The 55,248-nt window shown below is 66.5% G+C and carries 55 protein-coding genes and 1 riboswitch (2 of these 56 running past the window's edge); of the genes, 27 read left to right on the top strand and 28 right to left on the bottom strand.

The window, feature by feature from the left end; all coding sequences use genetic code 11:
- Positions 1 to 164, bottom strand: partial view of an MOSC domain-containing protein gene (locus AC4BAR_RS12745; protein WP_490628239.1) — the beginning only. The gene continues 415 nt to the left of window position 1, outside the view; 164 of the gene's 579 nt are visible here — the first part of the coding sequence; it begins with the start codon at positions 162 to 164; its stop codon lies off the left edge, out of view.
- 38 nt (positions 165 to 202) lie between these two features.
- Between AC4BAR_RS12745 and AC4BAR_RS12740 the strand changes: the two genes are divergently transcribed.
- The gene (locus AC4BAR_RS12740; RefSeq protein ID WP_490628328.1) at positions 203 to 472 is read left to right on the top strand and encodes a hypothetical protein; all 270 of its coding nucleotides are present in this window, start codon (positions 203 to 205) and stop codon (positions 470 to 472) included.
- Positions 473 to 650: 178 nt separating this feature from the next.
- Here AC4BAR_RS12740 and AC4BAR_RS12735 read toward each other — a convergent pair whose 3' ends face one another.
- From AC4BAR_RS12735 to AC4BAR_RS12705, 7 genes are all read right to left on the bottom strand, one after another.
- Positions 651 to 4,862, bottom strand: coding sequence for a pilus assembly protein (locus AC4BAR_RS12735; RefSeq protein WP_490628238.1), 4,212 nt, complete (start codon positions 4,860 to 4,862; stop codon positions 651 to 653).
- A gap of 24 nt (positions 4,863 to 4,886) precedes the next feature.
- Entirely contained in the window at positions 4,887 to 5,444 is a 558-nt protein-coding gene (locus AC4BAR_RS12730) for a hypothetical protein (RefSeq protein WP_490628237.1), read from the bottom strand.
- 41 nt (positions 5,445 to 5,485) lie between these two features.
- Positions 5,486 to 6,478: a PilW family protein gene (locus tag AC4BAR_RS12725; protein WP_490628236.1), complete on the bottom strand. Its 993-nt coding sequence runs from the start codon at positions 6,476 to 6,478 to the stop codon at positions 5,486 to 5,488.
- Positions 6,475 to 7,041, bottom strand: coding sequence for a type IV pilus modification protein PilV (pilV, locus tag AC4BAR_RS12720; protein ID WP_490628235.1), 567 nt, complete (start codon positions 7,039 to 7,041; stop codon positions 6,475 to 6,477). The genes AC4BAR_RS12725 and pilV overlap by 4 nt, the downstream gene beginning before the upstream one ends.
- 8 nt (positions 7,042 to 7,049) lie before the next feature.
- Positions 7,050 to 7,517: a GspH/FimT family pseudopilin gene (locus tag AC4BAR_RS12715; protein WP_490628234.1), complete on the bottom strand. Its 468-nt coding sequence runs from the start codon at positions 7,515 to 7,517 to the stop codon at positions 7,050 to 7,052.
- A complete protein-coding gene (locus AC4BAR_RS12710; protein ID WP_490628233.1) occupies positions 7,517 to 7,945 on the bottom strand; it encodes a type IV pilin protein in 429 nt (142 codons plus the stop codon). The genes AC4BAR_RS12715 and AC4BAR_RS12710 overlap by 1 nt, the downstream gene beginning before the upstream one ends.
- Before the next feature lie 367 nt (positions 7,946 to 8,312).
- Positions 8,313 to 9,590 carry a hypothetical protein gene (locus AC4BAR_RS12705; protein ID WP_490628232.1) on the bottom strand — a complete coding sequence of 426 codons (1,278 nt, stop codon included), beginning with the start codon at positions 9,588 to 9,590 and terminating at the stop codon, positions 8,313 to 8,315.
- 735 nt (positions 9,591 to 10,325) lie between these two features.
- Here AC4BAR_RS12705 and AC4BAR_RS12700 point away from each other — a divergent pair.
- Positions 10,326 to 12,176 carry a phosphoenolpyruvate carboxykinase (GTP) gene (locus AC4BAR_RS12700; RefSeq protein ID WP_490628231.1) on the top strand — a complete coding sequence of 617 codons (1,851 nt, stop codon included), beginning with the start codon at positions 10,326 to 10,328 and terminating at the stop codon, positions 12,174 to 12,176.
- Between the two features lie 165 nt (positions 12,177 to 12,341).
- Here AC4BAR_RS12700 and AC4BAR_RS12695 read toward each other — a convergent pair whose 3' ends face one another.
- The gene (locus AC4BAR_RS12695; RefSeq protein WP_490628230.1) at positions 12,342 to 12,716 is read right to left on the bottom strand and encodes a hypothetical protein; all 375 of its coding nucleotides are present in this window, start codon (positions 12,714 to 12,716) and stop codon (positions 12,342 to 12,344) included.
- Positions 12,717 to 12,854: 138 nt separating this feature from the next.
- On the opposite strand from AC4BAR_RS12695, the gene AC4BAR_RS12690 reads away from it, so the two are divergent.
- Positions 12,855 to 13,814, top strand: coding sequence for a LysR family transcriptional regulator (locus AC4BAR_RS12690; RefSeq protein ID WP_490628326.1), 960 nt, complete (start codon positions 12,855 to 12,857; stop codon positions 13,812 to 13,814).
- Positions 13,815 to 13,849: 35 nt separating this feature from the next.
- On the opposite strand, the gene AC4BAR_RS12685 is transcribed toward AC4BAR_RS12690, so the two are convergent.
- The 4 genes from AC4BAR_RS12685 to AC4BAR_RS12670 all read right to left on the bottom strand — a co-directional run bounded on the left by AC4BAR_RS12685 (position 13,850) and on the right by AC4BAR_RS12670 (position 17,888).
- Complete coding sequence (locus AC4BAR_RS12685) at positions 13,850 to 14,983, bottom strand: alkene reductase (RefSeq protein ID WP_490628229.1); 1,134 nt, start codon at positions 14,981 to 14,983, stop codon at positions 13,850 to 13,852.
- 104 nt (positions 14,984 to 15,087) lie between these two features.
- Positions 15,088 to 16,476 (bottom strand): MATE family efflux transporter, encoded by a 1,389-nt coding sequence (locus tag AC4BAR_RS12680; protein ID WP_490628228.1) that lies wholly within the window; start codon positions 16,474 to 16,476, stop codon positions 15,088 to 15,090.
- A 17-nt stretch (positions 16,477 to 16,493) separates the two neighbouring features.
- Positions 16,494 to 17,201 (bottom strand): SDR family oxidoreductase, encoded by a 708-nt coding sequence (locus AC4BAR_RS12675; protein ID WP_490628227.1) that lies wholly within the window; start codon positions 17,199 to 17,201, stop codon positions 16,494 to 16,496.
- 99 nt (positions 17,202 to 17,300) lie between these two features.
- On the bottom strand, positions 17,301 to 17,888 hold the full coding sequence (locus AC4BAR_RS12670; protein WP_490628226.1) for a TetR/AcrR family transcriptional regulator: 588 nt from the start codon (positions 17,886 to 17,888) through the stop codon (positions 17,301 to 17,303).
- Between the two features lie 88 nt (positions 17,889 to 17,976).
- Between AC4BAR_RS12670 and AC4BAR_RS12665 the strand changes: the two genes are divergently transcribed.
- A complete protein-coding gene (locus AC4BAR_RS12665; protein ID WP_490628225.1) occupies positions 17,977 to 19,188 on the top strand; it encodes a YbfB/YjiJ family MFS transporter in 1,212 nt (403 codons plus the stop codon).
- A 58-nt stretch (positions 19,189 to 19,246) separates the two neighbouring features.
- Here the strand turns inward: AC4BAR_RS12665 and AC4BAR_RS12660 are convergent, their stop codons facing one another.
- Both AC4BAR_RS12660 and AC4BAR_RS12655 read right to left on the bottom strand, forming a co-directional pair.
- Positions 19,247 to 20,002, bottom strand: a complete 756-nt coding sequence (locus AC4BAR_RS12660) for a class II aldolase/adducin family protein (RefSeq protein WP_490628224.1) — start codon at positions 20,000 to 20,002, stop codon at positions 19,247 to 19,249.
- A gap of 132 nt (positions 20,003 to 20,134) precedes the next feature.
- Positions 20,135 to 21,115, bottom strand: a complete 981-nt coding sequence (locus AC4BAR_RS12655; RefSeq protein WP_490628223.1) for a hypothetical protein — start codon at positions 21,113 to 21,115, stop codon at positions 20,135 to 20,137.
- Positions 21,116 to 21,482: 367 nt separating this feature from the next.
- Here AC4BAR_RS12655 and mnmG point away from each other — a divergent pair, with 367 nt between their 5' ends.
- The 7 genes from mnmG (at position 21,483) to AC4BAR_RS12620 (ending at position 28,458) form a co-directional block, all read left to right on the top strand.
- Complete coding sequence (gene mnmG / locus AC4BAR_RS12650) at positions 21,483 to 23,453, top strand: tRNA uridine-5-carboxymethylaminomethyl(34) synthesis enzyme MnmG (RefSeq protein ID WP_490628222.1); 1,971 nt, start codon at positions 21,483 to 21,485, stop codon at positions 23,451 to 23,453.
- On the top strand, positions 23,454 to 24,089 hold the full coding sequence (gene rsmG, locus AC4BAR_RS12645) for a 16S rRNA (guanine(527)-N(7))-methyltransferase RsmG (protein WP_490628221.1): 636 nt from the start codon (positions 23,454 to 23,456) through the stop codon (positions 24,087 to 24,089).
- A 118-nt stretch (positions 24,090 to 24,207) separates the two neighbouring features.
- Positions 24,208 to 24,981: a ParA family protein gene (locus AC4BAR_RS12640; protein WP_490628220.1), complete on the top strand. Its 774-nt coding sequence runs from the start codon at positions 24,208 to 24,210 to the stop codon at positions 24,979 to 24,981.
- A gap of 21 nt (positions 24,982 to 25,002) precedes the next feature.
- Positions 25,003 to 25,551, top strand: coding sequence for an RBBP9/YdeN family alpha/beta hydrolase (locus AC4BAR_RS12635; protein ID WP_490628219.1), 549 nt, complete (start codon positions 25,003 to 25,005; stop codon positions 25,549 to 25,551).
- A 4-nt stretch (positions 25,552 to 25,555) separates the two neighbouring features.
- On the top strand, positions 25,556 to 26,500 hold the full coding sequence (locus tag AC4BAR_RS12630) for a ParB/RepB/Spo0J family partition protein (protein WP_490628218.1): 945 nt from the start codon (positions 25,556 to 25,558) through the stop codon (positions 26,498 to 26,500).
- Positions 26,501 to 26,616: 116 nt separating this feature from the next.
- Positions 26,617 to 27,636, top strand: a complete 1,020-nt coding sequence (locus AC4BAR_RS12625) for a CsgG/HfaB family protein (RefSeq protein WP_490628217.1) — start codon at positions 26,617 to 26,619, stop codon at positions 27,634 to 27,636.
- Positions 27,637 to 27,891: 255 nt separating this feature from the next.
- Positions 27,892 to 28,458 (top strand): cob(I)yrinic acid a,c-diamide adenosyltransferase, encoded by a 567-nt coding sequence (locus tag AC4BAR_RS12620; RefSeq protein WP_490628216.1) that lies wholly within the window; start codon positions 27,892 to 27,894, stop codon positions 28,456 to 28,458.
- Positions 28,459 to 28,464: 6 nt separating this feature from the next.
- Here the strand turns inward: AC4BAR_RS12620 and AC4BAR_RS12615 are convergent, their stop codons facing one another.
- Positions 28,465 to 28,890 carry a hotdog fold thioesterase gene (locus tag AC4BAR_RS12615; protein ID WP_490628215.1) on the bottom strand — a complete coding sequence of 142 codons (426 nt, stop codon included), beginning with the start codon at positions 28,888 to 28,890 and terminating at the stop codon, positions 28,465 to 28,467.
- A gap of 171 nt (positions 28,891 to 29,061) precedes the next feature.
- On the opposite strand from AC4BAR_RS12615, the gene AC4BAR_RS12610 reads away from it, so the two are divergent.
- From AC4BAR_RS12610 to infA, 5 genes are all read left to right on the top strand, one after another.
- The gene (locus AC4BAR_RS12610; RefSeq protein WP_490628214.1) at positions 29,062 to 30,183 is read left to right on the top strand and encodes an NADH:flavin oxidoreductase/NADH oxidase; all 1,122 of its coding nucleotides are present in this window, start codon (positions 29,062 to 29,064) and stop codon (positions 30,181 to 30,183) included.
- A gap of 143 nt (positions 30,184 to 30,326) precedes the next feature.
- On the top strand, positions 30,327 to 30,971 hold the full coding sequence (locus AC4BAR_RS12605; protein ID WP_490628213.1) for a hypothetical protein: 645 nt from the start codon (positions 30,327 to 30,329) through the stop codon (positions 30,969 to 30,971).
- 96 nt (positions 30,972 to 31,067) lie between these two features.
- A complete protein-coding gene (locus AC4BAR_RS12600; RefSeq protein ID WP_490628212.1) occupies positions 31,068 to 31,586 on the top strand; it encodes a hypothetical protein in 519 nt (172 codons plus the stop codon).
- A 60-nt stretch (positions 31,587 to 31,646) separates the two neighbouring features.
- Entirely contained in the window at positions 31,647 to 33,773 is a 2,127-nt protein-coding gene (locus AC4BAR_RS12595; RefSeq protein WP_490628211.1) for an acetoacetate--CoA ligase, read from the top strand.
- Between the two features lie 607 nt (positions 33,774 to 34,380).
- Positions 34,381 to 34,635 (top strand): translation initiation factor IF-1, encoded by a 255-nt coding sequence (gene infA / locus AC4BAR_RS12590; protein ID WP_490628210.1) that lies wholly within the window; start codon positions 34,381 to 34,383, stop codon positions 34,633 to 34,635.
- Between the two features lie 19 nt (positions 34,636 to 34,654).
- Here infA and AC4BAR_RS12585 read toward each other — a convergent pair whose 3' ends face one another.
- Entirely contained in the window at positions 34,655 to 35,203 is a 549-nt protein-coding gene (locus AC4BAR_RS12585) for a flavin reductase family protein (RefSeq protein WP_490628209.1), read from the bottom strand.
- Positions 35,204 to 35,299: 96 nt separating this feature from the next.
- On the opposite strand from AC4BAR_RS12585, the gene AC4BAR_RS12580 reads away from it, so the two are divergent.
- The gene (locus AC4BAR_RS12580) at positions 35,300 to 36,328 is read left to right on the top strand and encodes a M14 family zinc carboxypeptidase (protein ID WP_490628208.1); all 1,029 of its coding nucleotides are present in this window, start codon (positions 35,300 to 35,302) and stop codon (positions 36,326 to 36,328) included.
- Positions 36,325 to 37,896 (top strand): alkaline phosphatase D family protein, encoded by a 1,572-nt coding sequence (locus AC4BAR_RS12575; RefSeq protein WP_490628207.1) that lies wholly within the window; start codon positions 36,325 to 36,327, stop codon positions 37,894 to 37,896. The genes AC4BAR_RS12580 and AC4BAR_RS12575 overlap by 4 nt, the downstream gene beginning before the upstream one ends.
- A 121-nt stretch (positions 37,897 to 38,017) precedes the next feature.
- On the opposite strand, the gene AC4BAR_RS12570 is transcribed toward AC4BAR_RS12575, so the two are convergent.
- A complete protein-coding gene (locus AC4BAR_RS12570; protein ID WP_490628206.1) occupies positions 38,018 to 38,575 on the bottom strand; it encodes a hypothetical protein in 558 nt (185 codons plus the stop codon).
- A gap of 167 nt (positions 38,576 to 38,742) precedes the next feature.
- Between AC4BAR_RS12570 and AC4BAR_RS12565 the strand changes: the two genes are divergently transcribed.
- Positions 38,743 to 39,366, top strand: a complete 624-nt coding sequence (locus AC4BAR_RS12565) for a TetR/AcrR family transcriptional regulator (protein ID WP_490628205.1) — start codon at positions 38,743 to 38,745, stop codon at positions 39,364 to 39,366.
- Here AC4BAR_RS12565 and AC4BAR_RS12560 read toward each other — a convergent pair.
- Positions 39,332 to 40,219: a metallophosphoesterase gene (locus AC4BAR_RS12560; protein ID WP_490628204.1), complete on the bottom strand. Its 888-nt coding sequence runs from the start codon at positions 40,217 to 40,219 to the stop codon at positions 39,332 to 39,334. The genes AC4BAR_RS12565 and AC4BAR_RS12560 overlap by 35 nt on opposite strands.
- Positions 40,220 to 40,275: 56 nt before the next feature.
- Between AC4BAR_RS12560 and AC4BAR_RS12555 the strand changes: the two genes are divergently transcribed.
- A complete protein-coding gene (locus AC4BAR_RS12555; protein ID WP_490628203.1) occupies positions 40,276 to 41,199 on the top strand; it encodes a pirin family protein in 924 nt (307 codons plus the stop codon).
- 128 nt (positions 41,200 to 41,327) lie between these two features.
- Positions 41,328 to 41,849: a Spy/CpxP family protein refolding chaperone gene (locus tag AC4BAR_RS12550; RefSeq protein ID WP_490628202.1), complete on the top strand. Its 522-nt coding sequence runs from the start codon at positions 41,328 to 41,330 to the stop codon at positions 41,847 to 41,849.
- 65 nt (positions 41,850 to 41,914) lie between these two features.
- Here AC4BAR_RS12550 and AC4BAR_RS12545 read toward each other — a convergent pair whose 3' ends face one another.
- Complete coding sequence (locus tag AC4BAR_RS12545; RefSeq protein WP_490628201.1) at positions 41,915 to 42,292, bottom strand: glutaredoxin; 378 nt, start codon at positions 42,290 to 42,292, stop codon at positions 41,915 to 41,917.
- 80 nt (positions 42,293 to 42,372) lie between these two features.
- Positions 42,373 to 42,603 carry a hypothetical protein gene (locus AC4BAR_RS12540; protein ID WP_490628200.1) on the bottom strand — a complete coding sequence of 77 codons (231 nt, stop codon included), beginning with the start codon at positions 42,601 to 42,603 and terminating at the stop codon, positions 42,373 to 42,375.
- A 209-nt stretch (positions 42,604 to 42,812) separates the two neighbouring features.
- On the opposite strand from AC4BAR_RS12540, the gene AC4BAR_RS12535 reads away from it, so the two are divergent.
- The 5 genes from AC4BAR_RS12535 (at position 42,813) to AC4BAR_RS12515 (ending at position 45,985) form a co-directional block, all read left to right on the top strand.
- Complete coding sequence (locus AC4BAR_RS12535) at positions 42,813 to 43,292, top strand: hypothetical protein (protein ID WP_490628199.1); 480 nt, start codon at positions 42,813 to 42,815, stop codon at positions 43,290 to 43,292.
- Positions 43,293 to 43,371: 79 nt separating this feature from the next.
- Positions 43,372 to 44,112, top strand: coding sequence for a septum site-determining protein MinC (minC, locus tag AC4BAR_RS12530; RefSeq protein WP_490628198.1), 741 nt, complete (start codon positions 43,372 to 43,374; stop codon positions 44,110 to 44,112).
- Between the two features lie 37 nt (positions 44,113 to 44,149).
- Entirely contained in the window at positions 44,150 to 44,965 is an 816-nt protein-coding gene (gene minD, locus AC4BAR_RS12525) for a septum site-determining protein MinD (protein WP_490628197.1), read from the top strand.
- A 10-nt stretch (positions 44,966 to 44,975) separates the two neighbouring features.
- Positions 44,976 to 45,236 (top strand): cell division topological specificity factor MinE, encoded by a 261-nt coding sequence (minE, locus tag AC4BAR_RS12520; RefSeq protein WP_490628325.1) that lies wholly within the window; start codon positions 44,976 to 44,978, stop codon positions 45,234 to 45,236.
- An 86-nt stretch (positions 45,237 to 45,322) separates the two neighbouring features.
- Entirely contained in the window at positions 45,323 to 45,985 is a 663-nt protein-coding gene (locus AC4BAR_RS12515) for a hypothetical protein (RefSeq protein WP_490628196.1), read from the top strand.
- Between the two features lie 38 nt (positions 45,986 to 46,023).
- On the opposite strand, the gene AC4BAR_RS12510 is transcribed toward AC4BAR_RS12515, so the two are convergent.
- A complete protein-coding gene (locus AC4BAR_RS12510) occupies positions 46,024 to 46,605 on the bottom strand; it encodes an NnrU family protein (protein ID WP_490628195.1) in 582 nt (193 codons plus the stop codon).
- Positions 46,606 to 46,834: 229 nt separating this feature from the next.
- Positions 46,835 to 46,921, top strand: a riboswitch (cyclic di-GMP riboswitch).
- 89 nt (positions 46,922 to 47,010) lie between these two features.
- Here AC4BAR_RS12510 and AC4BAR_RS12505 point away from each other — a divergent pair.
- Entirely contained in the window at positions 47,011 to 49,101 is a 2,091-nt protein-coding gene (locus AC4BAR_RS12505) for a S53 family peptidase (RefSeq protein ID WP_490628194.1), read from the top strand.
- Between the two features lie 7 nt (positions 49,102 to 49,108).
- On the opposite strand, the gene AC4BAR_RS12500 is transcribed toward AC4BAR_RS12505, so the two are convergent.
- The 6 genes from AC4BAR_RS12500 to dnaA form a co-directional block, all read right to left on the bottom strand.
- A complete protein-coding gene (locus tag AC4BAR_RS12500) occupies positions 49,109 to 49,723 on the bottom strand; it encodes a 3'-5' exonuclease (protein ID WP_490628193.1) in 615 nt (204 codons plus the stop codon).
- Between the two features lie 9 nt (positions 49,724 to 49,732).
- The gene (locus AC4BAR_RS12495) at positions 49,733 to 50,500 is read right to left on the bottom strand and encodes a pseudouridine synthase (RefSeq protein WP_490628192.1); all 768 of its coding nucleotides are present in this window, start codon (positions 50,498 to 50,500) and stop codon (positions 49,733 to 49,735) included.
- Between the two features lie 3 nt (positions 50,501 to 50,503).
- Complete coding sequence (gene gyrB, locus AC4BAR_RS12490) at positions 50,504 to 53,128, bottom strand: DNA topoisomerase (ATP-hydrolyzing) subunit B (RefSeq protein ID WP_490628191.1); 2,625 nt, start codon at positions 53,126 to 53,128, stop codon at positions 50,504 to 50,506.
- 107 nt (positions 53,129 to 53,235) lie between these two features.
- Positions 53,236 to 54,342, bottom strand: coding sequence for a DNA polymerase III subunit beta (gene dnaN, locus AC4BAR_RS12485; protein WP_490628190.1), 1,107 nt, complete (start codon positions 54,340 to 54,342; stop codon positions 53,236 to 53,238).
- A gap of 22 nt (positions 54,343 to 54,364) precedes the next feature.
- On the bottom strand, positions 54,365 to 54,583 hold the full coding sequence (locus AC4BAR_RS12480; protein ID WP_490628189.1) for a hypothetical protein: 219 nt from the start codon (positions 54,581 to 54,583) through the stop codon (positions 54,365 to 54,367).
- A gap of 10 nt (positions 54,584 to 54,593) precedes the next feature.
- Positions 54,594 to 55,248: the final stretch of a chromosomal replication initiator protein DnaA gene (gene dnaA, locus AC4BAR_RS12475; protein WP_490628188.1), read on the bottom strand. Its footprint extends 740 nt past the window's final position; only the last 655 of its 1,395 coding nucleotides appear in the window; its start codon lies off the right edge, out of view — the gene reads right to left on this strand; its stop codon occupies positions 54,594 to 54,596.

Raw genomic sequence — 55,248 nt, 5'->3', positions numbered from 1 at the left:
CCGCCATGCACCGACAGGTCGGCCTGATCGTCGCCCACCAGCCCCAGCCGCCCCACCGCCACCGGTCCGCCGACAGCGGTTTTGTGGATGGCCGTCAGGATGTGGCGGTCGCCGATATGCACGCGACGGGCCTGGCCCAGCTGGACGGAGATCAGTTGGGGCATGGCGGTGATGTGGGGCTGTTCAGAAAAGCCATATTGACATGGTAAAGCGCCTGGCACCGCTTGCCAGTGACGGGATTCCACAGGAGGCCCGGCTGGAAATTCGCCAGCCGGAGGGCAAGCGGCTAAAATCCGAGGAGTTTTTAGTTCAGCGAAAGCCCGCCATGTCTGCACCTTCCCACAACCACACCCCTGCCACCGGCGAAAAAGACGTCATCGAAGCCATCGTTCCGCACATGCCCATCGTACTGCCAGTGGCTGGCGGTCTGCTGATCTTCTTGCTGGCGTTCATTGCGGTGTTCATGGCCTGACGGCCCAAAGCACCGACCGCTCAAAAAAGACCACCACCGGAACAGCACAAGCTGTTCCGGTGGTGGTCTTTTTTCTGGGTTCAGCGCCAGGCTTCTGGCAGAGACATCAACGAAGGCCCCCAAAAGGCCTGTGAACCATGGGCCCGCTGGACGGGCGCATGGTTCACGACTCAACCGTTCACCGTGTGTCGGTGTTCGATCGCCAGTAGATTTTCTTGCGGGTCTTGCCAATGGAGGGCTGCAGCTTTTGCCCGCCCACCGGCGTGTTGACGGAGCCGTCCAACTTGACGCCACCGATCACCACGATCTGCGTGGTGTTACCCACTTTGACCACGCCTGACACAGGGGACGGGGCCAAACCACCGCCCACGAACACTGCTGACCGGCTACCGCCGCAGAGGTTATTGGAAGCCCCCACCGCACCGGAGCCGTTCAGCAGGTTCACCGCGTAGCCTCTGGCTTCTCCCAGAGGATTGGCACAAGTGGCCGTGCTACCCAGAGGCCGGTTGGTGTTGAAGAACACCACGCCAGCCGATATCAACGCCGACGTGACCGTCTGTTCGCCTCTGCCGTATTCGTTCAGGCTCATGAACCAACCCTTGTCGTCACTGGTGGGCAAAATCTGGCTGGTCGAGCAAGTGTCATCGACCGACACCGTACGGTCGAGCAAGGTATCAAAGTTTTTGGCCACGGATGTCACGTCGGTATCCAGAGCAGACGGGCTGTCCAGATACACGTAAAACCGGTTGACCACTGGCCTGGTGTAGGGGTAACTCAGGGAGGTTGGGTGCTCACGGTCGCCACTGCCAATGGCCACGTACACCTTGTTCTTGTACGGCAGCACAGCAGGTGCGAAAAGGAACTTGCGCCCGCTACCCGTTGTGTAGCCAATTTTGGTGATGGTCCAACTGGCGGAGGTGCGGGCCACAAAGGTTGACGGATCGGTGAAATTGATGCGGTACACGTTGCCACCGGTATCGGCCACGTAGGCCGCATCCACCTTGCCATCCTGGTTGATGTCGATCAGCGAAACGTCCGCCGCCACACTTCGAAGTGTGGTGAACGACTTCACCACCGCACCGGTGTCGGCGTCGAGCACGTAGACGACGTTGCCCAGAGGTGTGGAAGAACAGGCGGGCGCGAAAGCATCGTCGTCCTCGCAGGTGTCATATCCACCGCCCACCACCAGCACCGGGCTGGTCGCCGTCGTGGAGGGATAGCCTGGAATGTTCGCCACGTTGGGCGTGGACCATGTTTGCCCCAGGCGGTCCAAGGTGACGTTGCAGCCGGTTCCGTTGCAAGCCTTCCATTTGAAGGACGGTAACACAGCACCAGATGTGTTGGTGTTCGACATGTCAAACGCGTAAATCGCGTTGCCGCCACGACGCATTGTGGGGTACACCCAGACCTTGTCCGCGACAGACACCGTGGTGGTCGTGGTGCCCACCGTGCTGGTCACGTCCCTGAAGGTCTGGTAGATCCCGCTCGATCCGTCAAAGAAGTAGTCACCGGGTGTGCCAGGAGCCGCTGTTTGACTGGGCGGCGTGGGCGTGGGGCTTTGCACGCTGGGTGTGTTATCCATCAAGCGTTGCAGGTACGGGAAGGACTCAGGCGCCACAAAACTCCATTCTTCAGTGCCGGTGCTCGAGTTGATGGCTCGGAACGTGCCGTCGTTAGCGCCATAAAACACCTTCACACCGGTGGTGCCACCGTAGTCGATCGCCAAAGGCCTCGAATGCACCACGCTGCCATGAATGGACGGCCGCGCATTGGTGGAGGGTGCGCCATTGATCTCGCCGGTGACATCCTGACCCATGATGAAATTCTTCAGGTTGGCGTTGACGGTGGAGTTGTTGGAAATCACCGTGGCATTAGCAAAGTCATCAAGCACCGCACCGTTCAAAGTCTGAATTTTCCGGGCTGTGCTTGCACCACGCAGCATGCTCGCCACACCACCTTTTTCGACGGACGGTCCGTCTGGGTAGTCCGAGTAAGCACTGCCCAAAGTGGTGCAGTCACTTTTTGCAAATGCCAAATCGTCACCCACCGTTTGCCAGGCGGTCCCGGCTGTGGTGGCTTGGGTGAAGTAAACACGTGGCGACGGGTTGGCGACCGTCCCATTGGCCCAGTAACTGCCGGTGTCGTAGTTCCAGAAACTGGCCGCACAGGGTGTAAAGAAACCGGTGTTGGGATTCACCGCAGCAATGGGTGGATTTTGGCTGTCGACCAGATCGGTACCCCCATTCACCGTGCCCAGCACATATTTTTTCAGGTTGCCAAACCAACGTGGCAACGACCGCGAGTCCGGCCGGAAAGTACCCACAAACACCTCGTTGCCGTTCTGGGTTCGGGTGGAGGCGGACACTGGCAATGCAGCCGACGCGAAGGTGGAGTTTTTGGCCTGGATTTCGGCAAAAATATTTTGCAACACCACCTTGATCGCGTTGGCATTGGTGGCCGAGTAATACCCGCCACCGCCGTTCTTGGCCATGCTGCTCAGCAGGCTGGATTGCTGCGCGCTGGGTTGCGCGCCATACACGTCCACCGTGTAGGTGCTGGCGTAGGCTTTGACGTCGGAGCCCGCTACCGGGATGCCCTTCTGGTACATGAAGCGCGCCCACTCATCGGCATTGAAGGTGGCCGTGTCGGTGTTGAAAACCGCGGGATTGCTGGGCACGGATGTCAGCACATCGGCATACCCGACCGCTTGATAACGGTTGCCCGATGGGCAAATGGCCGCCGTGGTGGCCGAACCGTAGGAACAGGTTGAACCACTCGGGCAGGTGTAGTCCGTGGGGGTGCCGGTGGGCTGAGAGGCGTAACAGGCGAAGGTGTTGCCGAGGGTGGTTGTGGTGTTCGAACCTGTCGATGTGCTGGTGGTGACGGTCTTGGTGACGGTCTGAACCAATTGGTATTTGGAATTCTTTGTGGTTCTGGTGACGCTGGGAGTCGCTGTTTGGGTGATCGTCACATGCGAGTCGTTGTTATCCGTGCAGCCGGTCTTGACCGTGTTCTCCACACCGGAGTAGCTACAACTGTAGGTGGTGCTGACCTGTGGATTGTTGGAGGTGTCATTGGTATTGCCTGGACAGACCAGCCCACCGCGGTCGCTGGACGAAGAATTCCACTGCCCGGTGCCATTGCCAACCCTTGAGTAGCAGTTCAAGCTGTTGGCAGACAAGGTCTGTGGCGTCCCAGCAGTGGGCCCACTGACGGTGTCTGGACAGCTCGATGTGACGGTGCTGTTCACCGTCGTGCTGCACGCGTAGGTGGTCGTGGTGGTGACATTGCCCGTCGTGCTGCTGGTGTTTACCGGACAGGCCGGCACGGTACCGGTGTCGCTGCTGGTCCAGTTGGATGGACTGGCATAACAGGAGTTGGTAGAGCCGGTGTTGGTGGTGGTGGTCACCACGCTGTTGCTGCTGGAATTGACCGGTGTTGTGGCCAGCACTGAATAGCGTGACTGGCCACTGGGACAAGCCGCCAAGGCCGTCGTTTTATCGCTGGTGCTGTAGGAGCAACTGGCATACGCGGAATTCGACGTGGGCGGGCACAGTGCCGCATAGTCGGTGGGCGTACCTGTGGGTTGGGATGTGAAACACGCCGACGAATAACCCAAGTTGGTGGGCGTGTTGAGGGTGCTGGAAGTGAACGACTGCAAAGGCAGCTGGCTGGTGTTGCCGCCGGCCGACGACAAGGCCGTCAGATTGGCGCCCGCATCTGCGGTTGGACCACGCGACGGCGGGTTGCCGATGAAGATGATGTAGGTTGACCCGCAGGTGCTGTCAGAGGTGAATGGCGATTTGAAGCGGGTGAAAGCAGAGGTGTAGCCATTGGCGTCAGCCACACTGGCGGGCACATTCACCGACAAGGCCTTGGCGTTGTTGCCCGCCAAGTAGTTGTACACGTCGTAAAACAGATTGCCATAACCCAGACCAGAGTTGTTGCGCTCAATCTGGCTGTCGTTGTAGTTGGCGTAAATCGCGTCCAGCTTTTGCGTGAAGGCGTTTTTGTTGGTTGTGAAACCGGTCCCCATCGGCACGATGGCTTGGCGCACATAGCCGCCATCGTCAGTGCCCGAGCCTCCGGCAGGAATGAATTCCATCATGCCCACTTTAATGCTGCCGGTGAGGCCGCTCACCACACTCTTGATGGCCGCCACTTCGGCCTGAGCTTGGGTGATGGTGCCACCGTTCCCATCGGGAAAGAACTGGTTGTTGCGGGCCCAGTTGGACGTGTTGTCCAGCACAAACAGCACGTTGGGTGCGGTTGCGGCGCCGGTAGCCGTGAAAATATCCGTGTCTCGGCCCAGCACTTCCACTGGCGCCATCAGAAAAGCCGTGGCAAGCGCGGCGGACGCCGCAGCAGCCAATTTGAGTTTAGAGGTCATGGCAACCCTTTCGGTGGGCAGAAATCACGGACAGTAAGAGGTTTTTTCGGCGATGAGGATTCGCTGGCTCACGCCTTGCGCCACATTCACCGCGTTGGTGTCATCGGGGCTGGCTGCCGTGGCATCGATGTTCCACAACGAGCTGGCGCACAGCGAATTGGTGCCGCTGCTGGCACTGGAGCCCGATATGCCCAGGGTGCCCTGTTGGGAACCCGCAATGCAGGCCAGGTCGGTGTCCTTGGTGACGTCCAAGTCATTGGTGGGAATGGCGTTGGCCGACACGCAATTGACCGCCACCGTGACCTTGAAGTCCTGCTTGGCGGTGGTTCCACCGTTGCTGGAAGTGCACAGCACGTTCACACCGCCGGAGGTGCAGTTGGACACCGTGATGGCCGCGTTCGGGTTGACGGTGAAGTTGGACGAGTTGATGACTGTCTCAATGGCCTGATCGGCTGCCGCCACACCTTTGACCTGCTGCTGGGCGTTGGAAATCACCACCGTCTGGAACACACCCAACCGGAATGACGCCACGGCCATGACGGTCAACACAAACAACATGACCAGGCCCACCAGCAGGGTCATGCCCTGTTGTGCAGCACGCATGCGTCGAATAGGACGGACTGTCATTCCAAACGCCCTTCAATGTTGTTCAGCCTGACCACGGTGGTGTAGGCATGGCGCTTGTAGTTGTCACTGAACGAGAAGTTCGTCGGTCCTAATGAATAGACCTTGGTGGTGGTGTAGCCCGGTGTCGGCTCGGTGTTCCTGGCCAGAAAATGCACCTTGACGGCCGTCACATTCGCCCAGTTTTGCTGGCAAACCACGCCCGTGCAAGTGTTGTAAGTGGAAGGATTGGTGGTGTAGATCGGTGGGGTTATGGCAGTGGAATAAACGCCATATTCCAACTTCATTTGCTCAATGCCCGTGACCAACGGCGTCACTGTGAACCCGGTGGCACCGAGATCCGCCACCTTCAGCGTGGGAATGCCGTCGCCCGGCTTGTTGTTGTCCGACACGAAATAGATGCGGGTCACAAAGGACCGGATGTTGGCCGGCGTGACGCAATCCGGCTTCATCAGCACAAACTTGGTGTCGTCTGTGTCCACAACATAGGCATTGGGGTTGGTCTGGCACAGCGACTTCTGAAAATAGAAGTACTTGCTGACATCTTTGGCTGCGCAACCGGCACCGCCTTGAACACAGGTGCTGGCACGCCGAACCACCAGCACGTCGCTGTTCATGCGCACATTTTGCCCAACCAGGCAGGTCACCGATGTGGTGGTGGCGTTTTGTACCCCTTGAACAGGCAGCGCCACCGCGGCCGTCAACCCGGCACTGGTGACATCACACGGGTCTGGCAGAGCGGCGGGCACTGTCAAAGTCGCCGGGTTCATTTCGGCGTAGTACCCAGCCAGCTTGAGTTCTTCGATCAGTTGCTGGGTGGCAAAACGGCCGTTCTCAATTTGCTGGCTGGTTTTCTCAATCTCACCCCGGGCGCGGCTGCTGTTGGCAAACACCACCGCCAGGGACGTGAGAATCAGCAAGCCCAGGGCGATGCCAATCAGCAACTCAATCAGGGACACGCCCCGAGAACGATGGAAGCGGGGTGCGGTCATGGTGCGGTCAAGTCAGACACCACCACCAGTTGGGTGAGGGCGCGTCGAAAGGTGTCGGTTCCATAGCTTCCCGAACCGCATGTCTGCACGGGGGTGGACAGGGGCGTCAGGCCTTGCCAGACGACTGTCACCGCGTAGGTAGGGGGGACAGCGCCGGTAATCAAATCAATGCAGCCGCGGGCATCCACCATGGCTCCTACGCTGTTGGCGGTGGATGCCGAACTCGCCTTCTCTGCCGCACCCTTCAGTTGCCGGCTCCACTCGCATTGGTCAAGCGCTGACCCGGTGAGACCGGCGCATGAGGCTGGCTGGGCGTCTCCGGTGCCGAGGGGCGTTGAACCGGTGAGGTAGGCCGCCACCTGGGTTCGGTTGGCCGACAAACGGTTGGCCATGTCCTGCACCAGCAGCAATGCCTGCGCCCTCTGAAACGAATCCGTCTCCGAACTCTGCACCCGGGCCTGCATGCCGGCCATGCCCAAGAGTCCAAAAGCCAGAATGACCATGGTGATCAACACCTCAATCAGGCTGAATCCTTGCTGCCGCTTTTTGATCGGTTGAAACATGTTCATGTTCAGCATCCCGAGGTACTGATCAAGGCCTGCCCCGATGGGGACACTTGAACGCACCGAATGTCCGTGACCGAGGGACTGGCCACCTTGAATGTGGCGTCCAGCGCGGCAGTGGTTCGGCCCGAACGCTGGTAGATCACGGCCACCGGCCCTGTCACCGTGATGCCGCCAATGGCCTCGGTGACAGCCAGGGTGACCGTGGGTGAAAGTGGGTCAAAAACTTTCCAGCCAGATGCCCAGTCGGTGGAAGTGACCGGCGCCATGGTGACGTTGGCGTTGCGCTTCAAGGCTTCAGCGCGGGTGAAGTTCAAAGACGCCTGAATGGACGATGCGGCACTTTTGATGCGCTGGCGCGCGATGATGGGGGTGAACGAGGGTGCAGACACCGCCGCCAAGATGGCCAAGATGGCCAAAACCACCATCAATTCAATGGCGGTGAATCCACGACTGCGAATGCGAAGGGCACACATCACCATTTGTCCGCCGGAAACTTGGCGCCGGTGCTGTCGATCTTCAGTACGGACACGTCCTTGGCCTGGGAACCGATCGCCGTGGCAGTGATGGTGAAGGCCGGCGGGCTGGTCTGGGCCGCGTTGGCGATGGTGCCGGTGGCGATGACTGGTGTGCCGTAATAAGGCAACACATTGGCCGGAACAGCCACGAGTTGGGTGATCGTTGTGGCGTATGCCCTGTTGTCAATGAAATAGGCGTGCTGACGCTGCGCCAAATCCATCAAATAGGTTTCAGCATCGGCACGACGCCCTTTTCGAATGGAGTTGTTGTAGGACGGCAACGCAACCGAAGCCAAAATGGCCACGATGGCCACCGTGATCATCAATTCGATCAGCGTGAAGCCGCTGCGCCGGCGCATCGATGCGAAGTGAAGTCGTTGTGTCATGGAATGAGTATCACATTGATCGCGAGTCCGCCCGAGCCACTCGACCAACTGAACGGTCCGATGCGGCCTCGGCCGGTAAGAAGGGCGCCTGAACCACCAGTCAGCCTCTTATGTTCGATGTTACATAGGCTCACCATTAGCGCCCAGCCGTTCAACACCGGCAGATCACCGCTTGTCTGTACTCGCGGCGCGATCAACGCGGCGGCAGGCCCATCGCGGCCGACGCCATCGCCGCGTTGCAGGTTCAAATGCGTCCCGCCCAAAAGAAACCCCGCTGCAGGGCAGCGGGGTTTCTTAGATGACTGACCAACCAGTCAGTCTGCGTGGCGACAGCACTCAATGAAGCGCCATCGATGCCACGGGCTGGTCATGGAAAGCTGAACGGGCAAGGAGTCGACTGCACAAAGTTCAGGTTGTTGTTGGCGCGGTCCAGCGCGTTCTTCAGCGCCTCCTGGTAGGCACGCTGCGAATGACCACTCAGGGTCAGCCCATACTGACCCAGCGACTGGTCGGCCTCGGCCATCACCGCGCTCACACTGGCAAACCCGATCGCGTTCGCTGACACCACCCCGGGCGCATAGATCAGCGCGCTGCCATTGACGAAAGAATGGTTCACATTCAGCCTCATGGCCGCCAGCTGGGCCGAGAGCATGTTCGCCATGTTGGTGGCGGTGGCATTCAGAATCCAAGTGCGGAAGGCGGCGTAGCTTGCTGGATCGAATGCACTGCCGTTGGCGTTGCGCAGGTTGAGTTGCACCAAAGAGCTCAGGTCGTAGGCAGTGAAGGCCGCCGCCCCGTTTTTGTTGCTCCAGAAGCCCAACGTCAGGCCGCCACCTTTGCCCAGGCAGATGTTGCCAAAGGCCACCGTCTTGGTTTCCTGATCGGCCAGCGTCACCGACTGCGTGACAGCGGTGGTTGGCAGCCAGTTGATCTCATTGGGCATGTATTCGGTCACGGTGCAGATGCCGGGGTCGACCAGGGCCGAGACAGGGGTGTAGCGGTCGTTGGTGATGCAGCCGCTGATGGCCACCTTCCAGTCGATGAGCTCGATTTCACCGAAGTTCTGCGTACCGTCCGCGTTGGTGTCATAGAACTTGATGACCTTGAGCGTCGCCATGGGCGTGGACTGCGTGGTCAGGTCGGATTTGACTTTGAAGTTGTCGGTCTTGGTGGCGCCATTCGGGAAACCCGGGTCCATGCTGACCCACACCTTGTATTCGCCGCCGTTGTTGTCGGTGTCGTTGTAGCCCACTGCCAAGTTGGGACGAATCAGTGCGCTGTACAACTGCAGGCAAGGCGTGATCGATCCTCCGATCGCGGTGGCGGGCCGCTCGTTCACCGCCCCGACACTGGTGCCCAGGAGCAGGCTTCCGCTGGGATTCGTTACCTTCACGTAGTAGCTGCCGTCAGGCAATCCCGCCGAGCCGGGGTGCCTGGGCCCGCCGTTCAAATACACGTCTTGTTTGTCTTTGAAGATGTTCAAGTCGGTGCCATTGCAGGTGACATCCGAGGTGAATATGGCGCCGGAGAGTGCCTGGGCCTGGGTTGGCGTGGGCGCCACCAGGCAAACGCTCGCCAGCACAAGAAGCAGCCATCTATTCAGCCATCCGAAGGCACTTTGGCTTTGATAAAACAGGGGCAACATGAGGAATCTCCCGGGTGAATTGGTGAAACGGGGGGCCCGTCGGCACGGGCGGGGGCAACGGATCGGTGGTCAAAAGCGGGGTCAGCATGGATCTCCTTGGTGAATGCACCCACACCTCCAAACGGCTGAAGACGGGCGTCCGTGACATGGAAAACGGCGCCCCACGCGTTGCGATGTCAGTGCTGCATCCTGGTTGGGGGGCTGTAACACTAGGTCACACCCAAGGCGGTTTCAACCCACCGAAAGACGGGGCGTTTTCAACCATGGGCAGGTGCAGCCGCGCTGCTTTTGGGGGTGAACTTGTTTGTATTCAACGACTTGGGGGACCTTATTCAGGCAAACCGGGTCTGTCGCGCATGCAGTTGGCTGCTTGCCCAAGCCCTCAAGCACAGCAAACAAAAGTTCCAAGCACGCCGACGGGCAGGCGACACGTGCATTGCGTTGTTTTTCGCCCAGTCACCCCGCCACATAACCTTATGCAAGTTTTGCATGGATGGTGCGGGACAGGCGGAGCCCAAATTCATAAAATAGACACTCTTGGCCGACCCGCGGTTCGCTTGGGGGCTCACCCGCCTTTTTGCGACACCTGCGCTGTGCGCACCCCGCCAGCATTCCCGCCCGCCGACCGAGCCCTTGGCCGAAGTCAGACCGATTTCAAAAAGCCAGCGCTCGTCCATCACATCCCGTGTGCCTGAGCCTCTTTTTGAAATCAGTTTTCAAACTTAGGAGCCTTCAATGAACTCACCAGCGATGCAGGGCCTGCCGATTCAGGCGCCCAGCTTTGTCAAGAACCCCAAGCTGATTGCCTGGGTGGCCGACATGGCCGCGCTGTGCAAGCCCGATTCGGTGTACTGGTGCGACGGCAGCCAGGCCGAGTACGACCGCCTGTGCCAGCTGCTGGTGGACGCCGGCACTTTCACCCGCCTGAACGCGGCCAAGCGCCCCAACAGCTTCCTGGCCTGCTCCGACCCGTCGGACGTGGCCCGGGTGGAAGACCGCACCTACATCTGCAGCGCCAAGAAGGAAGACGCCGGCCCCACCAACAACTGGATGGACCCGGCCGAGATGCGCACCACCCTGCAGCCGCTGTTCGACGGTTGCATGAAGGGCCGCACCATGTACGTGGTGCCCTTCTCCATGGGCCCGCTGGGCAGCCCCATCGCCCACATCGGCATTGAGCTGAGCGACAGCCCTTATGTGGCCGTCAACATGCGCATCATGACCCGCATGGGCAAGGGCGTGTACGACGTGCTGGGCGTCAATGGCGAATTCGTGCCCTGCGTGCACACCGTGGGCGCACCGCTGGCCGCCGGCCAGGCCGACAGCAAGTGGCCTTGCAACAAGACCAAGTACATCGTCCACTACCCCGAGACCCGCGAGATCTGGTCTTACGGTTCCGGCTACGGCGGCAACGCGCTGCTGGGCAAGAAGTGCTTCGCGCTGCGCATCGCCTCCAACATGGGCCGCGACGAAGGCTGGCTGGCCGAGCACATGCTGATCCTGGGCGTCACCAACCCCGAGGGCAAGAAATACCACGTGGCCGCCGCCTTCCCCAGCGCCTGTGGCAAGACCAACTTCGCCATGCTGATCCCGCCGGCCGGCTTCACCGGCTGGAGCGTCACCACCATCGGTGACGACATCGCCTGGATCAAGCCCCAGGCCGACGGCACGCTGCGCGCCATCAACCCCGAAGCCGGCTACTTTGGCGTGGCTCCGGGCACCAACACGCTGACCAACCCCAACTGCATGGCCAGCCTGAACGAGAACGTGATCTTCACCAACGTCGCGCTGACCGACGACGGCGACGTCTGGTGGGAAGGCATGGGCGACGCCCCGGCCCACGCCATCGACTGGCAGGGCAAGGACTGGACCCCGGCGATTGCCAAGGAAACCGGCGCCAAGGCCGCCCACCCCAACGCCCGCTTCACCGTGGCCGCCGCCAACAACCCGGCACTCGATCCCGAATGGGACAACCCCGCCGGCGTGAAGATCGACGCCTTCATCTTTGGCGGCCGCCGCTCCACCACCGTGCCGCTGGTCACCGAAGCGCGTGACTGGACCGAAGGCGTTTACATGGCCGCCACCATGGGTTCGGAAACCACCGCCGCGGCCTTCGGCCAGCAGGGCGTGGTGCGCCGCGACCCCTTCGCCATGCTGCCCTTCATGGGCTACAACATGAGCGACTACTTCCAGCACTGGCTCAACCTGGGCACCAAGCTGCAGGCCGCTGGCGCCAAGCTGCCCGGCATCTACTGCGTCAACTGGTTCCGCAAGAACGAGGACGGCAAGTTCGCATGGCCGGGCTACGGCGAGAACATGCGTGTGCTGAAGTGGATGATCGACCGCATCGAGGGCAAGGCCCAAGGTGTCGAGCATGTCTTCGGCGTCAGCCCCAGCTACGACGAACTCAACTGGACCGGCCTGAACTTCAGCCTGGAGCAGTTCAACACCGTCACCAGCATCGACAAGGCCGCCTGGCTGGCCGAGCTGAAGCTGCATGACGAACTGTTCGAGCAACTGGCCCACCGCCTGCCCGCAGAGCTGCCCGCCACCAAGGCCCGCATCGCCGAACGCCTCGGCGCCTGATTTTCTGAGTTGAACACGCGGCCCCACCCGGGCTGCGCTGTCCCGCCGCCCAGGCCACAAACCTGGGCGGCTTTTTCTTGGGCGCTACAAAAACCAAGCGAACGTGAAAAAGCCGCGGGTGACCGCGGCTTGGCAATTGAGGCGCTGGCCCGCAGCGCTGGACGTTCAGGCCTGTTCGCGCGACAAGGCCCAGCGCAGGTCGGCCATCACCCGGGGGTCGGTCTGCGCCAGTGCCCACAGCCGGCTGTCTTGGACGGCCGCGCGGCGGCGCTGGGCCTGTTCGGACCAGAGGGCACGCACCTGCCGTGCCAGACGCAGGCTGGGGTTGGCCAGCAAGGCCAGCGCGGCGAAGGCCACCGTCCACAACGCAATCCACGCGGCCAGCAAATGGCCTTCGGACCAAGCGTCAATCACCTGCTGGGCCACCACCAGCACCGCCGCCACCATGGACGCCAGCAGCAGCGTGGCCAGCACACGCGAGGCGTCCAAGGGACGGGCAACGGTGGCAGAGGGACGACCGGAATGGGTGAGGGTGGTCATGGTGAACTCCTGAAATGGTCTGGATGACGTCTCAATACTAGGGTTTACACTGGTAATGTTCAACTTTAGATTGATGATGCTTAATATTCACCATGTGAATGGTTTGCGCCGTCTTTTCCACCTCGTCAGGAGCGCCCGCTGAGCACCCCCAATTTCCGCACGCTGGACCTCAACCTGCTGCGTGTGTTCAACGAAGTCATGGCCGAGCGCAACCTGACCCGGGCAGCGCACAAGCTGGCCCTGACCCAGCCCGCGGTGAGCAACGCCATGCGCCGGCTGCGCGGGGCCCTGGGCGACGACCTGGTGCGCCGCGAAGGCGCGGGGGTGGTGCCCACGCCCAAGGCGCTGGCGCTGTGGCCGGCGGTGCGCGATGCGCTGCACCAGCTCGAAGCCCTGCTGGTGCCCCAGCCCTTTGTGCCCGCCGAGGCCACCGACACGCTGGTGCTGGCCATGGCCGACGCCACCGCGGCCGATCTGATGCCGGCCCTGGTGGGGGTGCTGGCGCGCGAGGCGCCCGGCGTGTCTCTGCGGGTGGTGCCGCTGACCACCCGCGACCCCCGGCGTTTGCTCGACGAGGGCGGGGCCGACTTGGCCATCGGCTATTTCCCGGCGGTGATTGCCGACCTGACCGCCCGCGTCCAGTCCGCCGAGGCAGTGGGGTTTGCCCACCAGCGGCTGTACGACGGCGAGTATGTGTGTGTGATGCGACGCGGCCACCCGCTGGCCCGCGGTCCCCTGACGCTGGGCCGCTACTGCGCCGCCCGCCATTTGCTGGTGAGTTTCTCCGGCCGGCCTTACGGCTTTGTCGACGAGGCCCTGGCCGCGTTGAGCCTGCAGCGGCGGGTGGTGGTCACGGTGAACCAGTTCTTCACCGCCGGCCGGGTGGTGGCCAGCTCCGACCTGCTGGCGGTGCTGCCCCGCCACTTTGTGCCCATGACCGGCATGGCCGACGCGCTGGTGCTGCGCGAGCTGCCCATGCATTTGCCCACCGTGCATGTGGACACGCTGTGGCACGAGCGCACGGAGCGCCTGGGCGCCCACCGCTGGCTGCGCCAGGCCCTGCTCGCCGCCAGCCAGCAGGCTTTCACCACCAGCTAAACGCGGCTTGGTTTTTCAACGATGTGAGCGCTAGCTCAGGCGGTTTCTGCTTCCAGGCTTTGCGTCAGCGTGGGGTAGTCGGTGTAGCCTGCAACGCCGCCGCCGTAAAAGGTGGCGCGATCGGGCTTGTTGAACGGGCCGCCGGCCTTCAGCCGCTCCACCAGGTCCGGGTTGGCGATGTAGAGCTGGCCAAAGGCCACCAGGTCAGCGCCGTCGGCCAGAGCCTGGCCGGCCAGTTCGGTGGTGTAGCCGTTGTTCACCATCCAGGCGCCCTGGCCGCCGGCCGCGCGGTAGGCCTGGCGCAGCGCGGCGTAGTCAAACGGCGTGTCGCCCTGCTGGAAGTCGCGTGCGCCGCCGGTCGCCCCTTCAATCAGGTGCAGGTAGGCCAGGCCCAACGGCGCCAGCTGTTCGACCACATGGGTGAACAGCGGCTGCGGATGGGGGTCGCTGGCGTCGTTGGCCGGTGTCACCGGCGACAGCCGCAGGCCCACTTTGCCGCCGCCGATCTCAGCCGCCACCGCCTGCATCACCTCCAGCAGCAAACGGGCGCGGTTTTCGATGCGGCCGCCGTAGGCGTCGCTGCGGTGGTTGCTGCCGGAGCGAAGAAACTGGTCCAGCAGGTAGCCGTTGGCGCCATGCACCTCCACGCCGTCAAAACCGGCGGCAATCGCGTTGCGGGCGGCGCGTCGGTAGTCGTCGATGAGGCCGGGCAGCTCGTTCAGTTCGAGCGCACGCGGGGCCGAGGTGTCCACAAAGCGGGGCTGGCAGTCCTGGATCAGCACGGTCTTGGTCTTGGCGGTGATGGCCGAGGGCGCCACCGGAGCACCATTGTTCGGCTGCAGGTCGGTGTGCGACACCCGGCCCACATGCCACAGTTGCACCACGATCTTGCCGCCGGCGGCATGCACCGCTTCGGTCACCACCCGCCAGCCCTGGACCTGCGCGTCGCTCCACAGGCCGGGCACATCGGCATAGCCCTGACCTTGGTGGCTGATGGCGGTGGCCTCGGTCACCAGCAAGCCGGCACTGGCGCGCTGGGCGTAGTAGGTGGCCATCAGGGCGGTGGGCTGGGCGCCAGGAGCGCGGTTACGGGTCAGCGGCGCCATCACGACGCGGTTGGCCAGCGACAGGCGACCGGCCTGGACGGGTTCAAACAAGGCATTCGACATGGGTTCTCCAGAAAACAATGGCTTCAGGTTACGTGTTCGGCGGTGGCCTTGCCGGCCGCATGTTGTTGTGATTTGCGGTAGGAGCGAGCCCGCTGGCGCCAGGTTCAGCGACGCCAGCCGCCCAGCCGGATGGCGGTGGCCATCGTCGCCGCATAGACAAACAGGCTGACGGCCACCACGGCAAAGAATGCCGGGGCCGGTGCTTGCAGAAGCCGCACACAGACCCAGCCACCGACCGCCACCACCGCCAGGCGGGCCGTGCTGGCAACCAGCGGCCAGAACATGCGCCCCGCGCCCTGCGACGCAAAAAACAGCGCCAGGCCCAGACCGAACAGCCCGTAACAGCCGCCAACGATGTGCAAATAGGTGGCGCCATCCGCCCGCACCGTGGTGTCGGTCGTGAACCCATCCATCCACAGCGCCGGCCACAGGGCGGCCACCACACCGATGCCGCCCGTGACAGCGGCCACGATGGCACCACCCAGCCAGGTGACGCGCAGGGCCCGGTCGGTCTGGCCCGCCCCCATGTTGGTGGCCACCAGGGCGGTGAGCGCCGTGCCGAAGCCAAACGCGATGGGCACCAGGATGTATTCCAGCCGCGCGGCCACGCCAAAGCCAGCCAGCGTGGTGACACCGTAGCTGCCCACCACCGCCGTGGCCACCGCGATGGAGGCGTTACTGAGCACCGGGCTCAGCGAGGCCGGCAGACCCACCCGCAGGATGGCCACCAGCAGGTCGGTGCGCAGCCGCCAAGGGGTGCGCAACAGGTGAACCGCGCCGTCGCGACGCAGCAGGGAGGCCAGCATCACCAGGGCTGCCAGGCCGTTGGCGGTGAGGGTGCTGATGGCCGCACCCGCCACCCCCAGGCCCGGCACCGGGCCCCAGCCAAACACCAGCAAGGGACACAGCAGCAAATGAACTGCCGCTGTCAGCAGCATCAGCAGCGACGGCAGCAGCATGTTGCCTGCGCCCCGCACGATGGCGGCCAGCACATTGGTCCACCAGACCACGATGGCGCCGCTGAACAACACCGTGGAGTAGGCCAGCGCATCGGTGAGCGCCGGGCCATGCCCACCCATGGCGACGTAGACCGCACGGCCTCCACCCACCAGCACCCCCGTGAACAAGGCCGCCATCAGCGTGGCGATCAGCAAGGCGTGCTGGGCCAGGCGGCTGGCCTCCTCGCGCTGCCCTGCGCCCAGGGCGCGGGCCACCGCTGCCGTGCTGGCGCCACCGATGCCGCCGGCCGACATCTGCAGCATCAACATGGACAGCGGGAACACCAGCGCAATGGCGGCCAGGGCATTGGCCCCCAGCCGGCCGAGGATGAAGCCGTCATAGCCGATCACCACGGTGGTGGCAAACAGTCCGATCACGTTGGGCATGGCCAGTCGGAACAGCGTGGGCAACAACGGTGCATTCAGCATCTGCTGGGTGCGCGAGGCCATGGCCTGGCCGGCGGTGGCCGCAGGGGCGGAAGAGAGGGTGTTCATGGAATGGTGTGCTGAACTCAACGGGCCAGAACCTGCAGGTAAACCCCCGGCTCGGCCGACAAGCCTTGCTTGACTTGCTGGGTAATGGCATCGGCCAACACCTCTTCAGCGCCGGCCTCCAGCGCGTCCAGGGCGCGGCGCACGACCTCGTCGGGGCTGGACTTGGGCAGGTCAAAGTTCCTGGTCAGGTCGGTGTCGACAAAACCCATGTGCATCGCCAGCACCTGGGTGTGCTGGGCACGCAGCTCGTGGCGCAGGCCGTTGCTCAGCGACCAGGCGGCCGACTTGCTGGCGCCGTACACGGCCAGCGCGGGGCTGCTGATCCAGCTGGCGATCGACAACACGTTGAGCATGGCACCACCGCCATGGGAAGCGAGCACCGGCGCAAAGGCCTGACTCAGCCGCCACGGGCCAAAGAAATTGGTTTCCAGCTGCTCGCGCGCCGCCTCGACGCCGCCTTCAGCGAAGAAGCCCCCCATCCGGGCGATGCCGGCATTGTTGATGAGCAAGGTCACGTCGCCGCAATGCTGGGCGGCCGCTGCCACATCCGCCGGCCGTGTCACGTCGAGCCGAATGGCCTCCACGCCCGGCAGGGTGACGCTGGCCGGGTCGCGTGCGCCGGCGTAGACCTTGCGGGCGCCGCGGGCCAGCACCTGACGGGCAAAGGCCAGGCCAATGCCGCGGTTGGCGCCAGTGATCAACACGGTGGCGTTCTCGATGTTCATGGTTCAGATCCTGTGATGGGCAGCGATTGGAAATATGTATATGACGACCGTCATATACACGAGCGAAAAATGGGGAAAGGCAGCGAACACCATGGCGATTCAGTGGGCAGGGGTGTCGTACTGCGCCAGTAGGGCCCGGCGGGTGGCGTCCAGAAAAGCCAAGCCTTCGGTGTTGGCGCCCAGGGCCCGCGCCAGCTGCAAGGTCCCCACCAGCTGGCCGGCAATGACCGTGGCGGCTTGCGGCGCCGCACCCGCGGGCAGGGCCTGCTGGACGGCGCTCACCAGGCCCCGTACCCGCTCCGCTGCGGCCACGCGCACCTCGGTGGCCTGACGCGGCATTTCCGAGGCCAACGCGGCCACCGGGCAACCGAACTCGGTGGAGGCCAGGGTGCGCTCGGACAAATAGGTTTCCACCAGCCGACGGAATCGGCTGGCGTCCCCAGCCGCTGGGTCGGCGGCGGCCTGAGCGATGCGCGCCGCGCTCTCGGTGCCAGCACGCGCCAGCGCTTCGCACAACAGGGCGTCGCGCGACGCGAAATGGGCGTAAAAGCCGCCGTGTGTCAGTCCGGCCTGCTTCATGATGTCGGCCACCCCCACGCCCTGAAAACCAGAGCGCCGGATGGCCCGCGCCGCTGTCTCGACGATGCGATCGTGGGTGATTTCCTTGCGGCTGGGTGGGCTCGGCATGGCGCCAGTGTAGCGCAAAATATGATGATCGTCATATTTTGCGCTCACCCCGCCCGGCCACGGCGCAAAGCCGCTGCACAATCCCCTGATGCCCTCCCCACCCACTCCCGGCGCGCTGTCGCCCCGCACCGTGTTGCTGCTGGCCATGGCGCTGTCCCTGGGCGCGGCCATCTCGCTGGGCATCACCCGTTTTGCCTACGGCCTGCTGCTGCCGGCCATGCGGAGTGATCTGGGTTGGTCGTACACGCTGGCCGGTGGCATGAACACCGTCAACGCACTGGGCTATTTGCTGGGCGCCCTGGCCACCCCCCGGCTGATGCGCGGCATGGGCCCGTCGCGGCTGATGCTGCTGGGCGCGGTGCTGGCCAGTGGCTTCATGGCGCTGAGCGGTTTTTTCACCGAGGCCACGCCCTTGCTGCTGCAGCGCCTGCTGGCCGGCGTGGCGAGCGCCTTCATTTTCATCACCGGCGGCCTGCTGGCGGCCCGGCTGGGCGCGCTGCAGCCACAGCGTGGCGGCTTGCTGATCGGCCTGTACTACGGCGGCACCGGTCTGGGCATCACGCTGTCGGCGCTGCTGGTGCCGGTGGTGCTGGAAGCGGCCCAGGCCGTGCCCCATGGCTGGGCCTGGGCCTGGTGGGCGCTGGCTGCGGCCTGCGTCCTGGCCAGCGCGGCCCTGCTGTGGCCGGCCCGGGTGCTGGCCCGGCTGGAAGTGCCCGCTGCGGCCAATGCCGCCGCCCAGACGCCATTGCGCCTGCGGCCGCTGGGTTTTGCGTTGGCCGGCTACGGCCTGTTCGGCGCCGGCTACATCGGCTACATGACTTTTGTGATCGCCTTGCTGCGCGAACAAGGCGCCAGCGGCCCGGCGGTGACGGTGTTTTACGCGCTGCTGGGGCTGGCGGTGGTGGCCTCGTCACGCATCTGGGCCGGCCTGTTGGACCGCGCCCAAGGCGGCGGGGCGCTGGCGCTGCTGAGCGCCCTGCTGGGCGTGGCCACACTGCTGCCAGCCCTCACCACGGCCTGGGCGGCGGTGCTACTGTCGGGTTTGGTGTTTGGTGGGGTGATGCTGTCGGTGGTGGCGTCGACCACCGCCTTGGTGCGGCACAACCTGCCACAGGCGCAATGGGCGGCGGGCATCAGCGCTTTCACCGTGGTGTTTGCGGCCGGGCAAATCGTCGGCCCCACGGTGGTGGGCTGGATTGCCGACGGCCCAGGGGGCCTGGCGCGCGGGCTGGTGGTGTCGGCGCTGGGGCTGTGGCTGGGCTCGCTGCTGGCCTGGCGGCAGCGACCGTTGCCACGCTGAAAGCGCGCACGCCTTGATCGCAACGCGCCAGCTTGCTATTGATTTGTGAGCGATCGACTCAGGTCTTGTAGCTGGTGTCAACGCGCTCCAGCTTGCGGATCAATGCCGGCCAGGCAAAGGCCCCGCCCTGGCCACCGGTCTGCACCCGCATGGACTCGGCCACGCCGGCCACGATCTTCGGGTCCACCATCACCAGCGCGCCGCCGGCCTGGGCGCTGAGCTGGATCTGGCAGGTGCTCTCGAAGATGTACATCGCCAGAAAGGCGTCAGCGATGGTCTTGCCCACGGTCAGAAGGCCGTGGTTGCGCAGCATCAGGTGTTTGGCCTCACCCAGGTCGGCCACCAGGCGCGGCTTCTCGTCTTCGCGGAACGCCACACCTTCGTAGTCGTGGTAACCCAGCGAGCCCAGCACAAAGGTGGACTGCTGGGAGATGGGCAACACCCCGCACTTTTGCGCACTCACCGCCACGCCGGCCCGGCTGTGGGTGTGCAGCACACACTGCGCGTCTTCCCTGGCCTCGTGCACCGCGCTGTGGATCACAAAACCGGCCGGATTGACCGGGAACGGCGACTCGATGACCTTGTTGCACTGACCGTCCACCTTGACCAGCGATGACGCGGTGATCTCGTCGAACATCAACCCATAGGGGTTGATCAGGAAATGGTGTTCCGGCCCAGGCACCCGGGCCGAGATGTGGGTGAACACCAGGTCGCTCCAGCCATACAGCGCCACCAGCCGGTAGCAGGCGGCGAGGTCGCAGCGCAGCTGCCATTCTTCGGGCGAGACCTGGTCTTTGAGCGAGGGGATCGGCATGGGCGGGCTCCGACGAGAAAAGCCGCAGCATACCCGCGCCAGGCGCTGGGCACTGTCAACCAGAAGACGCCCCAAAAACACAGCGACCGCCAACCACCTGACGGTGGGGGGCGGCCGCTGGGGGAAGAAAACTCAGATCAGGGGCGAAGCGGGAATCGGCGAAGCACTCTGGTTGCCGATGGGCTCCAGGGCGCGCGGCTGCGGTGCCATCACCTGCACCGGCTTGGCCACGGGGGCCGCATCGGCAGGGGTTTCAGCCACCAGGTACTGAGCCAGCTCAACCTGGCTTGGGCTGTTGGCCGCCAGCGTGGCCTGCACCGGAAAGCGGGGCTTGGTCTGCTGGGCCAGGGTTTCTGTCTGGGATTGCTGGGCGTTGTAGGCCAGCATGGTCACGCGGTGGTGCTCGGCGGCCATGGCGCGGTACTTCGCGGCCTTGGCCTCGGACTCCGCGGTCAGCTTGTCATTGGTGTCGTTGTAGAAGATCACGCCAGCAATCAGCCCGCCCACCAGGGCGATCGGGTTGGCGGCGGTGGCCAGCACCAGCAGGTTGTTGACGGCTGCACCACCGAAGGCGCCGCTCATCGAGCTGAGGGTGCTCTTGCGTTCTTCGTCGGGCAGGGTGTCGGCCCACTTGGCCATGCCCATCTTGGCGGCAGTGACCATCAGGATGCCGACGGGCGACACCGGCATGATGGGGTTGGTTTCGATGCCGCCGGCGGCCAGCACACCGATGGTGGAGACACCGTCAGCCAGGGCCGCCGAGGCGGCGCGCTCCACACCACCGGCGTCGGCGGCCTTGTCGGCTGTGGTGCTCGACGGGTTGGTGGCCGAGGGGAAGGCGGCATTCTGGGCCGCCGGTGCCGTGTTCAACGAAGCCACCGTCGCGGGCGACTCGTCGAGGCGGTGGGCCATCAGCGCCGGTTTGACCACCGGTGCCGTCTGCACCCCACCCGTGTCGATCGGCAGCGAGGAGGCCACCACACCCATGTCGGTCTGCACGATGTCGGCGCGGATCACGGCGGAGCTCAGCGCGTAGGGCGCCTCGTCGCTGTGGGCCAGCATGGACAAGCCGGCAATGCAGGCGGCAGAGATCAGGGTGCGGGCGAGTTTCATGGACAACTTTCGTTCGGGTTGAAACGACGCACTTCGCATTGGGCGGGCAGGCGACCGGGTGGTCAAGCTGCGCAAACTACCGAGAGACGAAACGCGCTGGGATGGGTTGTATTCTGGTCATCCGCTGCCTGCCCCTTGGGCCGAATAAAGGCCATTCGACGCGGCATTTGGAAGTATTAATCCTGTCCCCCCGGCATGACCAAAGCCGCAGCCTAGCGCACGCCGACCAGGCGGGTTGGTCTCGTTGAAACAGCCCGTAAACCCTGTAAAACCCAGGCTCCGCCTAAAATACGCACATGGGCCGGCGCCGGATTCGCCACTCCGGCCACCCCTTGCGCAGCGCCGGCCGCACCCCAGAGAGCCCCCGATGATTTACCCTGAAACCTTCGACGTGATCGTGGTTGGCGGCGGCCACGCCGGCACCGAGGCCGCGCTGGCCGCGGCCCGCATGGGTTGCAAAACCTTGCTGCTGACCCACAACATCGAAACCCTGGGGCAGATGAGCTGCAACCCCAGCATCGGTGGCATCGGCAAGGGCCACCTGGTCAAGGAAATCGACGCGCTCGGTGGGGCCATGGCCGCCGCCACCGACGAGGGTGGCATTCAGTTCCGCATTCTCAACAGCTCCAAGGGCCCGGCCGTGCGCGCCACCCGGGCCCAGGCCGACCGCATTTTGTACAAGGCCGCCATCCGACAGCGGCTGGAGAACCAGCCCAACCTGTCGCTGTTCCAGCAGGCGGTGGACGACCTGATGGTGGAAGGCGACCGTGTGGTGGGCGCTGTGACGCAAGTGGGCATTCGCTTCCGTGCACGCACGGTGGTGCTGACCGCCGGCACCTTTCTCGACGGCAAGATCCATGTGGGCCTGAACCATTACGCGGCCGGCCGCGCTGGCGACCCCCCGGCGGCCAGCCTGAGCGCCCGGCTGAAAGAACTGAAGCTGCCCCAGGGCCGGCTGAAAACCGGCACACCGCCGCGCCTCGACGGCCGCAGCATCGACTTCTCCAAATGCACAGCGCAACCCGGCGACGGCATGCCCGGCGGCATGGGCGACAGCGTGCCGGTGTTCAGCTTCATGGGCCATGCGTCGCAGCACCCGCAGCAAATGCCTTGCTGGGTGACCCACACCAACGAGCGCACCCACGACATCATCCGCTCCGGTTTTGACCGCAGCCCGATGTTCACTGGCAAGATCGACGGCGTCGGCCCGCGTTACTGCCCCAGCGTGGAAGACAAGATCAACCGCTTCGCCGGCAAGGACAGCCACCAGATTTTTCTGGAACCCGAGGGCCTGACCACCCACGAGTTCTACCCCAACGGCATCTCCACCAGCCTGCCGTTCGACATCCAGTACGCGCTGGTGCGCAGCATGGCCGGGCTGGAAAACGCCCACATCCTGCGGCCGGGCTACGCCATCGAATACGACTACTTCGACCCGCGTTCGCTGAAAAGCAGTTTCGAAACGCAACAAATTGCCGGGCTGTTTTTTGCCGGCCAGATCAACGGCACCACCGGCTACGAAGAGGCGGCGGCCCAGGGTTTGTTTGCCGGCGTCAACGCCGCGCTGCAATGCCGCGGGGAATCACCCTGGCTGCCGCGCCGGGACGAAGCCTACCTGGGTGTGCTGGTGGACGACCTGATCACCCAGGGGGTGACCGAGCCCTACCGCATGTTCACCAGCCGGGCCGAGTTCCGCCTGCAGCTGCGCGAAGACAACGCCGACATGCGCCTGACCGAGATGGGCCGCCAGCTGGGCCTGGTGGACGACTCGCGCTGGGACGCCTTCAGCCGCAAGCGCGACGCTGTTTCACGTGAAACAGAGCGCCTGCGCAGCCTCTGGGTCAGCCCCAAGAACCTGGCCGCCAGCGAAGCCGAGCGGGTGCTGGGCAAGGCCATTGAGCACGAGTACAGCCTGGCCGAATTGCTGAAGCGGCCGGACGTGAGCTATGCCACGCTGATGTCGCTGGACGGCGGCAAGTACGCCAACGCCGCCCTGCCGGCCGGGCAGGGCGATGACGCGGTGGCTGCGGTGGTGGAGCAGGTGGAGATTACCGCCAAATACGCCGGCTACATCGACCGACAAAAAGACGAGGTGGCCCGCGCCAGCCACTACGAGCACCTGAAGCTGCCACCCGACCTGGACTACATGCAGGTCTCGGCACTGAGCATCGAGGCGCGGCAAAAACTCAACAAGCACCGGCCCGAAACCCTGGGCCTGGCCTCGCGCATCTCCGGCGTCACGCCGGCCACCATCTCGCTGCTGATGGTGCACCTGAAAAAGCGTGGCTTCAAAGGCTTTGGCCCACAAGCCTCCGCCCCCGAAGACCAGGCCGCCTGAATGACGGCCGCCACCACCCCCCTCACCACACCAGGCCTGACACTGAGCGACCCCCAACAGGCCCAGCTCGAGGCCTATTTGGCGTTGCTGCAAAAGTGGAACAAGGTCTACAACCTGACCGCGGTGCGTGACCCGGCCGAGATGCGCACCCACCATTTGCTGGACAGCCTGTCGGTGGTGACACCGCTGCAGCGGCAGGTGGGGGCGGGACCCCAGCGGATTCTGGACGTGGGCGCCGGGGCCGGCCTGCCTGGCGTGGTGCTGGCCATCACCCGGCCTGAGTGGAGCGTCACCTGCGTCGACACCGTGGGCAAGAAGGCCGCCTTTGTGCAGCAGGTGGCCACCGAGTTGCGCCTGCCCAACCTGCGCGGATTGCACGCCCGGGTGGAAAGCCTGACCGGTCACGATTTCGACGTGGTCTGCTCCCGCGCCTTTGCCTCGCTGGTGGACTTCACCACCTGGTCGGCCGAGGCCCTGGCGCCCACCGGCGTCTGGATGGCCATGAAGGGCAAACACCCGACCGCCGAGATCGGCGCGCTGCCCGCCACCGTGGACCTGTTTCACGTGGAACAACTGGCCGTGCCCGGCCTGGACGCCGAGCGCTGTCTGCTCTGGCTGCGCAAAAAAACCGCCTGAGCGGCCAAGCCGGCCGTCGCGGCCGCGTTTCGTCCAAGTAAACTCAGCCTCCCGACATGGCCGCGCCCGCGGCCCTCCGGTTGGCCCGCGCGCCACGATTCACCACTCCGAGACCTGCATGGCCAAAATCTTCTGTGTTGCCAACCAAAAGGGTGGCGTTGGCAAAACCACCACCACGGTCAACCTGGCCGCTGGCCTGGCCAAGGTGGGCCAGCGGGTGCTGATGATAGACCTCGACCCGCAGGGCAACGCCACCATGGGCTCGGGCATCGACAAACGCACGCTGAAGCTCACGGTTTATGACGTGCTGCTGGAATCGGCCTCGGTGGCTGAAGCCCGGCTGCGCAGCGAGAAATGCGGCTACGACGTGCTGGGCGCCAACCGCGAACTGGCCGGTGCCGAGGTCGAGCTGGTGGAGGTCGAGCGGCGCGAACGCCGGCTCAAGACCGCGCTGGCCGCTGCCGATGCCGACTACGACTTCGTGCTGATCGACTGCCCGCCGTCTTTGAGCATGCTCACCCTGAACGGCCTGTGCGCCGCCCATGGCGTGGTGGTGCCCATGCAGTGCGAGTACTTCGCGCTGGAAGGCCTGACCGATCTGGTCAACACCATCAAGCAGGTGCACGCCAACCTGAACAAGGATTTGCAGATCATTGGCCTGCTGCGGGTGATGTTTGACCCCCGCATCACCTTGCAGCAGCAGGTGAGCGACCAGCTCAAGGCCCACTTTGGCGACAAGGTGTTCGACAGCGTCATCCCGCGCAACGTGCGGCTGGCCGAGGCACCGAGCTATGGGCTGCCCGGCGTGGTGTTCGACGGCGGTGCCAAGGGCAGCCACGCCTACGTGGCCTTCGCCCAGGAAATGGTAGACCGGGTGCAGCGCCTGCGCTGAGCCTCGCACGCCCCCAGCGCTTTGAGCCACCCCACCGTTTTGATCCTGCCCGGCTGGCATGGCAGCGATGCCGGCCACTGGCAAAGCCTTTGGCAAACCCGCCACGCCCACCGGCGGGTGGAGCAGCACGACTGGGACCGCCCGTTGCGTGGCGACTGGATCGCCCGGCTCGAAGACATGCTGCTGCACACCACCACCCCCGATACACCGGCCACACTGGTGGCCCACAGCCTGGGTTGCGTGCAGGTGGCCGCCTGGGCCACCCATTCGCGCCACACCGGGCGGGTGAGGGCGGCGCTGCTGGTCGCGCCGCCCGACACCGAAACCGAGGCCTTGCGCGGCCCCTTGCCCGGCTGGGCACCGATTCCACTGGCCCCGTTGCCTTTTGCCAGCCTGGTGGTGTCCAGCAGCAACGACCCCTGGTGCAGCCCCGAGCGCAGCCGCGCCTTCGCCGCCGCCTGGGGCTCACGCCACGTGGAAATACCCAACGCCGGCCACCTCAACACCGCCTCTGGCCTGGGCGACTGGCCCCAGGGCCAGGCCTTGCTCACCGATTTGATGAAGGACTGACACCATGGTCACCAAGAAACCCAAGGGCCTCGGCCGCGGCCTGGAAGCCCTGCTGGGCCCCACCGCCGGCAACGACGGCGACAACCCCGCACCCGCCGGCCTGCCCACCACACTCAACCTGAGCGACCTGGTGGCCGGCGTCTACCAGCCCCGCACCCGTATGGACGAGGGCGCACTGTACGAGCTGGCCGAGAGCATCAAGGCCCAGGGCATCATGCAGCCCATCCTGGTGCGCCGGCTGAGCGACGAGCAGGCCGCGCAGCGCAACCCATCTGCGCGCGGCCCGGTATACGAAATCATCGCCGGCGAACGCCGCTTCCGTGCCGCCAAGCTGGCCGGGCTGGACGAGGTGCCGGTGCTGGTGCGCGACGTGCCCGACGAGTCGGCCGCCGCGATGGCGCTGATCGAGAACATCCAGCGCGAAGACCTGAACCCGCTCGAAGAGGCACAGGGCCTGCAGCGGCTGATCAAGGAGTTCGGCTTCACCCACGAGCAAACTGCCCAGGCGGTGGGCCGCTCGCGCAGTGCCGCCAGCAACCTGCTGCGCCTGCTGAACCTGGCCGAGCCGGTGCAAACCATGCTGATGGCCGGTGACCTGGACATGGGCCATGCCCGTGCGCTGCTGGCACTGGACAAGGCCACCCAGATCACCGCCGCCAACCAGATCAGCGCCCGAAAGCTGTCGGTGCGCGAAACCGAAAGCCTGGTGAAAAAGCTCAGCGCCGAGTTCGCGCTGGTGGCCACCAAGCCCAAGAAGGAAAAGTCGCGCGACCTCAAACGGGTCGAAGAAGAGCTGTCCGACCTGCTGGCCGCCGCGGTGGAGGTGCGGGTGAAGAAGCGCGTCAAACGCCACGGCCGCATGGAAGAACTGGGTGAACTGGCCATCCAGTTCGGCTCAATGGACGAGTTGAACGGGCTGATCGACCGGCTGCGGTCAACCGGCCACTGACGCACCCGGTCAACACCTTTGGCGAGTGGGCAAACCCACCTGAATTGGTGACAATTCGTCATATGCACGGCGGTGTGTCGGCCGCCAAACCCACCTCGCTTCCACGGAGTTGAACCATGTTTTGTACCGCTTTGTCCGTCCTTCGGCACATTCTGCGCGCCGCATTGACCGGCGGCAGCCTGTGGGCCTTGTCCCTGGTGGCCGCGGCCCAGACCCTGGGCGGTGGTGGTGGCCCGGCCGGTGACGCCACCCAGGTGGAGAAATGCGATGCGCCCAAGGGCACGATCGCGGTGGTGGAGCCGCAGGACGCGGTGATCCAGTCGCTGTTCAGCTACGGCCTGAAGTCACCCACCGGCATGATCCGCATCATCATCCAGCAGTCCAACTGCTTCCAGGTGGTGGAGCGCGGCGTGGGCATGCAGAACATGATGCAGGAGCGCGCGCTGGCCGAAGGCGGGCAGATGCAAGGCGGGCAAAACGTCGGCAAGGGCCAGATGGTGGCGGCCGACTTCATCCTGACCCCCGGCATCGTGTTCTCCAACAACAACGCCGGTGGCGTGGGCGGTGCGCTGGCCGGATTTGGTGGCAAGCTGGGCATGCTGGGCGCGCTGGCCGGTGGCGTCAAGTTCAAGGAAGCCCAAACCAGCCTGGTGATGGCCGACACCCGTTCCGGCATCCAGGTGGCAGCGGCCGAAGGCAGCGCACAGAAGACCGACTTCAACATCGGTGGCGCGCTGTTCGGCGCTGGCGGCGGGGCGGCACTGGGCGGCTACGGCAACACCGCCGAGGGCAAAATCGTTGCGGCCTCCTTCCTCGACAACTGGAACAACATCGTCCGCAGCATCCGCAGCAACCCCTCGCTGGTACAGGCCAAGGCCGGCGCTGCCAGCCAGCAGAACGCGGCCGCCAGCGTCAAGGCCGGGGCAGGGGCAGGCGGCACGGCCGGTGACGTGTACATGCCCAAGATCGCCAACATCAAAGCCTGGCGCAACCCGGCCGAAGGCGGACCGGTGGTGGCCACGCTGCAAAAAACCGACGAGGTGATCTTCGAAGGCGAGGAAAGCAACGGCTTCATGAAGGTCGCCACACCGCAGGGCAGCGGCTGGGTCAAGGCGGTGATGCTGCGCAAGCAGTGAGCCCAGCGCCACGTGAAAAAAGGCCTCTTCGGAGGCCTTTTTCATTCGAAACAGCCTGTAGCCTTTGCTTCACACGGGTTTATTGCTCTCTTTTTTGAAGCATTTAAACCAATGACACGGCTCGGTTGAGCACCTTGCGCGGGTTCATCGCTCGCTTGATGGCCAAACGGAGCGCAGGGCAGGGGGCACGCATCACGGGGTCTCCAGCCCCTCCCGCGCGGCGAACGGCGAAAATGCGGAAAACAGAGGACCAACATGGGCAATCGACTGACACAAATCGCCACCCGCACCGGCGACGGCGGCACCACCGGCCTGGGCGACAACACCCGCGTGAGCAAGGACAGCCTGCGGGTCCACGCCATGGGCGACGTGGACGAGCTGAACTCCCACCTCGGCCTGCTGCTGTGCGAAGAGCTGCCGGCCGGCGTGCGCAGCCTGCTGGTGGAAATCCAGCACCAGCTGTTCAACCTGGGCGGCGAGCTGAGCATCCCCGGCTTCGAGCTGCTCAAGCCCGAGGCGGTGCTGGCGCTGGACGAGGCGCTGGCCGAACACAACGAGGCCTTGCCCCGGCTGCAGGAATTCATTCTGCCGGCCGGCAACCGCGCCGCCTCGCAGGCCCATGTCTGCCGCACCGTGGCCCGCCGGGCGGAGCGGGCGGTGGTGGCGCTGGGCGCGGCCGAAACCCTGAAAGACACGCCCCGCCAGTACCTGAACCGGCTCAGCGACCTGATGTTTGTGCTGGCCCGGGTGCTGAACCGCATGCACGGCGGTGACGACGTGTATTGGAAAAGCGAGCGCCTGGCCCGCGCCGACGCCGAATAAGCGGACTCAGCCGCGCGGCGACAACACCGCCATGGTCAGTCGCGACACACAGACCAGCCGGCCGTCGTCGTCGCTGATGTCGATCTGCCAGACCTGGGTGCTGCGGCCCAGGTGGACCGGCCGGGCCACGCCAGTCACCCAGCCCTGGGTGGCGCCACGCACATGGTTGGCGTTGATGTCCAGGCCCACGGTGCTGTAACCCTTGTCCACCGTGTAGGCCGAGGCCAGCGAGCCCAGGGTTTCGGCCAGCAGCACCGAGGCGCCGCCATGCAAGCGGCCAAAGGGCTGTTTGGTGCGCCGGTCCACCGGCAGCCGGCCGCGAACGAAGTCGTCACCCACTTCCAGAAACTCCATGCCCATGTGTTCGGGTGCGGTGTCCACATGGATGCGGCGGATCTCGTCCAGGCTCAGGTCTTGTTTCCAGATGCGCACGGGTCACTCCAGGGGTTTGGCCAATCAGGGCAGGGCCGGCGCCGGGTTTCAGTGGCAAATCGCACGCTTTGGCCGGCCTGAATGAAATTATCGTCCAGGGGTCAGTCCAGCGTCCGGCGGGTTCTGGTGCAGCGCCCTATCATGGCCACAACACCCACCCACCGCCCACCCATGAGCCTGTTGTTCACCCCCTTCACGCTGCCGTCACCCCAGGGCGGGCTGCGGCTGGCGAACCGCCTGGTGGTGGCGCCGATGTGCCAGTACGCCGCCCGCCATGGCCAGGCCACCGACTGGCATCTGATGCACTGGGGCTCGCTGCTCAACAGCGGCGCCGGGCTGTTCACCATCGAGGCCACCGCCGTCACGCCCCAGGGTCGCATCACCCCGGCCTGCCTGGGCCTGTGGGACGATGCCACCGAACAGGCCCTGGGCGACCGGCTGGATCGGGCCCGGGCGCTGGCGCCGCCGGTGCCGGTGTGCCTGCAACTGGCCCACGCCGGCCGCAAGGCCTCCAGTGCCGTGCCCTGGGCCGGCGGCCAGCTGCTGGCCCATGAAGCCGGCGGCTGGGACACCGTGGGCCCGTCGGCGCTGCCCCAACTTCCTGGCGAGCGGCCGCCGCTGGCGTTGGATGACGACGGCATGCAGGCGGTGCTGGAGGCCTTCGTGGTGGCCACCGGGCGGGCCGAGCGGCTGGGCATCGAGGCCATCGAGCTGCACGCCGCCCACGGCTATCTGCTGCACCAGTTTCTGTCACCGATCGCCAACCACCGCAACGACGCCTACGGCGGCAGCTTCGAGAACCGCATCCGCTTCCCGCTGGAAGTGTTTGCCGCGATGCGCCAGGCCTTCCGCGGCGTGCTGGGGGTGCGGGTGTCGGCCAGCGACTGGGTCGACGGCGGCTGGGACCTGACACAAACCGCCTGTTTTGCCGAGCAGCTGAAGGCGCTGGGCTGCGACTTCATCCATGTGTCGTCCGGCGGGGTCTCGCCCACCCAAAAGATCGCCGTCGGTCCTGGCTACCAGCTGCCGTTTGCCCGCCAGGTGCGCCAGCAATCCGGCCTGGCCACCACCGCGGTGGGCCTGATCACCGAGCCGGCGCAGGCCGAGGCCTTGCTGGCCGCTGGCGACGCCGACCTGGTGGCGCTGGCCCGTGGCTTCCTCTACAAGCCGCGCTGGGGCTGGGAAGCGGCCGCCACACTGGGCGGTGAGGTGGCGGCCCAGCCCGCCTACTGGCGCTGCCTGCCCCGCGAGGCCCAGGCCATCTTTGGCCCGGTGCGCATCGGCGCGCGCTGAGGCCGCTGCGACAAGCGTCAAAATACGGGGGGTTTTGCCCTCCGTTCCGCGCATGGTCCCCCGGTCAGCGCCGGCATCATGACCCCCTGCGCGCGCCATCTGCACCTGCGGTGGCTTGTTTTGTTCACCGTTGTTGTCACCCCATGTTGTCGGTTCCACGCCTGCTTGCCTGCCTGTTCCCCCTGGCCATCGTCGGTTGCGCCTGGACGCCGACCGCGCCCGAAGCGCCAGTGGCACGGCCCGCCCCCATTCCCAACTTTCCGTCCCAGGTGCTGGTCCGTCGGACGCCACCCACCCCCGCAGGCCAGGCCGCACCCACCAAGCCAGCGCAAAGCCCGGTGGCCGCCGACAAGCCGGGCGAGGCCGAGTTGCCGGTGCAGGCCTTGCCGTCGTGGCGGGTGGCCGCTGTGGCAGCCCTGAGCGACGCCGACACCCTCGGGCCCATCGTGGAGCGGCCGGTGCCGCATGGCAGCGACGCCCACCGCCCCTCGGTCTTCAGTGCGGCCAAGCCGCCAGCGCCACCGGCACGCACGGTGAGCTGCAAAGCCGAGCGCACCCGTCAGGGCTTCGACGAAAAAATCACCGTCAGCTGCAACAACAACGGCAAACAAACCCAGACCGTGTTCCTGCAAATCGACGCCGTCGGTCTGGCCGGCCTGCCCAGCCCCGACGAGGTGCGGGCCGGCTACCCCATACCCCCCGGCAAAAGCCGCACCCTGGCCACGCTGACCACCGTCTCACGGCCCGCCCGCGCCGACATCGCCTTCACCACCGAAGCCCGGCCCTGAGGGCACCCCCGGCCCAATGAGGCCGGCTGGCTGGCAGGGGAGTCCACGCACCGCATAATGCGGCGCATCCACCACCTGCCCCCTGCGTCTGTCCGAATGTCCCTTGCCCGTCTCTGCCTGAGCGCCTCGCCCCTGTGGCTGGCCGGCTGCGCCCTGTTGCCCTTCGGGGCGTCTCCACCCCCTGCTCGCCCCGCCGAACCGCCGCCCGCCGTGGTGGTGACGGCCGCCGAGGTCAAACCCGCCGAAGCCATGCCGGTGGCCCCTGTGGCCACGCGGGTGCCGGCCGCCGACCCATTGCCGCCGCTGCCCAGGGCCCAGGCCAAAGCCCCCGCGGTCAAGCCCGCTGCCCCCAAGCCCGAGGTCGACTGCCAGTCCCAGCGCAGCGGCCGTGGTGACGACGAAAAAACCACCATCCGCTGCACCAACCACAGCACCCAGGCCCGCACTGTGTTCCTGAAACTGGATGCCATCGGCGTCTCCGGCATTCCCACCGTGGCCAGCGAGAAGGCCGGCCACCGGCTGGCCGCGGGTGAGACCAAGGTGCTGGCCACGCTGGCGGTGATTTCGCGACCGGCGCAGGTGCGCTTCAGCGTCAGCTCCGCCGCCGCGCCCTGAGCCCACGGTGCTGACGCCGCCGTGCTGGACACGGCTGGCCAATGCGGCATCATCGGCCGCATGACCGCTCCCAACACGGCCCCGTTTGTTCCCCAAATCCGGCTCTACCAGGACTGGCTGCACGACCAGCGCGGGCTGACGTTTGACGACTACGACGCGCTGTGGCGCTGGTCGGTGACCGACCTCGACGCCTTCTGGCAAAGCATCTGGGACTACTTTGGGCTGCAGTCGCCCACGCCCCACCGGGCGGTGCTGGCCCGCCGCACCATGCCGGGCGCCGAATGGTTTCCCGGCGCCCAGGTCAACTACGCCCAACAGGTGTTCCGCCATGTGGCGCCGGCCAGTGCAGCGGGCCTGCCGGCGCTGGTGAGCCGCGACGAACGGGGCCGGCACCGGGAACTGTCCTGGCCCGAGCTGCAGCGCCAGGCGGCCTCGCTGGCGCTCCACCTGCAAGCCCAAGGCCTGAAAGCCGGCGACCGGGTGGCGGCCTATTTGCCCAACATCCCCGAAGCCATGGTGGCGTTTCTGGCGGTGGTCAGCCTGGGCGGGGTGTGGAGCATCTGCGCGCCCGACATGGGCACGGCCGCGGTACTCGACCGCTTCCGCCAGATCGAGCCCACCGTCCTGATCGCCTGCGACCAAGTCACCTACGGCGGCCGCACCCTGGACCGGCGCGGCGTGCTGGCGGAACTGCGCGCGGCCCTGCCCAGCCTGCGCCATGTGCTGCTGCACCGCGACGCCGGGGAAGCCGCCGAGCCGGTGGCCGATACCGCCGACCTGGCCGCAGCCTGCGCCCGCAACGACGCGGCCACCGCCGCCTTCACGCCGCGCTGGCTGCCTTTCGACCACCCGCTGTGGATCGTCTACAGCAGCGGCACCACCGGTCTGCCCAAACCCATCGTGCACGGCCATGGCGGCACCGTGATGGTGGCGCTGGCGCTGAAATGCCTGCACAACGACATCGGCTGCAGCTACGCGCCCAACTCTTTCGGCGAGCGCTACCACTGGTACAGCTCCACCGGCTGGGTGATGTGGAACGCGCAGATGAGCGGCCTGCTCAACGGAACGACCTGCGTGATTTACGACGGCAACCCCGGTGGCGCCACGGTCGACGCCCAGGGCCAGAAAATCGCGCCCGACTGGACCACGCTGTGGCGCTTCGCGGCCGAGACTGGCGTCACCTTCTTCGGCGCCGGCGCGGCCTTCTACGCCAACGGCATGAAGGCCGGCATCGAACTCGCCACCATCCCCGGCCTCGGCCACATCCGCGCGCTGGGCAGCACCGGCTCGCCCCTCAGCGAGGACGTGCAGCGCTGGGGTACAGCGCAGATGAGAGAGGTGTACCAACAACCAGCGGACCATCCGCCGCCGGGCCGCCCCAAGGCGGATGCGGCCCCCTCGGGGGGCAGCGAGCCACACGCAGTGGGCAAGCGTGGGGGCGACATCTGGTGGTGCAACATCTCTGGCGGCACGGACTTTGCCGGCGCCTTCATCGGCGGCAACCGCGAGCTGCCACTGGTACCCGGCGAGATGCAATGCCGGCTGCTGGGCTGCGCGGTCGAGGCCTGGAACGAGCAGGGCCAGCCCGTCACCGGCGAGGTGGGTGAGCTGGTCTGCACCGCGCCCATCCCGTCCATGCCCTTGTATTTTTGGGGCGACACCCACAACCAGCGTTACCTGTCGAGCTACTTCGACATGTACGCCGGCGTCTGGCGGCATGGCGACTGGCTGAAAATCTCGCCCCAGGGCGGCTGCACCATCTACGGCCGCAGCGACGCCACCATCAACCGCCACGGCTTGCGCATGGGCACCAGCGAGCTGTACAGCGCGGTCGAGGCCTTGCCCGAGGTGCTGGACGCCATGGTGGTGGATCTGGAGTACCTGGGCCGCGAGAGCGACATGCCGCTGTTTGTGGTGCTGCGCGAAGGCCTGGTGCTGGACGCGGCGCTGAAAGACCGCATCAACGGCGCCATCAAGACCGCGCTGAGCCCGCGCTTCGTGCCCAACAGCATCTGGCAGGTGCCGGAGATCCCGCGCACCCTGTCGGGCAAGAAGCAGGAACTGCCCATCAAAAAGCTGCTGCTGGGCCAGCCCATCGACAAGGTGGTCAACCGCGACGCCATGGCCAACCCCGGCTGCCTGGGCTGGTACGTGGACTTTGCCGCCCGGCGCGCCACACCCACCTGAAAAAAATTGGCCCCGGGGACGTGAGTCGCCGGGGCCAAACGCGGCTTCCGCCACGCCCGAGGAGAGAGGGGTGTCACAGCACGGGACTCACCTGATGGTCCGGTGTAAGTAGCAGGGCGTGCCCGGCTGTGACGAAAACAGTGCCAGCGGCGGTGGGGTGAGGACTTCCTTTCTTTCCTTATCGGCGGCTGGCTTGGTTCCATTAGATGCCTGCGCTTGGGGCCAGAGCACGCGAATAGAGGGGGGTTTGGGGTGCTGCTCTGAGGGCCTGGTGCGGCCCACCGGCAGATGATGGGCGGTTGGGGCCCAGCACACCGGCAGGTGCCCCGGTACAATGAGGCCATCGATTCGTCACCCGCCCGGTGACTGCCCTCCCGCCGCGGCCCGCACCGCACCGGGTTGCACTGGGCGCCTCGCAGGTCTTCAGCCAGAACGGCCGCCGGTTGCCCCGGTGCCGCAGGTGCGCGCCAGGCACCGCTCCGACCCTTTACCCGCCCCCATCGATACGCCCCGACGCGGCCGCCCCTGAAGCGCGCGTCGGCCACGCCCATCGCTCCCCGAAAGCCCGCGCCAATGCGCCGGCCGCCCCTGACCTGAAAGACGCCCCATGGCCAAAGAAGAACTGATTGAAATGAACGGCAAGGTCGACGAGGTCCTGCCCGATTCGCGCTTTCGCGTGACGCTGGACAACGGCCATGTGCTGGTCGCCTACACCGGCGGCAAGATGCGCAAGCACCACATCCGCATCATTGCCGGCGACGCGGTGTCGCTGGAGCTGTCGCCCTACGACCTGACCAAGGGCCGCATCACCTTCCGCCACATCAACGGCCGCGGCCCCGCGCCCGCCGCCCGCCGCCGCTGACGCGGCCGCCACCGGCGCCCTACAACGGGTGCTCGGTGTAAAAACGCCCGCCGTGGAACAAGAGCGGCGCGGCCTGGGCCTGGTACTGGCAACGCTCCACCTCGCCGACAAAAATCACGTGGTCACCCTCGTCGTAGCGGCTGCGGTTGAAACACTCGAACGTGGCCACCGCGCCGGCAATCAGCGGCGCACCGCCGGCGCCGTCGCTGTGCACCACACCCTCCCAGCGGCCTGGCAGCCGGCTGGCGAAGCGCTCAGCCAGCCCCTGCTGGCCCACCCCCAGCACGTTCACCGCATAGTGGCTGCAGCCGGCAAACGCCGCGCGCGCGCTGGCCGTACGCGACAAGCTCCACAACACCAGCGGCGGTGCCAATGACACCGAGTTGAACGAGTTCACCGTCATGCCCACCGGCGTGCCGTCGGCCGCCCGGGTGGTGACGATGGTCACGCCGGTGGCGAACATGCCCAGGGCGGCGCGGAATTCGGGGGAACTGAAGGCGGGCGGCTGGGCCCGCTGGGGGCGGCCCCCCACCGCGGACCGGGTGTCCGGGGGGTCGGGTTGTTGCATGGGTCCATTATTGTGGATAGGGCTCGCCCCCAAGCGCATCGGGCTTTACACAGGCGACAGAAGCGGCCCTCGCGGCGTGGCCGACAATGCCCCCGCGTGACCTGTTTTGCCCTTTCCTCCCCCCTCCGATGGCGCTTGTGGTGCGCGGCCTGGCCGCTGGCCGCCACCCTGCTGGCCACGCCTGCGTTGGCGCAGGACACCGAGGCCTGCGGCCCGCTGGTGCGCTGGCTGCCGGCCGTGGGCCGCAGCGACTGCCAGGGCGCCTTGCTGGAAGCCACCGAGGGCCGCTCGGTCAGGGGCCAAACCATCTACCGCCGCGACGTGACCGTGCCCGAGCCGCGGGTGCGGGTGCTGGTGCTGGGCGGCATCCATGGCGACGAGCGCTCGTCGTCCTCGCTGGTGATGCACTGGATCACGCTGGCCGGGCTGGACCCGGCCGCCGTGCACTGGCGCTTCATCCCGGTGCTCAACCCCGACAGCATGTTCCGCAGCCAGCCGCAGCGCACCAACGCCCGCGGCGTGGACCTGAACCGCAACTTCCCCACGCCCAACTGGCTGCACGACAGCCGCACCTACTGGGAGCAGCGCACCCGCAAGGACCCGCGCCGCTACCCCGGCCCCAGCCCGCTGTCCGAGCCCGAGTCGCGTTTTCTGCACGCCGAGATGGCCGCCTTCCAGCCGCATTTGATCGTCAGCGTGCACGCACCCTATGGCGTGCTGGACTTCGACGGCCCCAACCTGGAGCCACCGCGCCGCCTGGGCCAACTGCACCTCGATCCGGTGGGCGTCTACCCTGGCTCGCTGGGCAACTACAGCGGCGTGCACCGCGGCATGCCGGTGGTCACCATCGAGTTGAACAACGCCAACCGCACACCACCGCCGGCCGAGATGGGCAAGATGTGGACCGACCTGCTGGCCTGGATGCAGGCCCATTTGCCTGGCATGGCGCCGCCCCCACCGCCGGCAGCGCCAGAACCACTGCCGGCGTCCGCCAGCGCGCCGGAAACACCACCGGCCGGCCCGGGTCCCAGCCCGGGCCTGCTGGCGCCCGACCTGCCGCCGCCGCTACCATCGGGGCCGGAGCCGGACACCACGCCGGCGCCGCCCACGGAGGACCCCGCATGATCAGCCGCCGCGCCCTGAACCGTGCCGCCCTGGCCCTGGCCTTGTCACCCTGGGCCCAGGCCATGGCCCAGCCCCACAGCGCCGCGCCGCGCTGGCAGCGCGACCCCTTCGCGCTGGGCGTGGCCAGCGGCATGCCGCGGCCCGACTCGGTGGTGCTGTGGACCCGGCTCTGCGAAGGCCTGGACGGTGAGCTGCCGCTGGCTGCCGGCCAGTCGGTCGTGGTGCGCTGTGAGATTTGCAGCGACGAGGCGATGCGCCAGCCGGTGCAGCAGGGCGAGGTGCGCACCGACGCGCAGCGGGGCTTTGCCGTGCACCTGCTGGCCCAAGGCCTGCAACCGGGCCGCGACTACTGGTACCGCTTCCATTGCGGCAGCGCCAGCAGCCGGGTCGGCCGCACCCGCACCGCACCGGCCGCCGACGCGGCCGTGGCCTCGCTGCGGCTGGCGCTGGCCTCCTGCCAGCATTACGAGCAGGGCTTTTTCACGGCCCACCGCGAGATCGCGCAGCAGCCGCTGGACCTGGTGCTGTTTGTCGGCGACTACATCTACGAGACCGTCAGCAAGGCCGCCAGCCTGCGCCAGCACGCCAGCCCTGTGCCTTACTCCCTGGCCCAGTACCGACAACGCCATGCGCAGTACAAGCTCGACGCCGACCTGCAGGCCGCCCACGCCGCCCACCCCTGGCTGCTGATGTGGGACGACCACGAGGTGGTGAACGACTACGCCGGCGAGCTCGATCCCTTCTACACCGAGCCCAAACGCTTTCTGCAGCGCCGCGCCGCCGCCTACCAGGCCTATTTCGAGCACATGCCGGTTCGCCTGCCACGCGACGCCGACCGTGCCGGCCTGTGGGCCCACGCGCCGCTGCACAACCGCTACCTGTGGGGCCAGCTGGCCGAGCTGTGGACGCTGGACTGCCGGCAGTTCCGCAGCGCCCAGGCCTGCGACGACCCGCGGCGCCGCAGCGCCCACATGGTGACCGGCTGTGACGAACTGGCCGACCCGACCCGCAGCATGCTGGGCGCGGCCCAGGAGCGCTGGCTGGCCGAGGGCCTGGCCCAGTCCACCCGGCGCTGGCAGCTGCTGGCGCAGACCACCCAGATCGCCGCCAGCGGCATCAATGCCGCCACACCTGGCGGCCCGCGCAGCACCTTCACCGGCGCCTGGGACGGCTACCCCGAAGCCCGCCGCCGGCTGCTGCAAAGCGTGGCCGACGCCGGCCTGAACAGCGTCGTGGCCCTCGGTGGCGACGTGCACCACCACCTGGCCGCCAACCTGCGGCTGCAACCCAACGACCCGGCCTCGCCGGTGCTGGCCAGCGAGTTCGTCACCAGCGCCATCACCTCGCGTGGCCTGGGCGAGAAAAGCCTGGCCGCGATGCGCGCCAGCAACCCCGACATCGCGCTGGCCCGCGGCGACGGCCGCGGTTATGTGCAGCTGGAAGTGACGCCCGAGGCCACCCAGGCCACCTTTCGCGGCACGACCTACCCGGTGGCCGCCGACGCGGCGTTCACCACCCAGGCCATCGGCCGCGTGACCCACGGCCGCCCAGGCGTGGAAATTACCTGAACATCACGCGAAGTGACGCGCGCCACGGCTCGGGATGGAATGCAAGGCGCGATGGGCAGCCCATAGCCCAGCTGTTGGCAAGCATGGCAACGCCGCAGTCCGCCCGAGCCGTGGATGCGCGTCAGCGGCCGGTGCGGAGGGTGTCCATCAAGGCCTGCGCCTTGTCCTGGTCAAACACCCCGTCGGCCCGGGCCAGCACGTCACCGCTGCGGCTCAGCACCAGCGCATAGACCTGCTCGACGCTGGGCAGGTGGACGGCGCGCACGAAGGCGTCGCGGTCGGTGAACACCGGCACCAGGTGGGCCCGGTCCACCGGGTTGGGGTAGCGGGCCTGCAAACGGTTTTGCAAGGCCTCTCGGGCGTCGGCGTCGCCGGGGTCGTTGACCACCGCCATGCGCACCCACTGCACCTCGGCATCGTCGCGCAGCCCCAGGCCATGCACCCAGGTGTCGAGGGCACTGGCATGGCCGCGCTGGAAACCGACCAGCGCCAGCGTGCGCTCGGCTGGCAGGCCGGCGGGCAGCTGCAATGGCTGGCGGTTCAGGTCCTGCGTTGCCAGTGGCGGCAGCGAGCCCATCAGCTGGCGCTCGCTGGGACCGGCAAAGGCCAGCAGCATGGCGGCCGCCACCGCGGCCACCCAGGTGAGGATGTCTTTCCAGAGAGCTGGCAATGGGGGCATGGCACTGGCCTTTCCAAGGACCGGATTCAACATCCGGTTGTACGGGCCTCTGCGTCACGCAAGTTTTATGCAAGGTGAGTGGTTGTGACCGCGTGTAAGCCTAGACTGACCAGTCACCAAATGACCTTGCCGCCCACGAAACGACGTGTACGCCTAAAATCCCTGCCATGACCATCGCCACCGCCGCCCCTCCCCGCGCCAATTTCAAGGCGCAAATGCTGCAGGCACGGGAGGACGCCATTGTCAGCACCGTCAACCGGCTGCTGGCCGACAAGGGCTTCGAGGCCATGACGGTGGACGAGGTGGCGGCCGCGGTGGGCATCGCCAAGGCCAGCCTTTACAAACACTTTCCCAGCAAAGAGGCGCTGGCCGCCGCCGCCATGGTGCGGGTGATGCGGCGGGCCCAGGCCTTCATACGCACCATTCCGGCGAGCGATGCACCGTTGGCGAAGCTGCGCGCCATGGCGGGCTGGACCATGTCGGTGCAGCTGGCCGGCGACATGCCCTCGCTGCCCAGCCACAACTCCAGCCTGCGCGCCACGCTGATGGACACCAAGGACTACATCGATGGCCTGATGGACCTCAGCGACCGCATGGGTGAGTGGATCGAGGCCGCGCAGGCCGACGGCAGCCTCAACCCCCAGCTACCGCCCATCGCGGTGCTGTACACCATGTACGCCCGCGCCTGCGACCCGGTGCTGGAGTTCCTGAAGCTGGGCGGCCAGCACAGCGACGAGGAAATCGTCGCCCTGGTGCTCAGCAGCTGTTTTGACGGCCTGCGGGCGCGTTGAGCGGCAGCGTCACGCAAAAGTCCTCGCGGAAGGCGGCCTGCTCACCCTTGCGGGCATAGCCCAGCGGGTTGGCCACCACCCGGCAGCCGGCCTGAATGTGGTCCACCGGGCAGTGCAGGTGGCCGTGCAGCCACAGGTCGGCCAAGGGCAGCAGATCGTCCAGCGCGTTGCAAAAGCCGGCCGTGCCAGGCACCAAACCGTAGCGCGGGTCGGCACTGGCCAGCGTGGGGGCGAAATGGGTCAGCACCACTGTCGGCCCGTCAAAGGGTTGGGCCAGCGCCTCGCGCAGCCACTGCTGGCACAGCAGGCCCCGCTCGCGCACCGCCTCGGCCAGAAAAGGCTGGCCAAAGCGGCTGCCACCGGTGTGGCGCAGGTAGAAGTTGGCGGCACGGAAGGCCTTGTCACGCGCCTTGAGCTGCTGCGTCAGCGGATCGGGCGGGGTCTGGCCGGGCACCGGCCGGGGCGGCTTGGCGGGGGCGGGCGGGTGCAGCGCCAGCGCATCGAAATCCGACCACAGCGTGGTGCCGACAAAACGCACGCCGCCCCACAGCACCGTTTCGCGCTCCAGCCAGGTCATGCCCAGCCGCTCGCAGGTGGCGCGCAGCCGGTCGTGGGCGGCGTCGAAATCCAGGTTGTCGTACTCGTGGTTGCCCGGCACAAACAGCACCGGCGTGGGCCAGCCGTGCAGCGGAGAGAAACGGCTCAGGCCGAAGTCATCGGCTTCCAGCAGCGAGCCGCGCTGGTAGGAGCCGATGTCGCCGGCCAGCACCAGCAGGTCGGCGCCGGGCGCGGGCTGCGGGGTGAAATGGGGGTGCACTTCCAGGTGCAAATCCGACAGCAGCTGCAGTTTCATGGCCGCATTGTCCATCGCGGCCCACAGGGTCAAAGGCGCTGCGGTGTAATGACGCCATGAACTCCGCCCACGACGTTCCCCCCCTGGTCCAAACCCCGCGTGCGGTCGAGCGCCTGGTGGTGGGCCAGCCCACCCGCGACGGCGCCGGCGTCAAGCTGACCCGGGTGCTGACCCAGGACCTGCAGCAGCGCCTGGACCCCTTTCTGATGCTGGACAACTTTGCCAGCGACGACCCCAAGGACTACGGCGCCGGCTTTCCCAGCCACCCGCACCGCGGCTTCGAGACCATCAGCTACATGCTGAGCGGCCGCATGCGCCACCGCGACAGCGCCGGCCACGAAGGCCTGGTGGCCGACGGTGGTGTGCAATGGATGACGGCCGGCCGCGGCGTGGTGCACAGCGAGATGCCCGAGCAGGTGGAGGGCGTGATGGAGGGCTTCCAGCTCTGGCTCAACCTGCCCGGCCGCGACAAGCTGTGCCCGCCCTGGTACCGCGATTTCCAGCGCACCGACGTGCCCGAGGCCCGCACCGAGAACGGCACGCTGCTGCGGGTGATTGCCGGCACCGCACGCCTGGGCGGGGGCCGCGAGCTGGCCGGTGCGGTGCAGCGCCCGGCCAGCGATTTTCCCACCGACCCGCTGATCCTCGACATCCACCTGCCGGCCGATGGCCGCCCCTTCAGCCACCCGATCCCGGCCGGACACAACGCCTTTGTCTACGTCTACCGCGGCACCGCGCGGGTGCTGGGTGCCGACGGTGCCACCACCCCGGTGCCGCGCCAGCGCATGGCCATCCTGGGCCAGGACGGTGACGGCCTGACACTGCACAGCGACCCGTCGCAGACCGAGCCGGCACGGGTGCTGCTGGTGGCCGGCAAGCCGCTGCGCGAGCCCATCGCACAGTACGGGCCCTTTGTGATGAACACCCGCGAGGAGTTGATGGCGGCGGTGGACGATTTCAACGCCGGGCGCCTGGGCTGAGCCTGCGCAGGGCCGCGTCTTTACCTGGGCGCAGCAAACCCTCACCACCGCAGACACAAGCGCGCCGGACACTGACCTCCTGCCCCGCACCACCCCCGGTGTGGGGTGCTCCCAAGGAAGGACTTTCCATGACCGCCACGACCCGCCGCCCCGTTCAGGCCTTGTTGCTCGCCAGCCTGCTGGCCGCATCGGCCTTCACCGCCACCGCCCAAACCCCGCCCCCGGCACCGCCCGCGGGCGCACAAGCCGCTGGCCCGCACGGCCACATGGACCACAGGGGCCACCACGACCCGGCCAAGATGCAGGCCAAGGTGGCCCAGCACCTGGCCGCGCTGAAGGCCAAGCTGGCCATCACGCCCGCGCAAGAAGGTGCCTGGACCGCCTTTGCCAGCACCATGACGCCGCCAGCGCAGCCACCGACACGCCCCGACCACGCCGCCTTTGAGAAGATGACCACGCCCGAGCGCATCGACCGCCTGCAGGCCATGCGTGCCGAGCACCAGGCCAAGATGGACCAACGCGCGGCCGCCACCAAGACCTTTTACGCCGCGCTCACACCCGACCAGAAAAAACTGTTTGACGCCGAGTCGCTGCGCCTGCTGTCGCGCCATGGCCATGGCGGCCGGCACGGCGAGCACCCGCGCAGCTGAGCCAGCGGCACCGCACCCCGCCAGCCCCCGCATGCCGGGGGCTTTTTCTTGGACGGGGCGCTGGCTCAGCCCGGCTGTGACGCCAGCAGCTGGCCCAGTTCGCCGCTGGCCAGCAAGCGCTGCAAGTCGTTGGCGCCGCCCACCAGCGTGCCGCGCACAAACACCATGGGCAACGTGGGCCAGCCGGTCCACATCTTCAGCGCATTGCGTTCGCGCCAGCGGCTGAGGTAGCCACCGTAATCCAGGTCATGGTGGGCCACACCGGCCGCGTCCAGCGCCCGGCGCGCCTTTTTCACAAAGGGGTTGGTGGCCATGCCCACCACCACCACGGCATGGGCGGCCACGGCGGCCTGGACCTCGTTCACCACCGCGCGGTGGTGGTTGGCCACCAAGGGCCGCACGGCAGGGTGGATGTGTTCTTCGGCAAGCAGGGCGCGGGACATGGGCAACTCGTGGCAGCAAAACAGCCGGCCAGTGTGCCGCAAACCCGCGGGGCCATGGCCGCCAGGGTGTCGCGCGGGGATCAGCCGCGCCGCAGGCGGGGCGCATCCATCGTGGCGGCACCGGTGCTGCGCTGCGAGCTGCCGCTGTCCATGCCGCGGCCACCGCCCTGGCGCTGGCTGGCGGCGGTGTGGGCCGACAGGCCCCAGGCCAGGGCGGTGGTGATCAGCAGCGCCGCGCGCACCGCACGCAGAGAGGGTGTGGCGCTGCGGGATCGGGCGGGCAACAGCGGGGAGAGGGTAGGGGAAGTCATGGGGGTCTCCTGAAACGCGGGTGAACAGGCCACCCAGACCGACAGCTTGACTGGCCGATGTGAAACCTGTGTGAGGCCCAGGCCGCCGGATGTAAGCAGACATGTCCGCGCCAAAGCCCTGGCCGGCGGCGGACATGGGTGCAGCCCCGGATGGCGATTCGCGCAATTTGACCGAAAATCAATCACTGGACCGCTCACCCGCCCCCCCCATGACCACCGAACCCCGCCGACCCGCCGACCCGCTGAACGACCCCTACAACCCCGGCGGCAGCATCCGGTTTGAAGAGCCGCGCAAATTCCCCGTGGTGCTGGTAGCCGGCATCGGCGGCGGGGTGCTGGCCGCCTGCGCGGTGGCGTTTTTCCTGCTGTACAAGGCCAACACCACCCCGGCCAGCGCGCCGGCCCAGCCCACCCAGAGCCGCCAGGGCATCTCCGACACCCGCTCGCTTGGCAACACCCCCGGCGAGGCGGCCGAAGCCCCGCCCAAGGAAGGGCGCATCAAGGGCACGGTGGAAGACTACGACGGCAAGATGATCGTGACCCAGCCGTCCAAGTGCGTGATGCTGGCGCTGAACATCGAGAACGTCAAAGAGACGGTGGGGCCCAACCCCAACCCGGAAACCCAACAATGGGCGGTGGCTCGCATCAAGCAATCGCAGGACCAGATGGCGGTGCTGGGCTGCAAATGAGCCGCCGATACCGGCCCGCCCCAGGTTGGTCTGGGGGCGGCTGGTAAGATTTGCGCCTTTCCCGAGCGGTCCATCCTCCATGTCAGTTGCTGTTGCGGGCGAGAAGCCCGCGGTGTTTGAAATCAAGAGCGCCAACCTGCCATTGGTCGCGCTGCTGCTCAAGTCCACCGACCTGCAGGCCGTGGCCGACACGCTGGCCAGCCGCTACGGCGACATCCCCGACTTCTTCGACAACGACCCGCTGGTCATCGACCTGTCGCCGTTGCCCACCGACGCCAGCGCCCCCGACTTCGCGGAGCTGGTGGCGCTGCTGCGCCGCTACCGTGTGGCGCCGGTCGCGGTGCGCGGCGGCAACGAGGCCTTGATGGCCGCCGCCCTGGCCAGTGGCCTGGTGGCCGCCAACGACGCCACACCCATCGCCGCCACGGCCCACGCGCCGGCGCCGGTGGTGGCCCCGCCACCCGTGGTGTCGCCCTCCGCGCTGGTGCTGGACCGGCCGCTGCGCTCGGGCCAGCAGTTCTACGCCAAGGGCCGGGACCTGGTGGTGCTGGCCATGGTCAACCCCGGTGCCGAGGTGATTGCCGACGGCCACATCCATGTTTACGCGCCGCTGCGCGGCAAGGCCATGGCCGGTGCCCGTGGCAACACCGAGGCGCGCATTTTTTCGCTCAGCCTGGAGCCCGAGCTGCTGTCGATCGCCGGCATCTACCGCACCAGCGAAGCCCCGCTGCCCGACGGCGTCTGGGGCCGGCCCACCCAGGTGCGGCTGCACAGCGGCGCCGACGGCGACAAGCTGGTGTTCGAGGCCTTGAAGGCCTGAGCCCCACCCCTTTTTTTGAACTGAAAGACCCCACCCCATGGCAAAAATCGTTGTTGTGACTTCCGGCAAAGGCGGCGTGGGCAAAACCACCACCAGCGCCAGCTTTGCCTCTGGTCTGGCCCTGCGCGGCCTGAAAACCGCGGTGATCGATTTCGACGTGGGCCTGCGCAACCTCGACCTGATCATGGGCTGCGAACGCCGCGTGGTGTACGACCTGATCAACGTCATCCAGGGCGAGGCCAACCTGCACCAGGCGCTGATCAAGGACAAGCAGTGCGACAACCTGTTTGTGCTGGCCGCCTCGCAAACCCGCGACAAGGACGCGCTGTCCAAAGAAGGCGTGGAAAAGGTGCTGAACGACCTCGCCGCGATGGGCTTTGACTACATCGTCTGCGACTCGCCGGCCGGCATCGAGACCGGCGCGCTGATGGCCATGCACTTCGCCGACGAGGCCCTGGTGGTGACCAACCCCGAGGTCTCCAGCGTGCGCGACTCCGACCGCATCCTGGGCATGCTGAGCAGCAAGACCAAACGCGCCATCGAAGGCAGCGAGCCCATCAAGGAACACCTGCTGATCACCCGCTACAACCCGAACCGGGTCGACCAGGGCCAGATGCTGTCGCTGGAAGACATCCAGGACATCCTGCGCATCAAGCTGATCGGCGTCATCCCCGAGAGCGAAACCGTGCTGCAGGCCTCCAACCAGGGCCTGCCGGCGGTGCACATGCAGGGCTCGGACGTGTCCGAGGCCTACCAGGACGTGATTGCCCGCTTCCTGGGCGAGGAAAAGCCGCTGCGCTTCGTCGATGCGCAGAAAGCCGGTTTCTTCAAGCGGCTGTTTGGAGGAAAGTAAGGCCATGGCCATGTCATTCCTGTCCTTCCTGCTGGGCGAGAAGAAGAAAACCGCCAGTGTGGCCAAAGAGCGGCTGCAAATCATCCTGGCCCACGAACGCTCGGGCCGCAATGCCGCCGAGCCTGACTACCTGCCCGCGCTGCAACGCGACCTGGTGGCGGTGATCAGCAAATACATCAAGATCAACCCCGACGACATCAAGGTCCACCTGGAACGCCAGGACAACCTCGAGGTGCTGGAGGTCAAGATCGAGTTGCCCGACGCCCGCTGAGGCCGCACTGGTCTGGCCCCCGCCATTTGGCGAAAATGGCGGCTTGCCACAGGCCGCTGTGGCCCCCGATTGCGAAAGACGCCCCCATGCACGCCGACGACCGCGACCCGCGTTTCCTGCCCCCCCCACCCTCGCCCTGGCCGCGGCGCCTGCTGCTGGCCACCGTCGGCATTGGCGCGGCCGTGGGCGCGGTCGTGGGTGGCACCTGGCTGGTGGAGAACCGGCAAAACATCGAGCTGGTGGCGCCATGGAACAAGGGCAAGCTGTCGCCGATCGAGGCCGCACCCGGCACCGCTGTGGCACCGGCCGACCGCGCCACCCCCAACATCGCCGGTGGTGAACTGTCACGCAGCCGGGTCAACACCTGCGCCGGCAGCACCCCCGGCCCCGAATGCCGCGGCGGCCAGCCCGCGCCCGAATACGGCAACCCCGGTGAATCGGAAATCGCCCGCATCCGTGCGGCCAACGCCAATGCCGCACCGGGCGATCTGAAGGGCCAGGACATCGCCAAGAGCGGCGCCGCCCCGCTGGTGGTGGGCAAGCTGGCCAAACCCGCGGCCGAGGGCGCGGCCACACCGCCGCCCGCCATTGCCGCCGCACCCGACAAGGGCCAGGAATGCGAATTCCTGAAGGTGCGGGCCGGTGAGATCGACGAGATGCTCAAACAGACCTACCCCACCGCGGTGAAGAACGGCCTGCGCGACGAACAGAAAAAAGCCCGGGCCCGCGTGGCGAGCCTGGGCTGCTGAGAACGCCTGCCGGCTGACCGCCGGCGCTCAGGCGCCCCTCAGACGCCGAACGGCCGCACGCCAATCAAGGCGCCGTGCAGCCAGAAGGCAAATGCCGCCCAGCCAGCCAAGCCAATGAACACCGTGGTGATGCTGCCCACCGCCGTGCCCGCCGGGTAGACCGTGCCGGCGGCGCGGTCACGCTGACGGGCGGCGCGGAAACACAGCACCGCCCAGACCAGGAAAGTACCGAACAGCAGCACCGCGCCCAGCGTGCCGTTGGCCAGCAGGTGGGCCAGCGCCCAGACCTTGACCGACAGCAGCATGGGGTGCTTGAGCCTGGCCTTGATGCCGTTGCTGGGCACATAGGTCGCGGCCAGCATCACAAAGGCCACCAGCATCAGCAAGCCGGCCACATGCCGGGTGGCGGTGGGTGGCGTCCACAGCACCACCGGCGCCAGCCGGGTCTGGCCATAGCCCCACACCAGCAAGGCAAAGCCGGCCACCGACAGCACCGCGTAGGCGGCCTTCCACGACAGCAAACCCATCTTGGCCACCATGCCGCTGCGCCAGCCATCGGCCACGATGCGGGTCGAGTGCACGCCCAGAAAAAGGATCAGTCCGAGAACGAGTGCGGTCATGGCAAGCCTGTGGGGTGAAGAAGGGCTGATTATTGCCCGGGCTTGTAACACTAAGGGCCGCATGGGGCGCCGGTGGTGGCGGTGCCCGGTCGGGTGGCCGCGCCGCTGGAACCACGGCGGCGTGAACAAATGCGCGGCAGCCCCGGCTTCGTGGCACTGGGTCACCCCACAAACCCGGCGGGATTTCCTACGATGAAGCTGTGTCGCCACCGCCGCATGCCGCAGCGGTCGACACAGAGGGCAAACCTGCCGAAAGGCAGGGACGCAAAGCCTCCGGCCTACAGCGAGTCATCGCCACGGTAGCGGGGTTGCCAACCAAGTGGCGCCGGCCTGCCCGGTGCCTGGCCGGTGCCACCGGCCCATGGTTGCCGCCAGGCCCTCGCCAGACTGAAGAACGAGGCCCTCATGCGCACCCCCTCACACCCTTTTGCACAGGCCGGCCTGTGGGCCTTGTCGTTGGGCGCCGCGCTGGCCTTGACGGCCTGCGGCGGCGGGGGTGGCGGCACGGACATGGCGGCTGCGACCAGCAGCAGCAAAACCCTGGTCATTGACGAGGCTACGCTGCCGCCTGATGCGGCCAGCCAGACCGCCCAGCCGTCCTTCCACATCGCCCCGGTGGTGCTGGACGAACCGGCCGACACCGACACACTGGACAACGCCGCCTCGGCCAGCCGCGCGCCGCACAAGCAGGACATTCCGGCCGACGATGCCATGCTGCCCACCGGCGGTCTGACGGTGGAGGCCCTGAAAGGCGCGCAGCGGCTGCGCAAGCCCGGCACGCTCAACCCGCTGGCCACCAGCAGCACGGTGACCACCTACACGCCGGCGCAGATCCGCGCCGCCTACGGCCTGCCGGCCCTGCCGGCCACTGGCACCACCCCCACCGCCACCCAGGCCGCGCAGATGGGCGCCGGCCAGACCATCTATATCGTCGACGCGATGCACAACCCCAACGTCGCCGCCGAGCTGAACGCCTTCAACCAGCGCTTTGGCCTGCCGGGCTGCACCGCCAAGGCCATCAGCCCCACCGCCACGTTGCCACTGGCTGCGCCCAGCCTGACCGGGGGCTGCACCTTGTCGGTGGTCTACAGCACCGCGGCCGGCGGCATGACCGCCACCGCGCCGGCCTACGACGCCGGCTGGGCGACCGAGATCGCGCTCGACGTGCAATGGGCCCATGCCACCGCACCGCTGGCCCGCATTGTGTTGATTGAATCGGCCGACGCCTCGCTCAACGGCCTGCTGGGCGGCATCAAGCTGGCCAACGCCATGGGGCCGGGCGCGGTGTCCATGAGCTTTGGCAGCAACGAAGGCAGCTGGACCGCCTCGGTGGACAGTGCCTTTGCAGGCACCAACATGACCTACCTGGCCGCCACCGGCGACTCGGGCACGGCCGTGTCCTGGCCCGCCGTGTCGCCCAAGGTGGTGGCGGTGGGTGGCACCTCGCTCACCTACAGCGGCACCGGCACACGCACGGAGAGCGCCTGGTCCAGCGCCGGTGGTGGCGTCAGCCTCTACACCGCGGCCCCCAGCTACCAGACCAGCCTGGTGCCCGGCCTGGGCCTGCTGAGCAAACGCGCGGTGGCCGACGTGGCCTTCAACGCCAACCCGTCCACCGGCCAGTTCGTGGCCATCCTCTCGCCCGGCAGCAGCACGCCCAGCTGGGTCAGTGCCGGCGGCACCAGCCTGTCCACGCCGCAATGGGCGGGCCTGGTGGCGGTGGCCAACGCGCTGCGGGCGCAAAGCGCCAAGCCGGCGCTGGGCGCACCACACGGCCTGCTGTACGGCCAGATCGCCAGCGTGCCCGGCAGCTACGCCGCCAACTTCGCCGACGTGACCAGCGGGTCCAACGGCAGCTGCCTGCTGTGCCTGGCCCACATTGGCTACGACGCCCCCACCGGCCTGGGCACGCCCAACGCCGCGACCCTGCTGGGCACGCTGGGTGGCGCCGCCGCCAGCACCGCCTCCGCCCCGGTAGTGGCCGCAGCCACCGTCAATGGCACGGTGGGCAGCGCGCTGAGCTACACGGTGCAGCTCAGTGGCGGCAGCGCCTCCAGCTTCTCGCTGACGGGGGCACCCAGCGGCATGGTGATCGCCGGCACCGGCGTGCTGAGCTGGCCCAGCCCGGTGGCCGGCAGCTACGCGGTGACCGTCAAGGCCACCAACACCAGCACCGGTCTCAGCGGCAGCGCGGTGCTCACCGTGGTGATTGCCAAGGCCACCTCGCTGGCGCCGGTGGTCACCGCACCGGCCATCAGCGGCGTGGCGGGCCGGCCGCTGAGCGGCAGCATCACCGTGTCGTCCCCGGCCGGCCGCTCGATGTCGATTGCCATCAGCGGCGTGCCTTATGGCGTTCAGTTCTCGGCCAGCGGCCAGGTGCTGTCGCTGTACTGGCCCAGCCCGGTGACCGGCAGCTACAGCCTGGCCATCGCCGCCACCGACTCGGCCGGCCTGCGCACCCAGGCCACGCTGCCCATCACCATCACCGCCAGATGAGCCAGCGTCACGCGGCCTGGGCCAGCCGCGACAAGGTGGCCGGCAAAGCCTGACGTGGGCATTTCTGCAGCTGCGCCAGCACACCGTGAGAAGCCTCGTGCACCCCATGGCGGCGCCCCAGGTCGCGCCGGATGCGTTGCCACAGCGAAGCCGCCATCTCCGCGTCGGCCAGGGCCCGGTGCGCCCGACCTGAGGACGGCAGGCCGTACAGCGTGGCCAATGCGCCCAGCTTGTGGCTGGGGGCGTCGGGGTACAGCCTTCGCGCCAGCAGCAGCGTGCAGGCAAACGCCTGCGTGGCGGGCTGACCGGCCCGTGCCAGCTCGGCCATCCAGAAGCGTCGATCGAACGCGGCGTTGTGGGCCACCATGGGCGCATCACCGACAAAGCGGCTGGCCTCCAGCATCACCTGCTCGGCCGGCGGCGCAGCGGCCACCATGGCGTTGCTGATGCCGGTGAAGGCCTCGATGAAGGCCGAGATGCGCACGCCGGCGTTCATCAGGCTGTGAAACCGGTCGACGATCTGCTCGCCCTCCAGCAGCACGATGGCGACCTCGGTCGCGCGGTCGCCCCGGTCGGGCGACAGGCCGGTGGTTTCAAAGTCGATGACGGCGATGGGGGGCATGGGATGAGTCTAGCGGGGCGGCTCGATCGCACGAGCAGCCAGGCGGCACCAAAGCGCCCGCCAATCAGCCCCCAGAGCATGCGGATTGGCCGCGTCTTCAGCGTCCCCACTGCCGGGCCCACCCAGCCCGCTGTCCACCGTGACCCAGGCCCCGGTGACCGGGTGGGGCAGCGTCAATTGCCAGGCATGCAGCCACAGGCGCTGGCCGCCCAGGCGCTCGGCCCACCAGCGGTTGAGGGGGCCCTTGCCATGGGTGGCGTCGCCAATGATGGGGTGGGCAATGTGCTTGAGGTGGCGACGGATCTGGTGGCGCCGCCCGGTGAGCGGCTCGGCCAGCACCAGGGCCACGCGGGTGCTGGCGTGCCGCGCATCGGCGGCCTCGGGCCAGTCCCAGCGCCGCAAGGTCTTGAAGCGGGTCACAGCCGGCTGCACCGCCGAGTGCGCGGGCGCATCGTCGGGTCGGAGCGGGTGGTCCACCCGTTGCTGGTCAGCAGGCCAACCCCGCACCAGGGCCAGGTAGCGCTTGTGCACCCGCCCCTCGGCAAACGCCTGGGTCAGCGCGCGGGCAGCATCGGCATGCAACGCAAACGCCAGCACGCCACAAGTGCCTTTGTCGAGCCGGTGGGCCGGCCACACCCGCTGGCCCAGCTGGTCACGCAGCGCCTGCATGACCCAGCGGGTTTCACCGGCGTCCAGGCCGGTGCGATGGACCAGCCAGCCGGCGGGCTTGTGGACCACCACCAGGTGGTCGTCGCACCAGAGGATCGGTAGCGACAACGATCAGACGTCGATGTTCGCCGCCCGCAAGGCGTTCTGCTCGATGAACTCGCGGCGTGGTTCGACCTCGTCGCCCATCAGCATGGTGAACACGCGGTCGGCCTCGATGGCGTCGTCGATCTGCACCCGCAGCAAGCGGCGCACCGTGGGGTCCATGGTGGTTTCCCACAGCTGCTCGGGGTTCATCTCGCCCAGGCCCTTGTAGCGCTGGCGGGCGGTGGCGTTTTCGGCCTGGCCGATCAGCCAGCGCATGGCCTGGCGGAAGTCGGCCACTTTTTCTTCCTTCTGCCGCTCGCCTTCGCCGCGCATCACTTTCGCGCCTTCGCCCAGCAGGCCACGGAAGGTGTTGGCGGCCTCGGCCAGCGCGGCGTAGTCGGCACCGTGCACAAAATCTTGGGTCAGCACGCTGCTCTTGATGTTGCCGTGGTGGCGGCGGCTGATGCGCAGAATGGGCTTGTCGCTGCGCACGTCGAACTCGCTGGCCACCTCGGCGGGGATGCCGGTGGTGCTGAGTTCACGCAGCTTGGCCTGCAAGGCCACGGCGCAGGCTTCGGCGTCGGCCACGGTGTCGAGCTTGAGGGTCACACCGTCAGCGATGGCGCGCAAGGCCTCGGCGTCCATGTAGCCACCCAGGCGGGCAATCACGCCCTCGGCCAGCTGGTGTTTGCGGGCCAGCTCGCCCAAGGTGTCGCCGCTCAGCGTGGTGGGGTTGTCACCACCGGTGACCACGCTGGCGCCGTTCAGAGCCACGCGCAGCAAAAAGCGGTCGAGCTCGCCACCGTCTTTCAGGTACTGCTCTTCCTTGCCGACCTTGACCTTGTACAGCGGCGGCTGGGCGATGTAGATGTGGCCGCGCTCCACCAGCTCGGGCATTTGCCGGTAGAAAAAGGTCAGCAGCAGGGTGCGGATGTGGGCGCCGTCCACGTCGGCGTCGGTCATGATGATGATGCGGTGGTAGCGCAGCTTGGCCACGTCAAAGTCATCGGCGCCGCTCTTGCCGTCGGTGCTGCCAGCCTTGCCGATGCCGGTGCCCAGGGCGGTGATGAGCGTGAGAATTTCGTTGCTGGTGAGCAGCTTTTCGTAGCGCGCTTTTTCCACGTTCAGGATCTTGCCGCGCAGCGGCAGGATGGCCTGGAACTTGCGGTCGCGGCCCTGCTTGGCGCTGCCACCGGCGGAGTCGCCCTCCACCAGGTAGATCTCGCACATGGCCGGGTCTTTTTCCTGGCAGTCGGCCAGCTTGCCGGGCAGGCCCATGCCGTCCAACACGCCTTTGCGGCGCGTCATCTCGCGGGCCTTGCGGGCGGCTTCACGGGCCCGGGCGGCCTCCAGAATCTTGCCGACGATGATCTTGGCGTCGTTGGGCCGTTCTTCCAGGTAATCGGCCAGCAGCTTGCCCACGATGTCTTCCACCGGGCCGCGCACCTCGGAGCTGACCAGCTTGTCCTTGGTCTGGCTGCTGAACTTGGGCTCGGGCACCTTGACGCTCAGCACACAGCACAGGCCTTCACGCATGTCGTCACCGGTGACTTCGACCTTGGCTTTCTTGGCCAGCTCGTTGCTCTCGATGTACTTGCCTACCACCCGGGTCATGGCGGCGCGCAGACCGGTCAGGTGGGTGCCGCCGTCGCGCTGCGGGATGTTGTTGGTGAAACACAGCACCTGCTCGTTGTAGCCGCTGTTCCACTGCATCGCCACCTCGACACCGATGTTGGTGCCCTGGTCGCTCTGCCGATCGCCCATGGCGTGGAAGCTGTTGGGGTGCAGCACCTGCTTGCCCTTGTTGATGAAGTCCACAAAGCCTTTGACGCCACCGGCACCGGAAAAGTCATCGCTCTTGCCACTGCGCTCGTCGAGCAGACGGATGCGCACGCCGTTGTTCAAAAAGCTCAGCTCGCGCAGCCGCTTGCTGAGGATCTCGTAATGGAAATCGTTGTTTTCCTTGAAGATCTCGGTGTCGGGCAGAAAGTGCACCTCGGTGCCGCGTTTCTCGGTGTCGCCCAGGATTTGCATCGGCGAGATGTCTACGCCGTTGAACTTCTCGACGATTCGGTTCTGCACAAAACCCTTGCTGAACTCCAGCACATGGACCTTGCCCTCGCGGCGCACGGTCAGGCGCAGCATCTTGGACAGCGCGTTCACGCAGCTCACGCCCACGCCGTGCAGGCCACCCGACACCTTGTAGCTGTTCTGGTTGAACTTGCCACCGGCGTGCAGCTCGGTCAGCGCGATCTCGGCCGCACTGCGCTTGGGCTCGTGCTTGTCGTCCATCTTGATGCCGGTGGGAATGCCACGGCCGTTGTCCACCACGCTGATGGAATTGTCGGAATGGATGGTGACCACGATGTCGTCGCAATGGCCGGCCAGGGCCTCGTCAATCGAGTTGTCCACCACCTCGAAAACTAGGTGGTGCAGGCCGGTGCCGTCAGAGGTGTCACCGATGTACATGCCGGGGCGCTTGCGCACCGCCTCCAGGCCTTCCAGGATCTGGATCGCACCTTCGCCATAGCCTTCGCTGGCACCGGCCTGGTGGGCGTCGATCTTGGGCTGAAAGTTCGAGCTGTCCGCACCCGGCTCGCCCAGGGGCGTGGCGTTGTGGTCGGTCGGGTTGGCGGGGTTGTTGGTGCTCATGGACTGCCTGTCTGTCTTCGGAAAACCGCTGTTTTGCTATCGCTGGAATGACCAAACCCGCAGCGGCCTGCGGGTTGTGGTTTTTGAACGCTCTTTTTTGAAGGGCATCAGATGCGCATCGGCATCACCACGTACTTAAAGCTGGTGTTGTCGGGAATGGTCACCAGGGCCGAGCTGTTGGCGTCCGACAGCTCCAGCTTGACCATGTCCTGGTCCATGTTGGCCAGTGCATCGATGAGGTAGGTGACGTTGAAGCCGATTTCGATGCTGTCACCACCGTAGTCAATGTCCAGCTCGTCCACCGCCTCTTCCTGCTCGGCGTTGTTGGACGCCACCCGCAGGGTGCCGGGGTCGAGGTTCAGGCGCACGCCCTTGAACTTCTCGCTGGTCAGGATGGCGGTGCGCTGCAGGCTAGCCAGCAAGGCCGTGCGGCCCAGCGTGACGCTGTTCTTGTGGTTCTTGGGAATCACGCGGTTGTAATCCGGGAACTTGCCTTCCACCAGCTTGGTGACGAACTCCATGCCATCAAAGCTGAACTTGGCCTGGTTGCCGGCAAACTGCATGTCGATCGCGCCTTCGGCGTCGCTCAGCAAACGCTGCATTTCCAGCACGGTCTTGCGCGGCAGGATGACTTCCTGGCGCGGCACCTCCACGTCCAGCGTGGCGCTGGCAAAGGCCAGGCGGTGGCCGTCGGTGGCCACCAGGCTCAGCTGCTTGCCCTCGGCCACGAACAGGATGCCGTTCAGATAGTAGCGGATGTCGTGCACCGCCATCGCAAACGAGACCTGGCTCAGCAAGGCCTTCAGTGTCTTTTGCGGCACGCTGAACACCGGGCCGAAGTTGGCCGCTTCCTGCACCAGCGGAAAGTCTTCGGCGGCCATGCTTTGCAGCGTGAACTTGCTCTTGCCGCCCTTCAGAATCAGCTTGTTCTGGCTGGACTCCAGCGACACCGTCTGGTCCGACGGCATGGTGCGCAGGATGTCGATCAGCTTGCGGGCGCCCACGGTGGTGGTGAAGTTGCCTTCGTCACCGTCCAGCTCGGCCACGGTGCGGATCTGGATTTCGAGGTCGCTGGTCGTCAGCTGCAGCTGGTGGCCGGTCTTGCGGATCAGCACATTGGCCAGGATGGGCAGGGTGTGCCGCCGCTCCACGATGCCAGCCACCGACTGCAGCACCGCCAGCACTTTGTCTTGAGTTGCCTTCAGGACGATCATGTCAACCTCTTCTTTAATTTCTTTAATTTAAATTAGCAGTAGTAGATAAGAGAAGCGCTGCGCTGTGGACAGCCCTATTTTCCCCTTTTTTATCAAGCACTTGGCGCCTGTTGAAGCCTGTGCGCAGCCCTGCATCGACGCTGCTTCCCAACCATGAACAACTTTGCAAAAAGCCATGCGCCTGTGGACAAGTCATGGCTTGTGCCAGCGTTGTCCACAGGGTTGTCAGGGCGGTGGTCATCACGGGGGGGTCAGCCTTTCAGCGTCTGTTCCAGCACATGCAGCTGCTGGTTCAGCTCGGTCAGCTGTTGGCGTTCGCCCGAGATCTTGCGCACCGCGTGCAGCACCGTGGTGTGGTCACGGCCGCCAAACAGCTCGCCGATCTCCGGCAGGCTCTTCTGCGTCAGTTCCTTGGCCAGATACATGGCGATCTGCCGCGGCCGGGCGATGCTGGCCGGCCGTTTCTTGGAATACATGTCGGCGACCTTGATCTTGTAGTAGTCGGCCACCGTCTTCTGGATGTTTTCCACCGAGATCTGCCGGTTCTGGATGCTCAGCAGGTCGCGCAGGGCCTCACGGGCCAGCGCAATGGAGATCTCTTTCTGGTTAAAGCGGGAATAGGCCAGGATCTTGCGCAGCGCGCCTTCGAGCTCACGCACGTTGGAACGCACGTTTTTGGCGACGAAGAAGGCCACCTCTTCCGGCATGTCGGCGCCTTCAGAACGCGCCTTGCTGATCAGAATCGCCACCCGCATTTCCAGCTCCGGCGGCTCGATCGCCACCGTCAGGCCGGAATCGAAGCGCGACACCAGGCGCTCGTGGATGTCGGCCAGGCCTTTGGGGTAGGTGTCGCTGGTCATCACGATGTGCGACTTGCGGGCCAGCAAAGCCTCGAAGGCGTTGAAG

The sequence above is a fragment of the Rhodoferax sp. SPJ4 genome, from assembly GCF_058216275.1.
This window is presented reverse-complemented; position numbering and strand designations above follow the sequence as displayed.

Excerpts from the sequence above, each read along its gene's own strand:
- infA (WP_490628210.1), top strand. The coding sequence starts at position 34,381 with ATGGCCAAAGAAGAACTGATTGAAATGAACGGCAAGGTCGACGAGGTC.
- AC4BAR_RS12655 (WP_490628223.1), bottom strand. The coding sequence starts at position 21,115 with ATGAAACTCGCCCGCACCCTGATCTCTGCCGCCTGCATTGCCGGCTTG.
- AC4BAR_RS12740 (WP_490628328.1), top strand. The coding sequence starts at position 203 with ATGGTAAAGCGCCTGGCACCGCTTGCCAGTGACGGGATTCCACAGGAG.
- pilV (WP_490628235.1), bottom strand. The coding sequence starts at position 7,041 with ATGTTTCAACCGATCAAAAAGCGGCAGCAAGGATTCAGCCTGATTGAG.
- AC4BAR_RS12630 (WP_490628218.1), top strand. The coding sequence starts at position 25,556 with ATGGTCACCAAGAAACCCAAGGGCCTCGGCCGCGGCCTGGAAGCCCTG.
- AC4BAR_RS12585 (WP_490628209.1), bottom strand. The coding sequence starts at position 35,203 with ATGCAACAACCCGACCCCCCGGACACCCGGTCCGCGGTGGGGGGCCGC.
- AC4BAR_RS12500 (WP_490628193.1), bottom strand. The coding sequence starts at position 49,723 with ATGCCCCCCATCGCCGTCATCGACTTTGAAACCACCGGCCTGTCGCCC.
- minE (WP_490628325.1), top strand. The coding sequence starts at position 44,976 with ATGTCATTCCTGTCCTTCCTGCTGGGCGAGAAGAAGAAAACCGCCAGT.
- gyrB (WP_490628191.1), bottom strand. The coding sequence starts at position 53,128 with ATGAGCACCAACAACCCCGCCAACCCGACCGACCACAACGCCACGCCC.
- AC4BAR_RS12700 (WP_490628231.1), top strand. The coding sequence starts at position 10,326 with ATGAACTCACCAGCGATGCAGGGCCTGCCGATTCAGGCGCCCAGCTTT.
- AC4BAR_RS12610 (WP_490628214.1), top strand. The coding sequence starts at position 29,062 with ATGAGCCTGTTGTTCACCCCCTTCACGCTGCCGTCACCCCAGGGCGGG.
- AC4BAR_RS12510 (WP_490628195.1), bottom strand. The coding sequence starts at position 46,605 with ATGACCGCACTCGTTCTCGGACTGATCCTTTTTCTGGGCGTGCACTCG.
- AC4BAR_RS12660 (WP_490628224.1), bottom strand. The coding sequence starts at position 20,002 with ATGCCGATCCCCTCGCTCAAAGACCAGGTCTCGCCCGAAGAATGGCAG.
- AC4BAR_RS12570 (WP_490628206.1), bottom strand. The coding sequence starts at position 38,575 with ATGCCCCCATTGCCAGCTCTCTGGAAAGACATCCTCACCTGGGTGGCC.
- AC4BAR_RS12665 (WP_490628225.1), top strand. The coding sequence starts at position 17,977 with ATGCCCTCCCCACCCACTCCCGGCGCGCTGTCGCCCCGCACCGTGTTG.
- AC4BAR_RS12545 (WP_490628201.1), bottom strand. The coding sequence starts at position 42,292 with ATGTCCCGCGCCCTGCTTGCCGAAGAACACATCCACCCTGCCGTGCGG.
- AC4BAR_RS12685 (WP_490628229.1), bottom strand. The coding sequence starts at position 14,983 with ATGTCGAATGCCTTGTTTGAACCCGTCCAGGCCGGTCGCCTGTCGCTG.
- AC4BAR_RS12675 (WP_490628227.1), bottom strand. The coding sequence starts at position 17,201 with ATGAACATCGAGAACGCCACCGTGTTGATCACTGGCGCCAACCGCGGC.
- AC4BAR_RS12725 (WP_490628236.1), bottom strand. The coding sequence starts at position 6,478 with ATGACCGCACCCCGCTTCCATCGTTCTCGGGGCGTGTCCCTGATTGAG.
- AC4BAR_RS12605 (WP_490628213.1), top strand. The coding sequence starts at position 30,327 with ATGTTGTCGGTTCCACGCCTGCTTGCCTGCCTGTTCCCCCTGGCCATC.
- AC4BAR_RS12710 (WP_490628233.1), bottom strand. The coding sequence starts at position 7,945 with ATGACACAACGACTTCACTTCGCATCGATGCGCCGGCGCAGCGGCTTC.
- minC (WP_490628198.1), top strand. The coding sequence starts at position 43,372 with ATGTCAGTTGCTGTTGCGGGCGAGAAGCCCGCGGTGTTTGAAATCAAG.
- mnmG (WP_490628222.1), top strand. The coding sequence starts at position 21,483 with ATGATTTACCCTGAAACCTTCGACGTGATCGTGGTTGGCGGCGGCCAC.
- AC4BAR_RS12735 (WP_490628238.1), bottom strand. The coding sequence starts at position 4,862 with ATGACCTCTAAACTCAAATTGGCTGCTGCGGCGTCCGCCGCGCTTGCC.
- AC4BAR_RS12680 (WP_490628228.1), bottom strand. The coding sequence starts at position 16,476 with ATGAACACCCTCTCTTCCGCCCCTGCGGCCACCGCCGGCCAGGCCATG.
- AC4BAR_RS12625 (WP_490628217.1), top strand. The coding sequence starts at position 26,617 with ATGTTTTGTACCGCTTTGTCCGTCCTTCGGCACATTCTGCGCGCCGCA.
- AC4BAR_RS12480 (WP_490628189.1), bottom strand. The coding sequence starts at position 54,583 with ATGACCACCGCCCTGACAACCCTGTGGACAACGCTGGCACAAGCCATG.
- AC4BAR_RS12505 (WP_490628194.1), top strand. The coding sequence starts at position 47,011 with ATGCGCACCCCCTCACACCCTTTTGCACAGGCCGGCCTGTGGGCCTTG.
- AC4BAR_RS12575 (WP_490628207.1), top strand. The coding sequence starts at position 36,325 with ATGATCAGCCGCCGCGCCCTGAACCGTGCCGCCCTGGCCCTGGCCTTG.
- AC4BAR_RS12620 (WP_490628216.1), top strand. The coding sequence starts at position 27,892 with ATGGGCAATCGACTGACACAAATCGCCACCCGCACCGGCGACGGCGGC.
- dnaN (WP_490628190.1), bottom strand. The coding sequence starts at position 54,342 with ATGATCGTCCTGAAGGCAACTCAAGACAAAGTGCTGGCGGTGCTGCAG.
- AC4BAR_RS12705 (WP_490628232.1), bottom strand. The coding sequence starts at position 9,590 with ATGTTGCCCCTGTTTTATCAAAGCCAAAGTGCCTTCGGATGGCTGAAT.
- AC4BAR_RS12715 (WP_490628234.1), bottom strand. The coding sequence starts at position 7,517 with ATGTGTGCCCTTCGCATTCGCAGTCGTGGATTCACCGCCATTGAATTG.
- AC4BAR_RS12695 (WP_490628230.1), bottom strand. The coding sequence starts at position 12,716 with ATGACCACCCTCACCCATTCCGGTCGTCCCTCTGCCACCGTTGCCCGT.
- AC4BAR_RS12550 (WP_490628202.1), top strand. The coding sequence starts at position 41,328 with ATGACCGCCACGACCCGCCGCCCCGTTCAGGCCTTGTTGCTCGCCAGC.
- AC4BAR_RS12540 (WP_490628200.1), bottom strand. The coding sequence starts at position 42,603 with ATGACTTCCCCTACCCTCTCCCCGCTGTTGCCCGCCCGATCCCGCAGC.
- AC4BAR_RS12555 (WP_490628203.1), top strand. The coding sequence starts at position 40,276 with ATGAACTCCGCCCACGACGTTCCCCCCCTGGTCCAAACCCCGCGTGCG.
- AC4BAR_RS12640 (WP_490628220.1), top strand. The coding sequence starts at position 24,208 with ATGGCCAAAATCTTCTGTGTTGCCAACCAAAAGGGTGGCGTTGGCAAA.
- AC4BAR_RS12565 (WP_490628205.1), top strand. The coding sequence starts at position 38,743 with ATGACCATCGCCACCGCCGCCCCTCCCCGCGCCAATTTCAAGGCGCAA.
- AC4BAR_RS12730 (WP_490628237.1), bottom strand. The coding sequence starts at position 5,444 with ATGACCCTGCTGGTGGGCCTGGTCATGTTGTTTGTGTTGACCGTCATG.
- AC4BAR_RS12595 (WP_490628211.1), top strand. The coding sequence starts at position 31,647 with ATGACCGCTCCCAACACGGCCCCGTTTGTTCCCCAAATCCGGCTCTAC.
- AC4BAR_RS12535 (WP_490628199.1), top strand. The coding sequence starts at position 42,813 with ATGACCACCGAACCCCGCCGACCCGCCGACCCGCTGAACGACCCCTAC.
- AC4BAR_RS12600 (WP_490628212.1), top strand. The coding sequence starts at position 31,068 with ATGTCCCTTGCCCGTCTCTGCCTGAGCGCCTCGCCCCTGTGGCTGGCC.
- rsmG (WP_490628221.1), top strand. The coding sequence starts at position 23,454 with ATGACGGCCGCCACCACCCCCCTCACCACACCAGGCCTGACACTGAGC.
- minD (WP_490628197.1), top strand. The coding sequence starts at position 44,150 with ATGGCAAAAATCGTTGTTGTGACTTCCGGCAAAGGCGGCGTGGGCAAA.
- AC4BAR_RS12515 (WP_490628196.1), top strand. The coding sequence starts at position 45,323 with ATGCACGCCGACGACCGCGACCCGCGTTTCCTGCCCCCCCCACCCTCG.
- AC4BAR_RS12670 (WP_490628226.1), bottom strand. The coding sequence starts at position 17,888 with ATGCCGAGCCCACCCAGCCGCAAGGAAATCACCCACGATCGCATCGTC.
- AC4BAR_RS12560 (WP_490628204.1), bottom strand. The coding sequence starts at position 40,219 with ATGAAACTGCAGCTGCTGTCGGATTTGCACCTGGAAGTGCACCCCCAT.